This is a genomic window from Paenibacillus germinis (assembly GCF_013141785.1).
Classification (GTDB): domain Bacteria; phylum Bacillota; class Bacilli; order Paenibacillales; family NBRC-103111; genus Paenibacillus_E; species Paenibacillus_E phytorum.
This window is the reverse complement of record NZ_WHOC01000119.1, coordinates 1-57,671: the sequence shown is the minus strand read 5'-3', so window position 1 is coordinate 57,671 and position 57,671 is coordinate 1. Positions and strand designations below refer to the sequence as shown.

Below are 57,671 nucleotides of genomic sequence, written 5' to 3'. Positions count from 1 at the left end.
CTCTTCACCATGGCATCGATGTCAGAGGCATAGAATTGGAACTGGTTATGTCCCCGGTTCTTGGCCGCATACATCGCTTCATCTGCATACGCCATAAGCTGCTCAGGCAGCTTACCGTCTAACGGATACAGCGCTATCCCTATACTAGCTGTTATGGTTACTGGCATTCCATCAAGGATAAAAGGCTTTTCCAGAGCCATTTGAATTCGGGAAGCTACAACTCTTGCATCTTCAGGCTTTGCAAAAGATTCTAGTAATATAGTAAACTCGTCGCCACCTTGACGGTACACCGTATCGGATCCACGCAGGCAGCCCAGCAAACGTTCTGCTGCAAGGCGAATTAAACGATCACCATAGGCATGACCTAATGAATCGTTGACATCCTTGAATCTGTCCATGTCCAAGAACATAACAGCCGCCAGTTGTTCATTACGCTGCGCATGCAGGAGCGCTCGCTCCAATCGGTCATTAAACAATCGGCGATTGGGTAATCCCGTCAATGTATCATGATAGGCCAGAAAGGCTAGTTGTTTACTCTTTTCTTCCTCTTCTTTACTAATAAGAAGCAGTTTTCGGACACTCTTCGCAAAAAATAGACAGATTAGTGCTTGAACAAGCACACTAATGAAAACGTAAGGCGAAAAGGAGAAAGAAGAAGCAGCAAGTAGATTAACGGTCAACAAAAAGAAGCCCAGCACGCCCAAATAGACCAACGTTTGCGCTTTCATATGCTGTATCCAATTAGAAAATATGCCTCTCATTCTTGAACCTCCTTATTTGATATGAAAAAAACGGCTATTCCAAATCGGAATAGCCGTAGGTGTACCTGTTTAGGTAAACTGCAACCTGTCGGCAGCCCAGCCATCATTGTTGCGAGGGCAACCTTAGATCTGCAGCTTTGCGTCCTTACCTTTCGATAAGTTTGCCTTTTACGATATTAAGGGAATAAATGGGACTAATTAACTATATCATATTCATTCCACGTTTGGCTATTTTTCCTTAAATAAGCAAGTTAAATAGCTTGGGGTCCTTATTTATTTCTATATAGCCATAATCTTTCTGGGATAGGCGCTCAATAAGCCCCTCATAATCATCTTTATTTTTGAGTTCAATGCCGACCAGCGCCGGGGCATCGTCCCGGTTATTTTTTTTCGTATACTCAAACCGTGTTATGTCGTCTGTAGGTCCCAAAACTTCTTCCAGAAATTCGCGCAATGCCCCAGCACGCTGCGGGAAATTAAGAATAAAGTAGTGCTTCAAGCCTTCATACACGAGCGATCTCTCTTTAATCTGCTGCATACGGTCAATGTCATTGTTGCCGCCGCTTATGATACAGACCACATTCTTACCGCGAATCTGCTCCCGATAGGCATCGAGTGCTGCAACCGGGAGTGCGCCAGCGGGCTCTATAACAATCGCGTTATTGTTGTAAAGCTCCAGAATGGTTGTACATTCTTTTCCGGAAGGGACAATTACGATATCCTCCAGCTTTTCTTTGCAAATGTCAAAAGTAAGCTCGCCGACCTGCTTCACGGCAGCACCGTCTACGAACTTCTCGATCGTGGATAAGGTTACTACCTTCCCCTGCTTGAGCGCTTCCGTCATGCTTGCCGCTCCTTCTGGCTCAACACCGATGATGCGCGTTCGTGGAGAAACACTATCCACATAGGTCGCAACTCCCGCTACCAGGCCGCCTCCGCCAATCGTTGCGAAGATAAAGTCAGGAGATTCGGGCATTTGATTCAATATCTCGAGGCCAACCGTGCCTTGACCGGCAATCGTGCGGACATCATCGAAAGGGTGTATGAACACCTTATTCTCTTGAGCACAGTAAGCTTTGGCATGGTTAGAGGAATCATCGAATGAATCACCTGTGAGAATAACTTCAACAAAAGATCCGCCAAATAGCTTAACTTGGGAAATCTTTTGTCTAGGTGTTGTCGTCGGCATGAAGATTTTGCCTTCAATACCGAGCTGTTTACAGGAATAAGCCACACCCTGCGCATGATTGCCGGCGCTCGCACAGACGACACCCGCTTCGCGTTCCTCTGGTGTTAAGCTTTGAATCACATTATACGCTCCACGAATTTTGAAAGAACGAACAATTTGCATATCTTCACGTTTAAGATAAACGTTGCATTCATACAAGTTAGAGAGCAGCTCATTGCGTTGCAAAGGCGATGGTTCGATCACCCTGCTGAGCACATGATTGGCCCTAATAATATCTTCCAAACCTACTTTACTGGAAACAACCATTTTTCTCATACTCCCTTTCTCCACATTGTACTATTAAAGTTTTAAAGATTATTGTAACACAACTCTGCCCGACTGTACGAAAATAATATTGGTATAGTTTTTTCCTGTGTTTCACTTCACGCCTAGCAGGGTATTACATAGCATTACAACTTCAAAGGAGTGATTCAAATGTCGACTCAGCCTCGCAATTTCGATATCGAAGAACGCCATGTGGAGAAAAAATCGGATTCCAGTCTAGTTGCTTCTACTTTCATCAAATATGCTGCTTACATCGTCATCATTTTCGGCGTTCTGTATTTCTTAGTTCGATATGTATTCCCAATGTTCTAGAGCTTGGACGTAAGTTGTGTGTGTCCTCATCAAAGGGAGCATGTTCACATCTGGAGCCTGCTCAACCACAAGAAGCCTCAAACCCACTAGTAAGTGGATTTAGAGGCTTCTTGTATTGGTTATAAGAGGAGTTAGTTAACTCCTACATCCACTATTTAGTAATAGTAACGAGGCTGCTCCTGAAGCTCAGACCGTCTTTGCAAAAAGCGGTAAAAGGCACTGGCCGCTTGTGCTTTCGTCACTTCTTGCTGGGGTGCAAATTGTCCATCGTTCAGAGACATAATATTCAGCCCCACCACAATAGCTGCATCACCAACATGCTTAAGCTTAGCAGCATCTGCGATATTACCATTGAAAATGCCATCGAACTTCGTCAAGCTCTTGTAGCCAAGCGCCTTCACGATCAGCTGTGCCATTTCTTCCCGATTCATCGCAGCTTCTGGATTAAATTCAGCACCTACATCTAGCAAACCGCGATCAACCGCATTTTCGACGTAGGCAAAATAAGGAGAAGATTTGCTCACATCGGCGAAAGATGCCTTCCGTTCTGCCCCGTAATAAATACCACCATTACCGCCATTCATGGCAATAACGAGCATTTTGACTAACTCACCACGTTGAATAGTTTGATCCGGATTCACTTTGCCATCCTTGACATCCAGCGCTTGATAATCCAGCATAAGCTGAAGCTCATTTTTAGCCCAGTGATTGTCAATGTCGCTTACTGTCACTTTATCCAAAGAAATCACTTCACCCGTTTCACTATTCCGCCATTGACCGTTTTGCGCATCCAAGAGGAAAGGTTCACGGTTGAATTTCGGAACGAGTGAATAGACAAGCTTGGCATCTAGTTTCCCGTCTGTCTTCAGATCCATGGATTGCGGGACATCCCCAGCTGCAACCATCACTCTGTATTTCTCCAGTGGAATTCCACCGATGAACCCGCTGCCTTGGGCCACATAATTTAACTTGATGTCGAACTGAGCGAGCCAAAGATCCTTGGCTTTATCAATTGCCAGTACCTGCGGCTTTTGCTGTGGATATGGCAGATTGCTGATAGAGAAGTGATAACCAACAATTTGACCGGTCACACGATCGATGCTTACCGTCGCTTCTTCATTCCCTGCATTTACGCCATCAATCACGCGCTTAAAGCTAATATCCCAATTGCGCATATGCTTCAGTTGATCTTCCGAATAATTTTTAACCGTTTGTGCACGAAGCAACAGCTGATCGGTATAAGCAGGTAGCTGCTTTTTCACAAAATCAACACTGGTTGTTATCGCATCTTCAAGAGCAATTTTACCCTCTATATCTTTATCAGAGTCAGGGCCATAAGGAGTGTAGCTGCTGAAATTCGTAATCTCTCCTGTCTTGCTATTCACGCTAGCCCATGCGCCTTTGCCGACGATTTTAACTTTGGAATCCTTCTCAGACGTCTCATTCCAACTTAAATTCCAATTTGAATTGGTTTCCCCTGTTTCAGGGTTCGTCGATTCATTATAAGATGCTTCTTGAATCTTGTAGTCGGAGGATAGGTTGAAAACCGTTGTCACCTTCTTAATAGCCTCTTCTTTAGTCAGGTCCAAGGTAGCAGTCGGCTTAGCAGCCAGTGGCTTGTCGGTTAACGGCTTATTTCCCTCAGCATCTTCCATCCCTTTGACTGGACTCCAAATCTCACCCGTTTCCGCATTCAGGGAGAAGCCGCCCAGCATGTACGAAATTATCGGCAATTTCTTGCCTTTGGCACCGTATGGAATCTGATACAGCAAAGAAAGATTCGCCTTTTCATGGAACATTTGGGCAGCTTTCTCCTTAGTAATCGGTGTTACATTCTGCTGAAAAGTGACATTGTCATCCCAATTGTAGTTATAATTCGTAACCTGTCCTTCTCCATTGACGACCACATTGATACCATTCATTGCAAAAGGCACACCGCCAACAGATCGATCAAACCGAATATTGTACTGATAATTACCATTCAGCGGCGTACGAAATGCATTCTCCTCTGAATCATTGTACACAAGCTCCTTCTGCTTCACTGGGTTCACTTTACCAATAAAGGCAGAAGCGACTTCCTTGGCAGCTTTGAAATCCACCTTCGGCGGATAGCTAGGTTTGTGATCAGGGTCATTGTCATTCATGGAATAGGAGGTCAGCGTTCCGTCCAAGCCGTTAATGGATACGTTTAAGGAGCCGTAATTCCGATCTTTCACCATTTTGGTGTAATTAATGTTCCACGTCGGGAAATTCCGGCCATTCATGTTGTAATAAGCATTCAGACTGATGGATTGAAACGTGTAGCCTTCCGGCAGCGTTATGTAGGCCTTAGCTCGTTCAATGGCTTGCTCTTTGGTAATTTTGGCATCCAGCTGCTTATCATCTTTTCCGGGGAATGCAGGGGGTGCAATGGACGTGCTTCCTACAGCAGCTTCAGCCGCCCAAGCCCCAGGCGCAGCAGTGAGCAGCAGTGTCGAAGCGAGTACCAATGTTCCTACTTGTTTGATTAACTTCAAAGTCATCTTCCTCCTCAACGTTTTACGTTCCAAAAACCAGCTTCAAAGCCTTAGAAACATAGAGATTCCATAATAATCCTTGACGTGTAGAACTGGAAAAAAGTTGCTTTAGTAAGCTCGATTACTGCTATATATTTTTATTTACACGAAATGTCACTAGATCGAAACGATTTATGGCTAAAAAACTTGGATTACTCAACAAAAAACACATATCTGAGCACCCTTTTTTCGAATGCACAAACATGTGTATATTTTATTGCAATTATTTTCTTGATTGGGTGTTCTCTTTGCTAAGTGTGTGCATTAAATCCTGCATTTCACCTTGCGTCAAATCCCGCCATTTGCCAACCTTCAAATTACCCAGATGGATATGCATGATCCGAACCCTCTGCAGGCGCACTACTCGATACCCGAAGGCTTCGCACATCCGACGAATTTGGCGATTAAGCCCTTGTGTGAGAATGATTCGAAAAACGCGGTCGCCAACTTGGTAAATCTCACATGGCTTCGTCATCGTGCCCAGAATTCGGACCCCGCTAGCCATTCCTTGCAAAAACATCGGTGTAATCGGTCGGTTCACCGTCACGATGTATTCTTTATCATGGTTGTTCTCCGCTCGCAGAATCTGGTTCACAATATCTCCGTTATTGGTCAGAAGGATGAGCCCTTCGGAATCTTTATCCAGTCTGCCGATTGGAAAAATTCGCTCCGAATGCCCAACGAAATCAACAATGTTACCTCTGATATGCGCTTCAGTTGTACTTGTGATCCCTACTGGCTTGTTGAGAGCAATATAAACATGTTCCTTCTTCTCGCCAATCGGTCGACCATCGATCCGAACCTCATCCCCAGGGCTAACGACGCTCCCCAGTCCGGCGACCTCACCATTAATCGTAACGCGCTGCGCCTCTACCCACTTGTCCGCTTCCCGTCTGGAGCAAACACCGGTTTCGCTAATAAATTTATTAATTCTCATGCTTGGGAAATTCCCTTCTATGCCGTAATCAAGTATCTACTATTATGCTGGATTAGCTCACTCGGTTCAAGTATCGTTCAAAGGGATCGATGCAGGGAACATATTGCAATAAAAAGATCGCCCCTCACACTGATCATTCCAGATGGCGCGGGGCGATCTATGATGGTTCTATTTCGGTGAAGTGGCGCGAACGACACGCAGTTGCTTTAGCATCTCTGCCGATAAAGGTCGAACATAGGCATAATTCCCCTTTGGAGCAGCCCCTGTAGCCCTACCAGCCTTGAAACCTCCAGTTCCTGCAGGAATGGCTACCCGCAAACCAAACGTATTCAAAACGCTTGCAATTGGCGTACTAATAGAACGAGTACCGCTGCCCGCAAAGTTCAAAGCAGCCGCAAACCGCCCACTCATCCAGACAGAGCCTGAATCGCCGGGCAAAGATATGTTATTCGGTGCTGTAATCAAAGTCTGATTGCGGAACTGTAAAGTGGCATTGCCCAGCTCACGGTAAGGCCCCACATTAAATTGCATACCAATACTTTCGACAGTACCAAAAACAAGACCGGTTGTACGCCCTGATTTAAAAAAACGGTCACCGACACTGTAACTTAGTAAATGACCTTGTGGAACAATCAATTGGCCCGTTGAGCTGACCAAGTATCTCGGATTCAGTAAACTGTTGGAAAAAGGCTGCGCTATTGCGGCATCCATGAAGTTAGGACCCGTTAAATTAAAGGGAACAAACTGCACTGGCGTGCCGACCCGATCTGTTACGGCCCGACCTCCATCTATAGCCCCCGGTTGAATAATGTTAGCGCCGAATCTGTTCGCTCTGATAAGAACGTGGTTGTTGCTCAAAATAAACAATTGGCCATTCCTAATTACGATGAGACCGCATGTCCCTGTACCGGAATTCTCTCTACCGATGCTGGTTCCTCCTGGAATCGGGCGAATCCTGCTGCGAAAAAGTGTCGGGCGTATTCTTATTATCGGCGCTTTCATATGCCGTTTCATCTTTTTCGGAGCTGCTGTCGCATGTGGTTTGAAGGGTCCGGCTGTAATAAAGCGAACAGGAATGCTTTCTCCAATCATCTTTCCGATACTTTTACTGATTTCTGTAATGGCAGCATTTTTACTTGTGTACACGATAATAGCCGCACCACGAGCGGGTTTATCAGGGTCCGCATACCCGACACCGGTACCATTAATCCCAGGCCGGCGCAACAAGGGGAAAAGTCTATCATTTTGCCTCAAAGCCTCATAGAAAGTCGCCATTCGAATTCTCCTTTATTAGGGGATACTATCAACTTATGACGACTCTTCCGAGTTCGACTCCTATGTTAACCTATGAAAGCTATCTATTAAAAATAAATAGATTTATGCCCGTCTGAATAAAAGGACCGATATATCCCTTACGTTAAGAAAATTCGGGCACAATCTCGACTAAATTCCCTCCACGAGTGTGATAAGCGTATAATAAGATAACCGTTAACGACAGGGAGGCCCCATCATGCATATTCTCATACTAGGAGCCACAGGTAGAGTAGGAAGAAGAATTTTGGAAAAAGCACTAGCGGACGGGCACGAAGTCACTGCACTCGTTCGAAGCCTGGATAAGCTGACGGAAATTCACTCCGAAGCCTTGCACAGGCTTCAAGGGGACGCTCGAAACAGAGAAGATCTATATACTGCCCTCAACGGGGCGGAGCTGGTCATAAGCTGCCTCGGTACCGATGGAGGCACGGTGCTGACCGAGTTTACGCCTCTTCTCATAGAGGCTATGAAGACACACGGCGTGAGCCGAATAGTCTCTGTCGGTACAGCCGGCATTCTGCAAAGCAGAGAGCATCCCGGCTTGCTGCGCTATGAGGCGCCGGACTCCCGGCGCTCGAGGGCGCGAGCCGCCGAGGAGCATCGCAAGGCGTGGGAGCAGCTCGCTGCCTCGGGCTTAAGTTGGACAGTTGTCTGTCCAACTTATTTACCCGACGGCGAGCCACAGGGGCAGTACCGCGCTGAGCGGGACTATTTGCCCGAAGGCGGGATGTCCATCTCCGTGGGCGACACCGCGGCTTTCACGTACCGAGTCGCTCTTGAGGGCGAGTATGTGGGGTGTCGTGTGGGGATTGCTTATTAGCGTGGAATAGGAAATAATGAAATGAAAAAAACACCTTATTTGTCGTAGCATTTACGATAGAATAAGGTGTTTTTTTCATGTTAAACCTTCTACTATTAATAAAATTCGTTATTTATTCTATAAATTTCTATTTATGTATTTAATTAATTTGAATTTACAAGGAAAATGTTGTAAATTGTCATTTCATGTCATTTAAATATTACAGATTATTCACTCGCGGGAGGAACCATCATGAAGAAATTGAAATTCATTTATTTTACTCTAGCCCTATTGTTGGCCATTGGAGTAGGCATTCCAACAGGCAGTTATGCCAACGACTCTACAAACATGCAATCAAAGACTAGCTTATCATCTTCACTTTCCGATGTTAAGGGACACTGGGCAGAACAAACAATTACAGGTTATGTTTACAACAATGTAGTTCAAGGCTATCCGGACGGCACCTTTAAGCCTGATAGTTCTATCACTAGAGCTGAACTCGTTACAATTATCAATAAACTTTTTGGTTTTCAACAAGCTTCATCCGAGCTTTCATTTTCGGATGTAACAATTAACGATTGGTTCTTTAAAGATGTTGCAATAGCGCAAAACGCCAAATATATCTCAGGCTATACCGATAATACTTTCAGAGCAAATAACCCGATTACAAGAGAAGAAACAGCGGTTCTCATTACCAATATACTTTCTTTAAAAAGGTCTTCGTCCGCTAAATCCTTTACAGATACAAACAATAGCCCTGAATGGAGCAAAAGTGCGGTTGGCTCTGTTATTGACGCCAAGATTATGAATGGCTACGAGAGCAATGTTTTTAGACCAACATCGAACTTAACTAGGGCCGAGGCATTGACTGTATTGGAAAAAACCGTAGCTGCTAAATCAATAACTTATAATACAGCAGGCGTCTATGGTCCCGAAACAGGCATAGAAAAGATCAAGCAGAATGTAATTATAGATGCTGCCAATGTTACTTTGAGAAATGTAGAGATTGAAGGAGATCTTCTTCTAGGTAAAGGTATTGGTGAAGGAGATGTAACTCTTAAAAATGTTAATGTCCATGGAACTACGACCGTGCGTGGCGGCGGCGAGAACAGCATTCATTTTGAAGACTCAATTATGGTTACCATCGTTGTAGATAAGGCTACCGGCAAGGTACGTATCGTTGCTAATGGAGCAACACAAGTTGGCAATGTTACAGTGCAATCAAATGCAAAAATTGAGGCTGAGGCAGGTTCAAAAATCAACAGTGTAACACTATCTGACGCTTTACCTAAAGACTCACGCGTTCAGTTAGTAGGTTCATTTGAAACCGTCAACGTTGTTGCCCAAAGTATTGTCATTGAGCTTCCAAAGGGATCGGTGAAGGACTTTAACGTTGGGAAAGCTGCTTCTGATACTAAAATCGATATCGGAAATGAAGCCGCTATACTCTCTTTAATCCTTAATGCTGCAGCAAATATTAGCGGCCAAGGCAAGATTTCAAACGCAACCGTAAACTCTGAAGGCGTATCGATGGAAAAAGCACCAGAGAAAACGACAAAAGGTGCTGATGTCCCGAGTGATGTGAAACTTAAGATTGGCGGGAATGAAGTAAAAGCCGAGCAACCAGCATCGGGCACTGCACCAGCACCTTCAGGAGGCGGGGACAACTCCAATGGAAATGGATCATCAGGCAACGATACAACTCCTGGGACAGGAAGCGATCCAATTATTACCCCTATACCATCGGGCCCTACTCCAATATTATCAAAAGTAACTTATCAAACTACTGTTGGAGAGAACGTTTATGCGCTGAGTGACCAGGATGGTTGGATTTATATTGTTGAGAACGGAACAACGCGAAATTCTATCATTCTTGATGAAGCAGTGAAAGTTGGCAAAGGTGTAAAAATTCAAGTAAAAGCTAACACAGGGTCCTACATAAATACAACTGGATTGAGCAAATCAAAAGTTAACTTTATTGTTGTTGCTATTAGTACTGAGGGAAAGATATCGGATTCTAGCTTTATTGAATTATACGCCGGCCCATCGGATCCCTTACAGTACGGAGACACTATTTACTTTACAGGTGATAACACGAATAAAAAATTCGGAATGTATTTTAATAAAAATATATTTAACAATCTTGCTGACATGAATGCTTTAAAAGCAGCTTTCTCTTACTCCAATGATTCCGTTAGTTTTCAACCTTTGAGTAATAAGGATGAAGTTACTTTTCAAGGTAATACAATTTCTGTAACTTTCGACGTGTATTACACAGGAACTAACAATAAACTGAAATTGAATGCTGGCTCCGTTAAAGATAATTTTAACCATGTATTTGATCAAGAACTAATTTCGAAACCTATTCGAGCAGTGCCTCTTGTTAAAAAAATGTCAAATGCGTCTACATTCCAATCAGGACAAACAGTTTCTGTAAGAGTGAATCAAGCAGAAACCGTATATCTTATTCGTTCTAATTTTTATTACAATACTAGATTTGATTTAGAAAATGAAGTTGTGGCTAAGCGAGCAGTCAAAGTTGTTATTGATACGGGCAAGGCCAATGTTGATGTTGATATTCCCACAATCGGTCTTGAACCAGGTAACTATCAAGTTATGATATTCGGCAGCAATTCCTTCCCAATAACAATTAATGCCGCTCCATAGAAAAGACTAATCAAAAAGCAATTAAACAAAGACGGATGGAAGCCAGTTAAACCGGCCTCCATCCGTCTTTGTTTTGTACCAACAACTAGTAACCTCTGCTTCTTCCCTTTGCCAATGCCTGAATGTTGATCCACGAAATAACGATCCCAATCACACGGAAAAGGTACCCCGCAACAGGAATAAAGCTCAAGAAAGCCATAACAATATTGATGACCGTCTTGGTCGTGGTGCCATTGCTTGTAAGTATGGCAAACACCAGGTTGACGAACACGAGCGGGATCACCCACGAGCACGACCACAAATAAACAAACGGAATAAGACCAAGCAAGTATCCGACAGCAATAGCAATTTCGGATAGAAGCTGAAGCAAGTTTAACAATCGAATCGTTTCTGGACGCATGATGCTCCTCCATTTCAAATAGGGAAATATTACTTATTGTATTGTAGCATAGGGCCGACAGTTAGTCTTTAGTGCGGTTAAAGAGCCTTGTCCGTAGTGGAGTTCATTCTAGTTCAGATGCTGCAATTATCGAGAAAACCAATGCAGTTCGCACTTTGTAATCGGCTCATCATCACCTTATAGCTAATAGGTAGTTTTCCTTTTATATTGCGTGTCTAAAGCATACGTAGTATGATTATAATAACAAAGAGACGGTGCGACCAACACCATCTCCTGCACAGACTTGGGTGTGAATACCCTCCGAATTGTAGAGTTAGTAACCCACTAGGTCGTCAACCTATACGAGTGGGTTACTTTCGTTTATCGATGTATGTCAATAGCGCCAGTATAAAGCTACCGAACGCAAGCATGATTACAATCGTTTGGAAAGTTTCCATGGCATCACCCTCCTTTCTGGAGGAGAATGCTCACCCAAGGTTGTCCTGTACTAAGTTAATATATCATACAAAGTCTACCATTCGGTAGGCTTTTTCTTTACCTCAATTTCCTAAAGGGGTAGTGAAACTATTGCTGATCAAATTCTAGAAATACACAACTAATCTATACGATCAATTATACGATGACAGCAACATTTCATATACCGTTTCCAAGGATAAACGACTCCGTCGTCCTTCAGGGACGAGCGCGTTTGTCAAGGTAGATGCGAAGCAATAGTATAAAACTTATACTTTCTTATCTACTCAGAAAAGCCAAAGCCAGCCTCCGGACAATAAGTCCGACGGTTGGCTCCCTGCCCTACAACACGCTGCGCACTTCGCTTTCAGCGGCCGAGGCCGTTTCCGGATGTCCCTGCTGCAGCTGGTACATCTGATAGTACCGACCGAGGAGCCCCATCAGCTCCTCGTGGTTGCCTCGCTCGACGATCTCGCCATGGTCGAGCACAAGAATCTGGTCGGCGCTCTTAATCGTCGACAGGCGGTGGGCAATGATGAAGGTGGTCCGCCCCTTCGAAAGCACTTCGAGCGCGGCCTGAATGATGGCCTCGGTCTCCGTATCGATGGAGGCCGTCGCCTCATCGAGGATCAAAATCGCCGGGTCAAACGCTAACGCCCGGGCAAAAGAAATCAGCTGCCGCTGCCCAGCAGACAGCGTGCTGCCCTTCTCGATCACAGGCTCATCGATGCCGTGCGGCAGGCTCTTGAACATCTCATCTGCGCCAACCTCGCGCAGCGCAGCCTCCACCCGTTCCCGGGTGATGGACGGATCGTCCAAGCTGACATTGGACGCGATCGTCCCTGTGAACAGGAACGGATCTTGCAGCACGATGCCCATATGCTGACGCAGCTGCTGTTTGGGCATCTCCCGCACATCGCGGCCGTCTACCGTGATCCGGCCTTCATTCACATCGTAGAAGCGGAAGAGCAGATTCAAGATCGAGCTTTTGCCCGATCCGGTATGGCCGACAAGTGCCACCGTCTGCCCCTGTTTGGCCTCGAAGGAGATGTCCTTGAGCACATCCTCCCCTTCTTTGTAGGCGAAGCGAACATGCTCGAACTTCACATTGCCCAGATAGCGATCCGCTTTCTCCGTAGCCACGTCGACGCCCTGTTCATCAAGCAGCTCGAATACACGGTCAGCGGATACTAGAGCACGCTCCAAATTCGGCAGCTGGTTGACAATCCCGACCATCGGATGAAACATCCGATTCAAATAATCGACGAAAGCGTACAGTACACCGACGGTGATCAACGTGTTGATTGAACTGCCCCCGACATACCAGATGAGACCGAAGAAGAACAAATTCCGAACCACATTCATCAGGTTATGAGAGGTCAGCGAGTTCAAGCTAAGCAATTTATTCTGATATTTCGTATATTCATCGTTCAATTGTTCGAATTCTTGGATCGTTTCCTTTTGCCGGCGAAAAGCTTGAATGATCGTCATGCCTTGAATCGCCTCATTGATCATCCCATTGATCGAGCCAATCCGTTCCCGAATTTCATGATTATAGAAGGAGGCATATTTACGGTAAACTATGATCCATACATATAGCAGCGGAATAACCGGAAGTGTGAATAAAGCCAATCTGTAATCTAGAACGAATAAAGCCGCGATGATGCCCACGATATAGATCGTACCTGTAAAAAAGTTCGCAAGCACCTGTACATACAGATCCCTGACTGACTCCGTATCATTTGTAATCCTGGATACAATTTTACCCGCAGGCTGATTATCAAAATAGTTGATCGGTAGTCGCTGAATTTGTGCAAAAACATCACTTCTCATGCGCTGGATAATCCGATTCGCTGCCGATTGAAGTAAATACTTTTGTCCATAGGTAAAGCCTGCACCAATAATAATTAGCAGTAAATAAAAGCCTGCAAGCTTCATTAGACTGTTAAATTCCGGTTTATAGAACGTGTAAAGCTCTTGAATACTCAGCTTCTTAACTGCATACTCCGCTTTTTCCGTCCCTTGTGTAATTGTAAGCTTACCATCGTCTGCTAGATTTCGTACGCCATCAAAGGCGATCTGCTGATCAACCCAAAGGAACTGGCTGCCCACCTGTAAAATGCGAACTTCCTTCCCCTTCGGCTCGCCTTCAGCAAAGTTATCGATTCGCTTATAAAAAGTCCCCTCATAAGGGACAGCCTTCTTAGTTTGAGTCGCAGATGTAGTCTCGTACCACGGCTTCTCGATACCAAGAATATGTGTATCAATCATCTGTCTCGCGATAAAAGGTCCTGCCAGCTCCGTTGCCACCGCGACCGATAAGAATATCAGCGCAATGAGCAGGGGCTTTTTGAATAACGCCGCGTATTGAAATAATCGCTTACCTGTCTGTTTCAGGGTTCTCACCTTCTTTTCTTCGGATATCTATTTACTAAACTTTCGTCTGTTCTTCTAGCTGCTGACGGTCATACTGCTCTTTATACCAGCCGCCTAGCGCGACAAGCTGCTCATGCGTACCTTCTTCCACGATATACCCCTCATCCAGCACAAGAATCCAATCCGCATGCTGAACAGCGGAGAGTCGGTGCGTCGTGATGAGTGTTGTTTTACCGGCTCGTTCCGATCGAATGCCGCGAATGATTTCAGCCTCTGTTTTGGCGTCTACCGCAGAAAGCGCATCATCCAACATGAGGATTTCAGGGTCTACATAAAGCGCCCGCGCAATAGAAACGCGCTGCTTCTGACCACCGGATAAGGCGACGCCTTTTTCACCCACCAACGTTTGAAGGCCTTCTGGTAAAAACTCCACGTCCTTGCGGAACGCGGCCAGCTCAAGCGCCTGCAGCAGCTCTTCCTCTGTTCCTTGGCTGCGTCCAAACATGATATTCTCTTTCACCGTTTTCGAGAAAAGAATCGGCTCTTGCGGCACGTAACCAATCCAGCCATGAAGAGTGTCGATGGTTAACTTCTCGATCGGCGTTTCCGATATAACAATCGCACCTTGACCTAATGGATACTCTCTCAGCAGCTGTTTAAGCAGCGTTGTTTTGCCGCTTCCAGTACGTCCTACAATTCCGAGCGTCTGCCCACGCTGCAGCTGAAAAGAAATATTCACCAAGTTATCAATAGAAGAAGAAGGATAGCGGAAGGTTACCTCATTAAAATTAATCGTGTTCGGCAGCAGCAGTGTCGTTGCTTTAGGGTCTTCCTTTACATCCGGCTTGTAACCAAGTGTTTCATTCACCCGATCGAGGGAGGCATTCCCGCGCTGCATAATGTTCATTAACTCGCCAATGGCGAACATTGGCCAGATCAGCATCCCAAGGAATGTATTGAAGGACACGAGCTCTCCGAGCGTCAGTTCACTGTGAAACACCAAATATCCGCCGTAACATAATCCGATTAAGTAGGAAATGCCCACTAGGATTTTGACCGTTGGTTCAAAAAGGGCGTCGATCACGGCAACCGCGATATTTTTGCGATATACATCATCTGTCATCGTCTTGAAGCTTTGTTCACTAGCTTTCTCTTGTACAAAAGCGCGGATAACGCGAACCCCAGCTATTGTCTCCAGCACCCGATCGTTCATTTCTCCAAAGGCATTCTGAGCGAGCAAGAATCTTTCATGGATGCGCCCCCCATAGATCGTAATTGCAACTGCCATAATGGGCAGCGGGAGAATTGAAGCAATTGTCAGCTTCCAGCTAATGAAGAAGCCCATCATACCTAGGATCGTAAGCATGAATAGCGTTGAGTCAACGAAGGTCAAAATCCCAAAGCCCGCTGTCGTCGACACCGCTTGCAGGTCATTCGTCGCTCTCGCCATTAGGTCACCTGTGCGGTTGCGCTCATAGAAAGTAGGCGTCATCCGCAGCAGTTGCCTCATTAACCGGGATCTTAGAACACGTTCCAGCACGAAAGCCCCGCCAAATAGCTGATACAGCCAGACGTAGGATAGCCCATAACCAGCTACAATTAACGCCCCCCAAAAAGCGAGCAATTGGATCAATTTACTGCCAGTCAAAGTTCCCATGTGTATACCATCAATCGCGTAGCCAATCAATTTCGGTGGAATTACATCAATGATTCCAACAATAATAAGCAGTCCAATGGCGATCGTGTAACGTATCCAATTCATTCGAAAAAACCAAGCTAACTTTTTTAATACCGTAAACATGTAATCATGTCACTCCTCTCAAATGGTGCTGTCCAAAATGACCTAAATCCACACAAAAAAGGCACACCGCACGCAGCGATATGCCTTCTATGAAACAGAAAAGCGCTCGTTACGAACTTCTTCGTAACCCGCGCTTTTAATTAGCGTATGTGAAGGGGCGGCAGCAGCCGAACAAGCACAAATCATGCGCTTCCGGCTAACAATCGGGTTACAAAATATGAAATTGTATGGTTTTTATCTGTAAATCTGCGATGAGCAATAGGATCCATAACCATATCAATCATTTTTGAAACCCTCCTTTAGAGTTGTTGTAAGTAGGCTTGCATCGTAAGTGTTTTCTTTTCCAAAAGTTGTATATTCGTGCTTACAGAGGTGATCTTAACATCCCTGGAGAGTCTGTGTCAACCGGATAGAAAGACTATAAACGAACTATCTTACCTCGACATTTCGGATGCATTTACTCGCCTTTTAACCCCTTTGGATTGTCACACATGTTTCAAAATATGGCGGCATATCCATAGTATATAGGTTCATAGCGCATAGGGGAGTGAATGTGCATGGTCGATCAAGTGTTTGCTCTGATGGGATGGATTGTCGTTTTTGGAGTTGTTATTGGGGGAGTCATCGCAGGCATAGCCCGCTTTGTCGAAAGGGATTCGATACAGTACGACATGATATTTTTGTGGGAGCATCGTTATACACTTGAGGAGCTGGAGTTGGTTCGGGACAAGTAGCTCTGACCAATCAACCACAAAAAGGGCTATCCACAAGGCTATAAGCCTTTGGATAACCCTTTTTATTATTTCGCTGGTGCTGCTGTAGCCGCTGGTGCAGTAGATGCTGTTGGTGATGCTCCTGGTGATGCAGCTGGAGCAGTCGTCTTAGCTGGAACTGGTTTATGTACCATTTGACCACCAATATGCCCTGTATAGCCAACAAGGATAACAGCCGCGAGCGAACCAACCAAGTAGATTGGGTTACGACCCAATTCTTTCTTTTTCCAGATCAATAAGCCAACTCGTACAATCGCCAACGCGATAGACAAAAACATCGTTAGTTTCGCATAAAACTCATGCGGAACCACTAGTGGATTACGCCATGGGGACGGGCCTGTTAGGACACTTGCGATAGCCCCGAGCGCGCCTACAACTAGGCAAAGCATACCAGCGGAGTGCCATTCACGTTTTTTCGCGATAACTGCGATAAGATCAAAAATAAAACTAAAAACAAGAAGTGCAATTGGTACATGTGTTACGATGTAGTGTAAATTTTTCAAGATATAATCCATTAATCTCTCTCCCCCATGTTAAAAAGCTATATAATTTCCCACACTACAAAGTGTAGTTTTGGATATCCGAAAAGTCAAGACTTTTCTGCAGTTTTTGTCGAAGCCCGTCAACTTATCTGACACGGGCTCCGGCTGCTAAATGTAATCATGGTTATCAGGGTATCCTATCTTAGATAAGTCCCACAAGTAAAATAATTGTTAAGAGCGAAATGAGTAGCCGTACTAGGGGCCATTTGAATGAAATTTTCATCTGTGGATCGAGAATATGCATGATGCGTACATTCATTGATGTTTCGGCGAATGAGGCGTGAGATAAGGATATATGCGGTGTTGGTGCTTGTTTGAGTAGTTTGAGGAGAGCACTGCCTAAATGTGCGGATTGTTTCATTTGTGTAATGGCATATTTGTCTGCCCGAAGTTCAATCATGATGGGGTATTTCTCTGCCATCCAAGCGAAAATCGGAATGTACCACATCGACTTGGATATCATCGAAAGCAGGAAGATGGCAAGTGGATCTCTGTGCCTCATATGGCACTTCTCATGCTCGATAACTGCGCGCAGCTCATTAGGTTCCAGCATGTCCATAAGTCCGGATGATAAGATCATCCGCGGCTTCCACAGCCCTATCGTCATCGCGATGGGAGCTTTGTAAGAAATAATCTGGAACTGATCTTCACCCAGCTGAATTTTATCGCGGTATTGCTTTGATAACTGAGGGTCTTGATACTTCTTAACGAGCTTCATCGCTTTGATGGAGCCGAGGGCATGCCGAGCCGATATCCAAAGGATTGCACTAAACGAGTAGAGGATAAGAGCGTTCACTACATTCCAAGCAATTGGTGCAGGTACATGAAGATCTTTAAATAAAATAACACACAAATCAAATATATTAAATAACGATTTCCATTTAAAAATATATTGAAGAGCAAAGAGTAACATTTGTCCTAGAATAGCCACCGATAAGGCGAGTGACGCTGCATACAACCATTTAAAACGTGTTTCCATCATCGTTATCGATCCTTTTTGATTTCTTTAATTTTTTGCTCCAGCTTGTCAAGCAGATCGGGGTCTACTTTATCAAGCGCATCCACCATATGGGTGACTGCCAAGGAACCAAATTCTTCGATAAGGTCAAAGGTAAGCTCTTTGGATTGTTTTTCCATGAACTCATCTCTCGTAACGACGGGTTTGTACTTAAACGATCTTACAACGGATTTCTTTTGCAGAATTCCTTTGGCTACCAAGCGATTCATAACGGTCATAACGGTATTGAAATTGATGATTTTGGCTTGATCCAACTTCTGTTGGACATCTTTAATCGTCATTTCCAGCGAGTTGGTCCAGAGAATTTCCATAATCTTTGCTTCTAAGGGGCCAAAAAAGCGATTAAGTCCGCTTCCTTCATATTTAAAGTTTTGCATTTTCATTATAGGCACACTCCTTACATTAGAAATTGTAGTTCGGGGTAGATGCGAAGTCAAGATCTACCCCAGTTTGACCAGCTAAGGCTTTGACAGACGGATTGAAAAGACATATAATACTTACATATAGTAAGTAATTAAATATTTTATAGTAAAGGGGCTGCTACTATGAAAATTCAAGTATTTTCAGCTGAGCAACAGGGTGTTGGCGCTTTTGACGGAGGAAAGTTCCTGGAACAACGAGCTATCAGCTTTCCGGGTGAAAAAACGGCTGTTGACCGCGTCGGTTCCTTATTCTACTGGGCATGGGGCAAAGCTTCTGAAGTATCGGAGATCGGTATGCATCCTCATAAAGCGTTCGAAATTGTCACTTATGTCATTGATGGTCTCGTAGAACACCAAGATTCCCTTGGTTCCTTGGAAACAGTAACAAATGGAGGCGCGCAAGTCATTCAAGCTGGTTCCGGTGTTTATCACGCGGAGGCATTCCGCCGAGCTGGCAGCGAAGCGATGCAAATCTGGTTCGAGCCGCACCTTAGTCAGACCGTGAAAAAACCTGCCGCTTACCATCAATATGAGCATGAGAAATTCTCAATCCGCCATATCGCTGGAGCAACACTGAAAACCGTAATCGGCGGGGATTCTCCCATTAAGCTGGATGCGGACGTTAACATGTACGATTGGAGCCTTGAGCCTGGTTCCGAGTTCAGCTACACACTTACACCAAGCCGCCCGCTAACCTTCCTTGTTATTCGAGGTCAAGGCACAAGTGAACTCGCCGCGGAGAAGCTTCAAGCTTGGTCCCACAAAGACTTCGCGATAGTCCAAGCCACAATGGAAGGTGAAACTCTTCACCTGAGAGCTGATAGCGATCAAGGCCTGCGTATCATTGCTATTGAAGTGCCGGAAGATCCGGGCTATACGCTATATCATAAATAAGCAGCAGATAAGCAAGCGGCTGTCCCAGAAACTTCCACAATAGCGGGGGCTTTTTGGGGCAGAGTTGTTCTTAACGGAACGACAAGACGCTAAAGTGGATGAAATGCGCTGAAAGTTGAATTGGCGGAACGAGAGGGCGTTATTCGATGAAATTTGTGTGATTCGGAGCTAAAAACAATGAAATAGCGTCTGTACGTTCCTCTTTAGCTTGAATAGAGCATATTTCACGTAAATAGCGTCTGTACGTTCCTCATTGCTGAATTAGCGCATATTTCACGTAAATGCATCTCTAGTTTCCCCTTAGTGGAAGCATAATAGATGGCTGCCTGCACCTATCCATGAAAAAGCTGCACCTCTTATGGATTTATCATTTTGGTGTCAGCCCCAATCCGCAAAACATCTCAATTGAATGTAAAAAGAGGCTGTCCCAAAAGTCAAAAAAAATGACTGAGGGGCAGCCTCTCATTTTTCTAAAACAAAAAGAAACCGTTCTTTGGTAAAATGGAGGAACCTCTTTATATTATTGGTTACTCTGGAGCCTTGCCTTTTCATCGTTCAATGATTGGACGGCTTGCTGCACCGCTGGCGAATCGGATTGATCCGTCGCCTGCTCTAGCGCTCTCTCCGCGTGAGTGATTGAATTCTGAGCCTCTTCCTTCGTCTGAGGTGTTGGATGAGACATCGCACGAGAAACGGCTGCATGGACATTATCTACCGAGTTTTGCGCTGAGGATATCGGATTTTGTGATTGTAAACTTGAATCTGGCTGTGTCATGGCTATTAAATTCCTCCTCTGGGGTTATTTCGTTACACCCGCTATGTTGAGGCATTTGGTCACATTTTATACCTTCTTTTTGATTCTCTTCCTTTTAAGCTACGTCCAATAACCGCGAAAAGAACAAAGGATATACTGGCGCCAAGCGCATTCAGTATCACGTCATCGACATCGAAGCTGCCTACCCGCAGCAGCATTTGCAGCAATTCCAAGCCTATAAGAGGACATCCGAAGTACAGAAGAAACGTACCATAACGTCTTGCAGAGCGATTTAAATAAGGCAGTAAAAAACCATAAGGCATGAAAACACCAATATTGCCAAACAAATTAATGATCCAAGTCCGCGTAGAAAAAGAATCGGCATACAGCACATACATACCAATTGTTCGAAAAGGGACGACATTGTAAGCAAGTTGACCTGTAGTGTGCATATGCCGCCCGAAGCCTAGAAACATCCAATACAGCAAACAGCTCGTGAAGCCTATGAAAAGCAGCCAGATAAGTGTCCGAGCGAGCTTGATATTCATGTGTTAGTATCCCCTTTAGAGAAGTCATCAAAGGTTAAAACAAGAAACCTCCCTTCAGCCTGGACCGATGAGAGGTTTCCTGATTAGCGCAGCTCTATTTTTTCACACCGTCCAAAAATTTGAACGACTCAAAAGCCTTATTGAGTCGAGCCTGATTGGTTTCGGTGCGTACCGCATCATCAATACGGAGCGTTGCCGTGTAAGAAATATTATTTTGATTGAAAATGTAGATCGTTTCCTTGTAAGGTATCTTGGCACTTGCATAGCTGATCTCATATTTTTTGGCTTTCAAATCACCGAAAAGCGAGATTTCCGCATCGGTAAACGTATAGTCATTATCGTTATCTTGACTTTTCTTCTGAGCGGCATCTTCCTCTTTAACCATCTCTTCGTAAGTCGTTTTCGTTTCTGCACCAACGCTCAAGTACCCGCCTGTGAAGAGGAACGTCTTATTCACTTGATCTTTGCTATCGTAAGAGTTGCTGATGGTCCAGATCTCTGGAATTTGCAGCGTGTATTTGAATTTCTCATTTTTGTAAGTAACTGTACGATTCGGATCCATGAGTTCATCCAGATCCTGAATGAAGCCAAGCTCTTGATCCATACTGTCTTTGTCCACTTTGATGGTAGCAGTTAAGGTTTTCAGGAGATCCTCAAGCGTTGCCCCCTCTTCCTCTTGCGGATAACTCACATCCACCACATATTTATACTTATCCTTGATAAAAAAGAGGGAATAGCCCGCACTCCACTTATTGCCTAACGTACTCGCGTAGGTTAATTTCAGAGCAGGCACACCGGCTAAGGTTAGCTCCTCGGGTTCTTCCATACTGCGGTATTTGGGGGCATAAGAATCTTCAAACTGCTTACGCTGACGATCTACCCACGCTCCCAGTGTGTCACCAGATGAGGCCGAGGTTACGCCGACTTGAAGCATTTGGGAATAATCATCATTAAAGAAGGAGGAGCCGCCCGTATAACCGCCTTGCTGCCAATTGGAGGGCAAATCAAAGGATAAGCCATATTCATTCGTGTAGGTAGTATTGCCGCCAGAGTAGACTGAAATGTCTTTAAGCGACTCATCCTTATCATTAAAGGAAAGCTTGAAGCTATCCAGCAGATCATTGTAGCTATTTTGCTTAAAATTGTTATTGTAATGCTCTTTCGATACAAATAATTGCACCGTATATAAGCTGCCTTGGTGAAGGTATCCACGAGTCTGGATATAGCCATCATCTCCTGAACGACCAACAATTTTGGCATAGGGATTACCTTCGCGCTTCACATACTGACGCTCTAAAATGGTTGAAGCCGCACCGGAATAATCGTCCTCATCATCACTAACCAATCTGTTCAGAAGTGCTGAAGGTGACAGCTCGTCGCTTTGATTACTTTCTACTTTAATCGTTAGGGAGAAATCCCCCTTCGCATCCACGAAACTGACGGAGTCGCCATCATCGGACTGATGACCTTTCACTAAGCCCGCGGGGTATTTCATGGACCATCCGTAGTGGCTGTCGCCGATTTTCGTTTTGCCGCGGTCCGCATCCAAGTAAGAACCCTCAGCGTCCTGCGTATGTTTCGTTTCCTGTTGCTGCGCTTCTCCGAGTGTAACCGACTTCGATTTGGTAGCATTACCAGATTGTATAGTTATTTCGATCGTTTCACCCGGCAAATACTTCTTAATCGCCTCATTGTAATCCACCAGAGTCTTCACTTTACTTGTACCGATCGATACGAATAGGTCATCTTGCTGAATGCCAGCCCCAGCCGCTGGTGAAACCGGATCTACGTAAGCAACTCTTAAACCCGTAGAACTTGGTAAACCTACAACCGCTTCCCAGCTTTCTTCCAGCTCCAGACCGAGATAAGGACGTTTAACTTTGCCGTAAAGCTGAAAATGCTTTAATACATATTTGACGGTATCCACCGGAATCGCGAACCCGAGATTTTCGACGCCGAAATCCGCATATTTCATCGTATTAATACCAATAACTTCGCCATTCATGTTGATTAAAGCGCCCCCGCTGTTGCCAGGGTTAATCGCCGCATCCGTTTGAATAAGCTGATACTGCGAGTTCACAGAGCGGTCAAGCCCGCTGACAATCCCAACGGTGACGGAGTTCCTTAGGGCAAAAGAAATCGGAGTCCCGATTGCGGCTACGGTTTCACCCACTTTAATATCGGAGGAAGAGGCGAATTTCGCAGGCGATAAGCCGGTGGCATCGATTTTGACCAAGGCTAAATCGCTTTCCTCGTCGATATTCGTTGCGTGTCCATTATAGGTTGTACCGTTAGACGTAACGACGACGATATTTTTCATATCTTTGACTACGTGGGCATTCGTCACGATAACACCATTTGACTCTACAATGACACCCGTTCCGTGCGCGAGATTAAAGCGATTCTTGTCTAAGGTTCTATCCGAATCAGATGATGGCTTCCCAATAATGGCTACAACCGAAGGTGATGTCTTCTCAATAACCTTTGGAACCTCCGCATTCACTTCAGCTGCATAAGATGGTAGAGGGCCCTGCAAGGAGACAAGTAAGAAGGCTGCAAGCAGCGCTACGATTCCTTTTTTCGTAAAAGTATTCCAATTCCCCATAGTTGTGTTCCTCTCTTTACAAAAGATGGCAATAGCTAGAATCTAGCATAATTAAGATAGAGAAACAATACAAATTTTTCCACAAAATAGGGGCTTTATCGACATTCCGTTATACGTTCGGGGTGCGTGTACACCGATAATTGATCCCTTCGGATGAAGCCAACAACCGTAATCCCTAGATCCTGAGCCAAGCGAAGTGCCAGATCTGTCGGGGCAGATTTCGACAAAAGGATACCGACGCCGATCTTTGCGGCTTTGAGAGCGACCTCGGAAGAGACTCTTCCGCTGAAGGCTATGACCTTATCGCGAACAGGAATTCGCTGCCTTAATAGGTGTCCATAAATTTTATCTAGTGCGTTATGCCTGCCAATGTCCGCCCTGCTGAGGAGCAGTTCGTTAGCCGTGCAAAGAGCTGCATTATGCAAACCTCCCGTCGCCTGAAAATCAGCCGATTGCTCCTGCAGCTGATTCATAAGATGAAAGCACTGCTGAATCGATAGTTGGAGCTTCGTATTAACGGTTTTGGCGGTACGAGCGTCGTTGTGAAAATAGAACTGGCGGCTTTTCCCGCAGCAGGAACCGATGAAGCGCTTGGACACCATCTTTTGACTTAATTGATGGAGATGACGCAGCTTGACATGAACGAAGCCCCGCTCCTCTTCCAGCGTGAGCGACTCGATCTGATCCACGAATCGGATCAGGCCTTCGGAGGCTAGAAAGCCTGTGACTAGATCGATGGTATCGGTCGGCGTATAGACGAGTGTTGCGAATTCCTCGCCATCAATTTTGATGGTGAGCGGCGCTTCTGTTGCGATGGTATCCTCTTGAGAGAGTACCTCCGTTCCATTATATCGGTAAATCCCCCATGATGTCGTTGATTGAAGTGAGGGATGAGATTGAGGTGCTGTGTCCGCATTAGGAGCGTGAGAGATATCCTGTTCGTCGTCCATCGTCTTCACTCCACTTCTGTCTCAAGCTCTTGAATACGTCGTTCAACGTAGCGTGTATCCTTGTGAGCGTGATAGGTTTCTGCCTTCTCTACAATGACTGCTGTGTTATACTCTGGGATGCCTGCATACTGCTCATACACACCTTTGGGAATCAAGGAGTTGCCTTCTGGCCAATGCACCTCGATGTTGCCTGGTTTTACCTCAGCATGCTTTACCCTTCCGTGCATGCTGCCGTAGCTGTTATAGATGACGATCGCCTCCCCTTCATTCAAAGAGAGCGCGCTAGCGTCGTCGTTATGAATAAGCACATCGTAGCGATCTGCTTCATTGAATGGATCGATGTCGCTGTAGATCATCGAATTGAACTGCTTGCCGCGGCGCGTCGTCACCGCGAAATGCCCTTCCGGCTTCCGCAGCTCCGGAAGCTCGATCGGCAGCAGCGCGCCGCGGCCATCCGGCGTCGGACAGACGCCGTCCTCGCACAGCCACGCGCCGCCGTATTGAAATACATCACCGCGCTCACGCAGGTGCCCAATGCCGTTGTAACTTGGCGCGGCGAGAGCAATTTCCGCGCGGATAGCTTCTGCGCTGCCGCAGCCCAGCTGCTCGGCGGCATCCGGTTTCACGCGGTGGGCGAGATCCACGTAGATCGCCCATTCCGCGCGGGCTTCGCCGATGCGGGGGCCGGCGATCTCGGGTGAGAAGTACACCATCCGCTCCGTCGAGGTGGACGTGCCCCCTCCGGGCTGCTCGTAACGCGTCATCGCGGGCAGCACCACCACAGCCTCCCGCGCATCAAGCAGCGTGGAGGTGTTCAAGATGATGTCCTGGTGGACACGGACATCGATGCTTGTGAGGGCTTCGCGGACGAATGCCGGGTCCGGCATCGTCTCGAGGAAGTTGCCGCCGGATGTGTAGAACATCCGGAGCTTCCGCTCCTGCTCCTCGGGCAGGAGCGCGTTCTCGAGGGTGACACCGACGATGTCACCCTGCCAGCTTGGCAGCTCGAACCCCCAGAGCTGCTCGATTCTTGCGCGGTCGGCGGCACTGGCGATTTCGCCGCCCGGCAGGCTGAAGGGATCGGCGCCCATTTCGCCGGATCCCTGCACACCGCTGTGGCCGCGGATGGGCATCAGCCCGCAGTGCTCGCGGCCGAGGAAGCCCCGCAGGAGGGCGAGATTCGCCACCTGCGAGATGTTGTCCGTGCCGAAGCGGTGCTGTGTGAGCCCCATGCTCCACACGAAAACCGCGCTCTTGGCACGGGCCAGCAGCTCCGCGAACTCGCGCATGCGTTCGCGGGTGAGGCCGGACGACTGCGTAAGCGTCGTCCAGTCCTGCTGCGCCACGTGGGCGCGCAGCTGCTCTAGCCCGTTCGTGTGCGCCTGCACGAACGCATGGTCAATCGCGGAGCCCGGTTCGCGCTCCTCCATCTCGAACCATACCTTCATGACGCCGTTCATGAAGCCGATATCCCCGCCGATGTTCACTTGATACACATCGTCGGCCAGCTTCGTCCCGAATAACGCGGATTCGGGAATCGAAGGAATCCAGTACTGCTCCATGGACGGCTCGTAGTACGGGTTAATGACAATGATCTTCGTCCCTTTGCGCTTGGCCGCGTACATATATTTCGTCGAGACCGGCTGATTATTTGCGGCCACGCTGCCCCAGAACACAAGGACGTCCGTGCCGATCCAGTCCTTGTAATTGCACGTCGAAGCGCCCACGCCAACGGAGCGCTTAAGAGCCGTCTTCGACGGGGAGTGGCAGATACGCGAGGCGTTGTCGATGTTGTTCGTACCGAGCAACCTTGCCACCTTCGCTGCCACATAGTACGACTCGTTCGTAATCCCCCGAGCCGTCAAGTAAAAAGCCATCTGCTTCGGATCGATCGTACGCATCTTTCCTGCAATCGTGTCCAGCGCCTCATCCCAAGTGGCTCGGCTGAATTTCCGCTCCCCATGGCGGCGGATGAGCGGATAAGGGATACGCCCGAGCTGTCTGAGCTCGGTGCTGCTCATGCGGCTCAGCTCGTCAATGTCTGCATGCAGCAGCTCCTCCCGAATCGCCGGCATCGTGTTCAAACGCAGCACATTCAGCCGCGTTGTACAGAGATGCGGCCCTGCCAGCGTTTGGTCGTAGAGCCCTGACACGCCTAGTGCGCAGCCATCGCACACGCCTTGCGTCAGAATGCGATACGCATAGGGCAGATTATCGCGATTCTGCCAGGCGATTTTTGCCGTTTCGCGAATATGCTGCGGCTTTATTTTCCCAAGCCCGAACGGCACCTTGCTGACCCACAGCTTCGGATCTGGTTTAGCAGGCAGCTTGATTGGCCCCGTATGCTTCGTTTTCCCCATCTTAAAAACGCTCCTTTGGTTCTATTTTTTATCTCTTCCACTCATTTGCTCTTGCTCTTGCTCTTGCTCTTGCAATTACACTTACTCTTACTCTTACTCTTACTCTTACTCTTACTCTTAATCTATGTTATTTTTGCACCTTCGTACCTGCGAACAACTCTCCGAAAACACTTGCTCACACCTCACTCTAACCACTATCCCATTTGCTCAGATTCCTGAGTTACTTCCCCCACTTCCATCTCGCGCAGCATCCTATCGCTATCCCTTCCCCCTACTCCGTACACCCAATAGCTACCCTAACAGCACCCCAGCAAGCAAAAAACCACCGCAAAACAATCCCCAGACCTCCTCTCATCAGAGGAAGCCTCAAGTCATGTCTCACAGTGGTTAGTCTCCGGCAGGTTCGCTACCAAGTGCCAAGCACCTTTACCTATGTATATGTCGCTATTTGAGCATTTATTTACAGAATTCCACTTACTAAATGGCTTTCACCTGAACCGAATACTGCATAAAGTGCAGCAAAACGGGCATAAATTCCTAGATTTAATGAATTTGCTGCATTACCTACAGCTAATCTAGCCTGATACATGCAAAAACGTCAAAAGCAGCTGATTTTACTGCACAATTTGCAGCTTTTCCGATTTCATCGCTATTTAACCGAAAATAGATGCACTTTTTACATCATCTCAAGTCGGAAGTCAGGAAGTCGTGTTGTGGGGTTGCCTGGTTACTAGTTTACCAAGTAATTCGAGTTGTCGCGTTGCCCGGTTACTAGTCTACCAAGTAGTCGAGTTGTCGGGTTACCAACATCTCTACTTACAAAACTTCTTTTCCAAATCCTGATCAAAAACGAACACCGACATCCCCTCATCCAGCTCAATATCGATATCAACGAACAGCTTAACGAACTTCGCGCCAAGCAGCTCCTCCATTTCGATAGGGGGGTGGTCCTTATAAATCTCTTTCACCATTTCCGTGCGAGCCGTGCGGAGCATTTGTCTGCCATCGCCGGTTTTCGCCATAAACTTTTCTACGGGAGAGAGGTTTCCTGCCATTTCGCATATCGCCCAGCACTTACAAAAGGTCGTCATCACGCGCTCCGGCCCCTTGCCCATATGCTTTTTGCGGTAAGCCTTCACTAGGTTACTAAATTCGGCCTCCATTCGGTTCATCGGCCAGCCACCTTTTATATTTACTGCTTCAATCATAGCAAGAAAGCGTATACCTGACAACTAAACCGCTAAACTCATTTAATAAAAAAGAGCGGACAACTTTGTCCACTCTCTCACTTCCTACTATAAGTAATTCCGCTTTAAGCGAATTATTTTTTCAGAAAATACTTCTCCAAGTCATCCAGCAATAAATTAGCAGCTTTAATTCCGCCTGCCGTATTCCAAACCGCATCACTTACTTTATGCACTTTGCCTTGTTTCACGACATCGAGGTTTTTCCACAGTGGATCATTCGTCCATTCTTGCTCGATTTTGTTCGCTTCTCCCTTTTCGTTATCCCATGTGAAGTAGAATAGAATGTCCCCGTTCATATCCGGAATACGTTCTTTCGTCAGATCATCTGCGAATTTATCTTGATTCTGTGAAGCTGGCCGCTCAAAGCCCAGTTTATTGAGAATAACACCGGAGAATGTATCCTTCATATAGATACGAACTTTACCCGGCATAAAACGAACAATCGACACCTTCGTCTTTAACTGATCGCCTGCTTTTGCTTTGAAATCTGTGATACGTTTCTCGAAATCTGCAATGATTTTATCGCCCTCAGCCTTTTTGTTCAAAGCTTCTGCATACAGCTTGAAGTTGATCTGCCAATCACCTGATAATCTCTCCGAAAATACGGTAGGAGCAATAGCAGACAGCTGCTCATATACTTTTTCCTGACGAACCTTATTTCCAATGATTAAATCAGGCTTTAGGGAAGCTATCATTTCTAAATTCGGTTGGTTTTCATCCCCAACTATTTTCACGCCTTCCATATCCGCTTTGATATGATCATACCAATCCCCTAATGTAAAAGACTTCACCGCACCAATCGGCTTAATCCCCATCGAGAGAACGGCTTCCGTACCTTCATTCGTTAACACGACAACCTTTTTGGGAGTACCTTTTATCTTTGTTTCGCCCATGGCATGCTTAACGGTATATTCTTCGGATTGAGCGGGTTGACTTTCTTTCTTCGTATTCGTGGTAGCTGCAGCATCCGACTTCGAAGTGTCTGTTTGTTGTCCGCAGCCAGCTAGGATCAGCATGATCGTCGTAACAAAAACAAGCAGCTTAACTCCATATGTACGATTTGCAGCAGAAAAATGGGTATGCATAAATAGTTATCTCTCCTTCAATATTATGAGAATGATTATCATTATCTATAACATCCTAATTCCTTTAGTAGCAAATGTCAATATCTCTAAGGCTAATGCCCCTTTTTATAAAAAAAAGACCAACCTTCATTTGAAGGCTGGCGCTTTGGCATTCCATTTCGTAGTCAGTGTCTCTATCCTCAATCGTTATCTTCTTCATCCCATTTACGGGAGTATGCTTTCTTCGTTACCCAGAATGTCGAACCTATTATGATCAAAAGGGCAATAATACCTAAGATGATGGCACCAACCATTGTCTAACTCTCCTCTTTGCTTATACTCAGCCAATTACTTATAACCCTTACTATAGCCCGAAAATCTGTAAACACGCAATTAAACAAGCCCTTTTCAATTGCTAAAACAAATCCAACTGCCGTGGTCCCAGCCCTTCATATTCTAAACCGAGCAGCCCCATCAATTCCTTGGCATTGCCTGCGGCATGTCCACCAGAATTATTGTTGAAGATCACGCATACCTCTCGCGATTGCTCCCGCAGCTCTAGCAGCCACATCTTCCACTCCAGTAGCTCCTGCTGATTGTAATGGTATAAGTACCGTACGTCACGCCAATTCGCCTCGTTGTTTTGCACCCAACCGCCAACATTGCGGCCGTGAAATCGAACCATCGTCATCTCGGGGTGGGTAACCTCCAGCACTGTCGGGACCGAACCAATCCCTGCCTGAGGCTCGTCACAGATGCTGTGCATCCAACCCTCTCGTCGCATAAAGGTGAGCGTCTTTTCGCACATTTCCTCCGTAAACCAGCTCTGATGACGGAATTCCAGCGCTACGGGTACATCCCCCATCTTTTCTTTAGCATCACGCAGCATATCCACATTCGTCTTGTTGCAATCAAACCATGGCGGGTACTGAAACAGAACAGCTTTAAGCTTCCCCGCTTCTTGAACAGGTCGGATCGACTGTAAGAAAACCTCAAACATTTGCTCCATCCCACCTGCAAAAGGATTCTCTCCCCGCAAATGACCTGTCATTCCTTGGTATGCCTTAATAATGAAACCAAAGCGTTCTGGCGTCTCTTGGTTCCATTTTAAATAATTGCGCTCCGGTTGGATCGCGTAAAAAGAAGTGTCCACTTCCACAACCGGAAAGTGTGCGCCATACTCCCGCAGCTTCCCTTTGCTGCCGCCTAACTCATGGTCGCCCCAGCCGGCTAGACCGATGTTGATCATAGTAAGTTCTCCTTACCTATGTTGGTTTTCTTTATTGTAGCTTTCTCAATGGCATTCAACAACTAAAGGCTCAACCCAGCCGAATACTCGGTTTGAGAAGAGCCTTTTGAGGAATTACATCATTCGAATACAATAGTGAATTGTATATCTTGCAAGCTACTTATTTGACCATTAACTGTGTACTTTAATCCATGAATATTGTAAATATTGGCGCCTATGATTGGAACAGGTTTATTGGAAAAACTTATTTTATAGTAAGTTATTCCGTTATTCGTTATCAGTTCTCCAGTAACCGGTGTTGACAAACCTAATACTTTAATACTAGCTTCAGAAATATCTAACGTTCCTTTTAGCAGAGGAGCATCCGGAATAGGCACAAAATCACTATCCATCAATACAACAAGTAAGTAATCTGCGTTGATTCCATTAGAAAATACAAATCGATTATTTGCTGATGGAGTCTTAATAAGCTCGCTATATACTTGGTCTGTTACAGAGTATGATTTCATACCAGCAACTTGCAGAGCTTGTGGCATTTTGACAGAAATCGCAGTTGGCTCCGAACAACCCATATCATTACAAGCCTTGACGGAGAAGTTGTATGATTGATTTGCTTGTAGAGAATCAATTGTAATAAGTGGTATCCAAGGTGTACTAGCGATTTCTGTACCATCTTTATACACTTTATAGGTAATACCATTTACAGCATCAACCCAATATTGACTCCAAGATAGTTGTATACTCGCAGGACCCAAAATACTTGCTTGCAAACCGGTTATAATCTTTGGTGCTGTATGTAGAATGACAGGCCCCACAGCATAGGGTTCACCAGAACCGATAACAAAATCATTTGTTGTAGACGTTGAATATCCCGTTTTTGTTACATGGACGGAATAAGGGTTACCTGGTGAAACTTGGTCAAAACTGTAAAATCCATTGTTATTGGTTTGAACGGTCTTATTAGTTCCAATTAACCCTACAGTTGCATTCGGGATTCCCTTAAGACCTGATTCCGTATTCTCGTAGACGAATCCAACCACAAAACCAGGAATATTCACCCCTGGCAACGGAATCATGGGTATAGGTGCTGAAGATGGCATCGGACAAGTAGTACTTGAACAAGTATCCTGAACACTCCCAATAAAGGAAACATTCGCATTTTCATGTTTATACGACACCTGATAATTAGTGCCACTTATTTGCTCACGGACTGTTAATAACACATAGTTTTTTAACTGTGGATACTGGGTGACATTCACAACTTCAAGTCCATGGTCAAATTGGTAATCGGCCGCTTGAGAATTCATGACGGGATGATCGAATTGAACCAACAACAGGTCGGAACGTAAACTCTTGACAGCAACAACCTCGGAGTCATATTCCTTCACTTTGATGACAAAAGATTTTGTTACTGCATATGCCATTTTGTATAAGGTTGCCTTTACATTCACTGTAGCATCACCTGCTCCGGATGCTGGTCTTTCTAATGGACCCCAAGATGAAAAAAGATCTGACCTGTCTGAATTCCACACTAATACAATATCGTTGCCCTCTACTTTAGAAAACTTAGGTATTTGTGTAACAGATAGGGCTGTGTCACCTGCTTGGAATAGCAATTGGAGATTGTTTACTTGATCTCTGAAATCAAATATTGACTTTTTCATGGATTGAAATTCTGTTAAGTTAGTAAAATCAAAGTCTACTGCCCCAAATACCTTAGCGATTGCCATAGCTTTTTCAGCAGCTTCGAAAAGAGCAATATGAGCAGAGAGGTCTGAACCAATACCAGCTGCTGCTTGAATCGATTGGTTTGCAAGCTTAATCGCTTCCGTTTTTACTTTTGATAAAAGGTCATCACTAATCTGTAAGTCCCCATTACCACTCAATATCTTTGCAATAGCCTCAGCAGCCCCTGTAACAGTAACAATCGTATCCGCTGTTACTGTTTTAATATTTGCCGTTGCGCCAACTTGAATCGTCGTACCTGACGACCCACTAGGTAGCTCCACGTTCTGAAGTTCACCGGATCCATTAACAATCAGCGTTGTATTAGGTACTGCTACATAGACACCTTGTGTCACCGTACCTGGTGTAGCATCTATTTTTGCGTTACTTCTCAACTTTAGGGACTTGATTATTGTCGGGAGGAGATTGCCATCTGAAGGAAGATCGATCTGGATATTAACATCCGGTGCTTCTACTGTTACTTCACCGTCAATATTTCCTTTGAGCGTAACATCTTTTCCTGCCGCAGCGGCAGCAAGTTTAATTTTACCTAAAGTACCTTGTGTAGAGGATGATTCCAAAATTGCTTGGGAACTCACCTCTGTGTCCGAAACAATAGCTCCGTCCATTACAACAATTCGTACACTCTGGCCATTATTATTGATAGCGTTTATTTTTAATAATCTTACATGGGAATTATATAATTTAATTGAGCTTACGGCTCCGGACAGAATCTCTAACTGCTGAGGATTAATATTTCGCAGTGTAATCTCACCGGATGGACCCGGATTAATAATGAGATTTTGAACTGTCGTGGCCGGACCACTAGCAGGACCATAAGTGCCTGTAGCTTTAATGGTGATCGTGTCCAGTGCTGCACCACTAGCTAATTGCTGTTCCACGGAAGGAGCCCCAACAAAGCCGCCGCCTCCTCCGCCTCCAAAAAAGCCAAGTACTGCTGCTGCCCCCACAACACTTTTATCCGTAGATATACCTTTGTAGGTAAATTTGTAGGATATATCTTTTGTTTGAGCAGAAGTCGTCAACAAGACAATTGATTTGCTGCCTGATTTGAGAGCAGCCTCTATAACCTGCAAATTATTATCAAATGAAAAATCCTCTTTATTTACTGAAGTTAACTCCGACGAAAATGTCACTTCAATACTAGTGTTATTCGTTGCTTCTAGTGTTGTAACTAAAGAACCCTGCTGCCCCTTAGTTAATTCCTTTGCTTTGTTGACATATTGAGAAGCATGATTCTTAAATTCATACGCTAGTCTAGCAAGAGCTTGACGCTCTGCAGGATCCTTAGGATTAAATCGAGTGGATCTATCCTGACCTTCTGTTCCATTGACGAAACCAATCTGCGCAGCTAAGGAAACTGGTGATTTAGCCCAATCAGCTATTAGATTTTTATCGGAAAAAGTATTGATAATAGGCGACTTAGAAGCTATCTCGTCCAATCCAAGTGCACGAATGAAAAAAACGATCAATTCTTCACGTGTCACTTTGGCTTCCGGAGAAAAGGATGTAAGTGAAGTGCCTTGCGTGATTCCCGAGGCTACGAGTGCCCCGACATATCCTCGATACCAACTTGTAGCATTTATATCCTTAAAGGACTCTGCTTTCGTAGGATCCTCTTTCAATCCCAAAGAGAGTACTAGGATTTTAGCAAGTTCAGCTCTAGTGATCGCTTTTTGTGGTTGAAATGTTCCGTCTGCATAACCAGAAATAATTCCAGAATCAACCAGAGAGTCAATCTCTTTTTTAGCGTAAGAATTAAAAGTGTCTTTTAATTCCACTTTCACTGCCTCAGAACCTAAAGCAGGCATTGCATAACTGAAAATCATAGTCATTAACAGAATAAAAGCAGTAAAACGATGAACATTAACTCTCATCTAATTCCCCTCCAAGTAGCTAGTAAATAAATCCAATGTCTATAAACACGGAATCTATTATACTAAATTCTAAAGTTAGTAATATGAAAATTAAGGAAATTTTATATTTCGAACAACTTTATAAAATTTTATATATTCTGATTAGCTTAAATAAGACTTAATTTTTCCCTGCAAGCAAAACACCACACAAACATGCTTTCCTCCCTGACATTACGTTGTCAGTAAATTGTTATATAATGGAATTTATATAGCGAATGATCGTTCAAATCATAGGAGGCATATTCACATGTCGTTAATCAATTCTTCAGACGAGGGCTGCGCGAAAATGGACATTTCGAAACCCGTAATGACCGGGTGCGCCAGCCCAATTCTCAGTCAGCGTGCCTTAAACCGAGCACTACTAGCTCGGCAATTGCTCCTCGAGCGCTCGGATATGCCCAGCCTCCAGGCTGTCCGGCACCTCGTTGGCCTGCAGGCGCAAGCTCCTAACCCACCCTACGTGGCGTTGTGGACTAGACTGCAGAACTTTCGCCATGAGGAGCTGTCCCAGCACATCATGGACAGAAGCATCGTGCGCATCGCACTCATGCGCTCGACGATCCACCTCGTCACGGCCGAAGACTGCCTGACGCTGCGCCCCGTCCTGCAGTCCGTGCAGGACCGTGCCTTAAAGGGCACGTTCGGCAAGAAGCTTGCCGAACTGGATCTTGACGCGCTCGCCGCAGCCGGGCGAGCGTTCCTCGAGGCGCAGCCGCTCACCTTCAGTGAGCTCGGCAAGCGCCTTCAAGCCCAGTGGCCGCAGCGCGATGCCACTGCTCTCGCTCAAGCGGTGCGCTGCAGCCTGCCGCTTGTTCAGGTGCCGCCCCGCGGCATCTGGGGCGCCAGCGGGCACGCCGCCCACACCACAGCGGAGGCTTGGCTCGGCCGCCCGCTGGCACAAGGGCAGGACCCCGAGGCCATGCTGCTGCGCTACTTGGCGGCCTTCGGACCTGCATCCGTCAAGGATATGCAGGTCTGGTCCGGGCTTACTCGGCTGCGCGAGGTGATCGAGCGGCTGCGCCCCAGCTTGCTCTCCTTCCGCGACGAGCAAGGAAACGAACTGTTCGACCTGCCGGAAGCTCCTCGGCCGGACCCTACAACCCCAGCTCCGCCTCGTTTCCTATCGGAGTTCGACAATATGCTCCTGTCCTACGACGATCGCACCCGCATCATGCGTGATGAAGATAAGCATCTGGTGTTCACGGACAATGGCATCATCCGGGCCACGCTGATCATCGATGGTTTTGTTCGAGGTATTTGGTCCATTACACAGAAACGCAAATCGGCTATTTTGACCATCAACTTATTCGAGCCATTATCTCAGGTTGATCACGCTGAGGTTGCCGAGGAAGCGGAACGGTTGTTTGATTTCATCGCACCTAATGCAGATTCGCGAGATATTCTCTTTATTAATCAAAAATAGGAAACCCAAGGCCGCCCTCGAGGTTTCCTATTTTTATGGGGAATTATGGTTTTATGGACTACTAGCTTTTCTTAAGCTCTGAATAGCCAAAGTCATTGTTGTAATTGTGCAACTTTAGACCATTTAAGCCAAAAAGACTGACACATTGAAAGCAAGATCACTCACCAAGTGAGAATTCATTTATCTATGCGCTCAAAAAACAAACCCCGAGGCCGCCCTCGAGGTTTGTTCCTATCCTTACCCTATTTCTGTGCCAATTTCTTACCCTACTTCTGCGCCTGCTTCTCCCATTTCGCTTTCAGTGCACTTTCTATTTCAGCAAACACCTGCTCGGTGGTCTTACCTTCCGTAGAAATACCTAATTTAGCAGCTTTTTTATTCACTGCTTCTGCCTTTTTGTCTTCTTTACTCGCCTTTAAAGCAGCGCGTATTTCCTTGGCTGTCTTGCCTTCCGTTGCAACACCCGCTTTTGTTGCTTTTTCTTGCAGTTTCGTCAAAGCTGCCGCTTGCAGCTCAGTTCTAATCTCTTTATTTGTTTTTCCATCGGTGGAAACACCGAGCTTAGCCGCTTTCTCTTGCAGTTTCGGTAAAACAGCTGCCTTAAGCGCTGCTCTCAGCTCTTTATTCGTTTTCCCATCCGCGCTAACACCAAGCTTTGCCGCTTTTTCTTTCAGCTTCACTTGAACAGCAGCTTGAATATCAACTTTCAGCTGTTCCGCTGTTTTGCCGTCTGTGCTAATCCCCAGCTTCGCTGCCGCTTTCTTCAATTGCTCCGTGTGTTTGGCTGCGCTTAAAGCTTGAAGCTCCGCTTTGATCTGCTCATTCGTTTTACCATCTGTTGATACGCCAAATATTTGTGCTTTATCCTGAAGCAGCTGCTTAACTGGTTTAGTGGATTTGCTTGTTGGCGCTGGAGCAGTGCCCTGTGCATTCTCGGCAAAAGCCGCAATCGGAACTGTTAATACAATTGCACCTACCAACGCTAGTCCTGTTAATTTTTTCAACATAAGTATCGCTCCTCGATTCGTTTATGGTTATGTTTACCTTACGAACCCTATCTTACCAAATAGTTATGTCATAAGTTTGTCATGCGGCGAAGCATAGGCGACTGCAAAAATATTTTAAATACCGTACCCATTTGAGGTTGAGATTCCACTCGAATCGAACCGCCATGAGCTTCTACGATGTGTTTGCTGATTGTCAAACCGAGGCCAGCACCGGAACGGTTGCGGCTTTCATCCGTTTTATAGAAACGGTCGAATAGATGAGGCAGTTTCTCTGGCGCGATACCAAGACCGTTATCCCACACTTCTATCCAGCGTTCGTTCTTGACTACTTTTACTCGAATACCCGCCGAGGACCCCTCAGGAATATGGTTAATGGCATTGTCCAGCAAATTGATAAACACCTGCCTCAACCGGTCTGCATCCGCATAAACCAAATAAGGCCCCTCCGCCTCTGAGCTCAATTCGATCTGCTTTGCTTTAGCTTTCATCTTGAGTTGGGTAACCACCAGCCCTATTAATTCAGGTACATCGACATTCTGGAGGTTTAATTTGACCTGCTTCTCCTCAAAAGACGACAGCTCCATCAAATCATCAACCAAATGGCTCAGTCGAAGGGTTTCCTGAAGAGAAACTTGGATGAATTCTTTCGCATCTTCAGGCTCAACAACGCCATCCGTTATCCCTTGAAGGGAAGCACGAATTGTCGTCAACGGCGTTCGCAGCTCATGGGAAATTTCGGATAGAAATCGCTTGCGTCCCTCTTCTACCTTCTGCAATTTACCGGCCATGCGATTCAGAGATCCTGACAGCGAAGCGATTTCGTCCTTCCCTCTAACAGGTACCCTTCCGCTGAAATCCCCCAAGGCCAAAGCCTCTGCGGTTTTACTCATGAGCTGAATCGGCTTCATAAAATGTCTGGAAACGAAGTACAGGACAGCAATCGCAAGTAAAGCAACCGTTAAGGCAGATAGGAATATCGCTCGATTAATGCCATTGATAGTGCCTTGAATATTTACTATTGGAGTATATAAGAAAATCCCGCCAATGACCCGATTCTCCTGCATGACAGGTCGCCCGACAATGAGCATTTTCACCGTACTATTTTGAGCAAAATTGCTTTGCACCGTCACTTGATTACCCGACAGTACTTTATCCACCCATTCTTTACGTGCTGGGGCCTCGCCCACCGCCTGAATCTTATCCAGATTTGCTCTGGGATGCTTAATAACGGCAACACGAACGTTCGACGTTTTCTCCATGGCGCTAATCTGCTTACGGAAATCCTTCAGCTGTGTCGAGTTATCGAACAAATCCTTGGCCAGTTCACCAACTTGCTCCACCTTCTCTAGAAGGAGCTTCTCGCTGCGTTCATAGGTTTTCTGTTTCATCGAATAGCCAATAGTTCCTGAAATGGCAAGAATGGACACAACAGTTATAGAAATATAAATAAATAGCAGCTTACGGTAAAAGGAGTTCAGCATGCACCAGGACCCTCAAACTTATACCCGACACCCCATACGGTACGGATGCTCCAGTCCTCTTTCCTGTCCGTCAAAGCAGAGAGCTTTTGTCTCAAACGTTTAATATATAAATCCACAACGCGGTCTTCACCCTCGAAATCCCACCCCCATATTTTGGCGATCAGGTCCTCCCGGGTAAAAACTTGATTCGGGTTTCGCACGAAAAACAGCAGCAGCTCATACTCTTTCTTGGGCAAAGCAACGAACTGCCCTTCTACAGTCACGTCATGGGACAGACTATCCACTCGCAAGCTGCCCACTTCATATAGATGAGCCGGTGCAGCAGCTTCTGTGCGGAGCAGCGTCCTGCGGAGAATCGTGGTCACACGAGCAACCAGTTCATTCGGGTCAAAGGGCTTCACCAGATAATCATCGGCGCCCATCTGCAAACCTTCAATTCGCTCATCCACGTGACCTCTTGCCGTCAGCATGAGAATGGGAACATCACTCTTCGCACGAATTTTCTGGCAGACCTCCCAGCCATCGCGTTTGGGCATCATAATATCAAGTACAATGAAATCTGGGTGCAGCTCATCGAACTGGGTTAGAGCCTGCTCTCCGTCATTTGCGGTCTGTACCGCATAGCCGCTTTTTTCTAAGTACAGCTTCGTAATCCGGCAAATATTAAGATCATCATCTACCACCAAGACGGTTGTCACGCGGCACTCTCCTTAAGAAATAGGGATATATCGTTTATATTACTGGATATTTGTGAAAAAAATATATTTTCTCAAAATCGTTTTTTTCCTCGTCTGGCTGCCTATACAACAAAAAACCCTAGTTTTCACTAGGATTTCTAATCTTTATATGGACTCAAGCGAGCCCAATCTTACACTTCAAACGAGCTTTTCAGCGAAACAATCAGGTTAAACACCAGTTTGTCGCTTGTTGTATATTTCGGATCTACGTTGAAATAGCCGTGGCGGAAAAATTGGAACTTATCATGCGGCTGCGCTTGCTTCATATTGTCTTCCACGAAACCTTGCACAATTTGCAACGAGTTTGGATTCAAATTCTCCAAGAACGAAGCATCCTCGTCCTCTTGGTTATCGAGAATCAGCGGCTCATACAGACGGAACTCCGCAGGTACAGCACTCTTCGCATCTACCCAGTGGATCGTTCCTTTGACTTTACGACCCGTAAAGCCGCTGCCGCTTTTCGTTTCCACGTCATAAGTGCAGTGCAGCTCAACCACTTTGCCGTTCTCATCTTTGATGAAGTCATTGCACTTGATGAAGTAGGCATTTTTCAACCGCACTTCGTTACCAGGAAATAACCGGAAATATTTGTTTGGCGGATTTTCCATGAAATCGTCTTGCTCAATGTAGATCTCGCGGGAGAACGGAATTTGGCGATTGCCCATCTCCGGATTCTCTGCGTTGTTCTCCATATCCAGCATTTCGACTTGATCCTCAGGGTAGTTCGTGATCACGACTTTGAGCGGATTCAGAACACCCATCGTACGCATCGCCTTCAACTTCAGATCCTCACGGATGAAGTGATCCAGCATGCGAGCATCAACGACGCTGCCTCCGCCTCCTTTGGAAACCCCAAGCTCACGAACAAAATTGCGAATAGCTTCTGCTGTAAAACCTCTGCGGCGCAAACCAGAGATGGTAGGCATACGCGGGTCATCCCAACCGTCTACAGCTTTTTCATCAACGAGCTGTTTCAGCTTTCTTTTGCTCATTACGGTGTTGGTCAGACCGAGGCGGCTGAATTCATACTGTCTAGGCACATTTGGCATTTCGCACTCTTGAATGACCCAATCATAGAAAGGCCGTTGATCTTCAAATTCCAGCGTACAGAGGGAATGCGTAACACCTTCAATGGCATCTTCCAGTGGATGCGCGAAAGCGTACATCGGGTAGATGCACCAAGCATCTCCCGTATTATGGTGATGGGCATGGACAACGCGGTAAATGATCGGATCGCGGAGGTTGATGTTCGGCGAAGACATATCGATCTTAGCACGAAGAACACGCTCTCCATCTTTGAATTCACCAGCACGCATACGCTCAAACAAGGCGAGATTCTCCTCTATACTGCGTCCGCGATAAGGGCTATCTAACCCCGGCTGTGTAAGCGTCCCGCGCGTTTCGCGAATTTCATCCGCTGTTTGATCATCCACAAAAGCCAAACCTTTGCGTATCAATACCAGTGCGCGGTTGTACATTTCCTCAAAATAATCCGAAGCAAAGAACAGACCATCCCACTGAAAGCCGAGCCATGCCACATCGGCTTTAATGGATTCTACATATTCCGTATCTTCCTTTACCGGATTCGTATCATCGAAGCGAAGGTTCGTTAACCCTTTGAAGTCATCCGCAAGCTCAAAATTAAGACAGATCGACTTCGCATGTCCTATATGAAGGTAACCGTTCGGCTCCGGGGGAAATCGGGTAATTACCTGACTGACTTTGCCTGATTTCAGATCTTCGATTACAATGTTCTTAATGAAATTGGATGGAGTGCTTAATGTTGTACTTTTCGTTTCCATATTCGCCCAGCCTTTCTCCCACGGGTTAAAGTTTTATTTTCTATCATACACTAAATCTTACTAAAATATAAAGGAGCCCGCGATATGGAGACATTCGAACATTATTTAGATAAATATGCAGAACTTGCGATTCGTGTAGGATTAAACGTACAAAAGGACCAAACCGTCGTCATCATGACGCCAATCGCCTGTGCTGACTTTGTGCGCAAGCTAACGAAAAAGGCTTACGACGCCGGGGCCAAAGATGTCGTCATCGACTGGGACGACGATGAAGTGAAGGCGTTGCGCATCAAGCACGCCCCGGAATCCACGCTGCGCGAGTACCCCATGTGGCGAGCAAGCGGCCTGGAAGAGATGGCGAAGGACGGTGCAGCCTTCCTCCAAATCTACGCGCCTAACTCCGATTTGCTCAAAGATGTAGACCCTGAGCGGGTCGCCATCTCTAGCAAAACTACAGCAACTGCGCGCGAAGGGTTCCTGAAATATTTGCGCAGCAATCAGGTGAACTGGCTGATGGTCTCCTTCCCGACAGCGGAATGGTCGGCTAAGGTATTTCCTGATTTGAGCGAAGCCGAGCGCATCAAGAAGCTGTGGGAGCAGATTTTCAAGCTAACTCGCGTGGATAAAGATGATCCGGTTGCAGCATGGAAAAAGCATATCGAGACGCTGACTGAAAAACAGAACTTACTGAACAACAAAAAGTACAAGCAGCTTCATTTCAAAGCTCCTGGTACAGATTTATACATAGAGCTAGCCCCTAAGCATCAATGGGTTGCCGCAGGGAGCGAGTCGGAGCGAGGCATTTTCTTCGTGCCGAACATCCCAACGGAAGAAGTATTTACGATGCCTGCACGAAATGGCACGAACGGAACGGTTCGCAGCACTTTGCCGCTTAGTTATCAAGGTTCCTTAATCAATGGCTTCAGCCTGAAATTCGAAAATGGCCGAGTTGTCGAAGCGACCGCTGAGGTGGGTCAAGAAGTACTGAATAAGATGCTGGACATGGATGAGGGCGCTCGTTACTTGGGTGAAGTGGCACTCGTTCCTTATGACTCCCCCATTTCACAGTCAGGGCTCATCTACTACAACACCTTATTCGACGAAAATGCTTCCTGTCACGTAGCGCTCGGTAATTCATATCCGTTCACGATTGAAGACGGAACGACGATGAGCCCCGAGGAGCTAGTTCAGAATGGCTACAATAAAAGCCTAATCCACGTTGACTTCATGATCGGCTCAGCTGACATGGAGATCGATGGCATTCTGGCAGATGGAAGCCGCGAGCCTTTATTCCGCAAAGGAAACTGGGCATAAGAACGGCAAGCAGGATTTTAATAGAAAGAAGGACCGCCACATCATGGAACCATGCATTCCGTGAGATGACGGTCTTTTTTTAACGTAACTTGCCAGGCAGCGTTTTGACTATCGAAGCGTCTTTTAAAATCCATTTCCCTTTTTTCCATTTCCAAACGGAGATGACGTAGCCAAGTGTATCTGCATTCGCAATACCGGTGATTCGCTGAACACCCCTCAGCTCACAGTACCCATCCCGATCTACATCCACCGGCTTCAGAGCGCCATAACCATGAACATCCACAATAATAGGCTTCACTACGATGCCATTTTTGTACACTCCGAATTTCTCGTAATCGTCCTTGCGGTCTTTGATATCAATTTTGAAGGACTTCCCTGTCCCTTCAATCTTCATCTTTACCACATAATTTTTCTTGAAGGTGGCCTTTACATGAAGTGGACTAGGCAGCGGGACAGCAGTCGGAACATTATTTTTCAGTGAGTAAATATAGTAGTTGGATAGCCCCCCACTGCCACCAGTTTCCGCTGATACATAGATTTGAGGCAGATTGTCATGAATGAAATCACAGAAATCCATCTGCGGATTATACCCGCCCTCAAGCGGGATGACAACATGGGTCTGAGCCGGTCCTATGACGGTAATGAATAGCTTATTATAGTACGGACTGCTAACATCCGACTTCATCCCTATCAGGGATACTGTATCAGGTTTGCCGTCACCTGTGACATCAATCTCACGCGTTTGTATAAGCTCGCCTTGCTGCGCTGTTTGTGACGGTGGTTGTGGCGGCAGCTCCTCAGCGGACGCGAGTCCCCCTCTCCATAAGGATGAGCTGCTCAATAGTAAACTAATTACTGCTGTGCCTAGGGCGATTTTAAAGCATTTTCTAAACATGTCATCCGACTCCTAATATAGGGATCTTTGAGCGTAGCTCAAAGTCTCTCCCCTTTGAGATTTGAATTCGGCTTATTATTTCAAAATTTTCCATCGGGTATGCGGAACTCCACAAAAGGAATTCTTTCTCTGGAATCGAATGTTAAAGTTAACATATATGAATCGATGAGGTGCTTTTCTTGAAAATTGATCGTCTGCTTGCCATTACCATGCTGCTTCTAAATCGAAGAAGAATTAGCGCTAAAGAACTTTCGGAGCGTTTTGAAGTGTCTTTACGTACGGTTTACCGAGACGTTGAGGCCATTAACCAAGCTGGCGTTCCTGTCGTTTCTTATGCAGGGATGAGCGGTGGCTACGAAATTATGGACCAATATCGGCTGGATCGCCAATTCCTGTCCCTCGATGAGCTGCAATCTATTATTGTCGGCCTCAAAGGAATCCGCTCTACTGTCGGCGACCAAGAGATCAGCAACCTTCTTGATAAAGTAGGCGCTCTCGTGGCGAAATCGGAACAGAATACCGTCGCTAATCTAAACAATCAACTTATTATTGATATGAACCCTTGGCATGGCAGCAATCAGGACAAAGAGAAGCTGAGCACTCTGCGCACTTCAATTAAAGAATCCAAACTGATTTCCTTTCAATATATGACTTCCCAAAGTGAGCAGTCTGTGCGAACAGTAGAACCTATGGGCATTGTGGTCAAAGGCTTTGGCTGGTATTTGTATGGCTACTGCCTGCTGCGTCAAGATTTTCGCGTCTTCCGATTATCTCGTATGAAAGAGATTGAAGTGCTTCAGAGAACCTTTGAACGTAAAGAAGGAACCTTAGAACAGCTAGATCATACCTGGGGCAAAAGAAACCCCTCCTCGCTCATCAAACTCGTGCTGCATGCGCAGCCGAACGTTCGCGCTCAAGTAGAGGATTATTTCCGTCCTGAGCAAATTACCGTTCAAGCTGACGGCACTTTGATCATTACCGCCACTCAACCGGATGAATCGTGGCTTCATGGCATGCTTCTTAGCTATGGTCCCAACCTGCGTATTCTCGAGCCGGCCCATATTGCAGCCATCATCAAAGATAAAGCTGAAAAAATTGTTCAACTCTACGCAAATGAACACTGACAGGACGCTGTCAGTGGTGGTTGTCTATAATGAGGTTATGAAGTAGGCGAAACCAATAGACGATTGCTTACGATGCCGGTTTTTCTGGCGAAAAACTCAAGTTAATGCTTACGATGCCAGTTTTTCTGGCGAAAAACTCAAGCTTATGCTTACGATGCCAGTTTTTCTGGCGAAAAACTCTAAGGAGGCTCACCCATGTTTAGAACAATCGAAGATTTTGTAAATGAATGGAATAATGAAGCAAAAGCTACCCAGCGCGTGCTGGACACTTTGACAGATGCTTCACTTAAACAGCAAATTGGGCCTGAGCTCCGCACACTAGGTCAAATAGGTTGGCATATCGCCACAACAGTTCACGAAATGTCCTCACGTACAGGTCTCAAATTCGACGCTCCCGAGGGTGAAGAACTCGCACCAGCATCCGCCAAGACAATTGCTGACACCTACCGTTCCTCTTCAGCCGGGCTAGCCGAAGCTATCCAGGCCCAGTGGACAGATGCTAAGCTCGCTGAAAGCAGTGACATGTATGGCGAGCAGTGGCGTAATGGTTTAACGCTGCGCATCATTATTTCGCATGAAATTCACCACCGCGGTGAAATGATTGTCTTGATGCGTCAAGCCGGACTACGCGTCCCGGACATTTACGGTCCGACTCGCGAGGATTGGTTCGAGCGCGGCATGCAGCCGTTGGTGTGATTTAAAGTAGATGAATGAAAGAGCACATCCATGTGCTCTTTTTTGGCTTTTTAGGGAATATATTTTGGGGCTGTCCCCAAAGTCATATCTGGAATATTCAGCTCCCACTTTTGTGAATCCGAAGCCTGAATGCTACTTCCATTGGATTAATCCAGTGGAAGTAGCGATTTAACAGCCTGGACACCCATTCCATTGGAACAAATCCAATAAAATTGCACTTTTCGAAGCCTGAGAGTCGATTCCATTGCATTTTCTACAATGAAATTTTCTAAAATACCAATTTCACTCAATATATCGTAAATTCCATTGTATACTTTACAACAGAAGCTCCCTGCAGTTTCCTCTCTCGCGGATACCACTGTATATGTTACAACAGAATTAATGATACCCCATCAAGCAATTCGAGGCATACGCTATGAGCTATACCAAAAAGAGGAGGCGAACCTATGCAAAATCAAACGGTTATCGTAACAGGCGCTAACTCAGGAATGGGCCTGGCCACCACTGTGGCGCTATCCAGCCAAGGCGCCAACGTCATTATGCTGTGCCGCAGCCGCCAAAGAGGCGAGCAGGCACTGATCGAGGCGCGAAAACAGAGCGGCTCGGAGCGCATCGAGCTTATGCTGTGCGACCTCGGCTCCCTTGCGAGCATCCGTTCTTTCGCCGCGGAGTTCCATGCCAAGCACAAAGTGCTGGATGTGCTTGTGAACAACGCGGGGGTCGTCACCGTGAAGCGGCAGACTACAGCAGACGGCTTCGAGGCGATGATGGGTGTCAACCATCTCGGCCATTTCCTGCTGACCAACCTGCTGCTGGACGCCATCGTCCGCTCCCCGCAGGGGCGGATCGTGAACGTCTCCTCTGGCGCCCATAAGATTGGGCGCATTGATCTAACTAACCCTCACCTCACCCGAGGGTATCGTGTCTGGAGCGGATACGCCCAGTCGAAACTGGCGAATATCTTGTTTACCCGCGAGCTGGCGAAGCGACTCGCAGGCACTTCCGCCACGGCCAACTCGCTGCACCCCGGGGCCGTGGGTACGAACCTCGGTGTCGATCGCGACACCGGATTCGGCAAGGCCGTGTTTGCGATGCTGCGGCCGTTCTTCTTGACGCCGGCGCAAGGCGCAGAGACGGCGGTATATTTGGCCACGAGCCCGGACGTGCGGACGGTCAGCGGCGAGTACTACTACAGGCGAAAGATCGCGCCTGTCTCTACCAGAGCCCAAGACGAGGGGCTAGCTCGTCAGTTTTGGACTTGGAGCGAACGCCAAGTTGGATTAATACCAGCAAATGATTAGGCGTTGGAGTCCCCGAAGAATCCCTTTACTTTTACCCTCCGTCATGGATAAAAACTGGAAAACGAGGAAACATTATACGAGCATTTATCCTCATTTTTGGAGTGTGACGTGAATTGGACTTCTTTCATAGCCAAGAATCTCTAACCACGATTCAGTGGATTTTGCGCGCTGTCGTAGGCTATATCTTCTTACTAATCGCTTGCAAAGCATTGGGACAACGCTCGATCTCCCAACTGCGGTTTCTGGATTTCACTATCGCTCTCATTCTAGGCAATATTATTGCCCATCCTCTTTCGGACGAGCAATTAGCATTAACTGGCTCCATGATCACCACAATTGTACTCATAGTCCTATATCTGACAACCTCCTGGCTAAGTCTAAAGTGGAAATTTCTGAAGCATTATTTAGACCCCCCGCCTCTTAGGTTAATTAAAAATGGACAGATTCAAATGAAAAGTTTGCGCAAAGCCAAAATTTCTGTTGATCACCTATTCTCTGAGCTGCGCAAGCAGCAGATTGAAGATATAACCAAAGTCGCACTTGCTTTGTGGGAGCCAGGAGGAATCATTTCCGTGTTCCTTGAGCCTCAGTATCAACCTGTCACCGCAAAAGATATGAACATACCAACATCGTCGTTCTCTCTCGTGAAGCCGATTATTGTTGAAGGTTCCAGCGACGACAAAATGCTTGCTCAGCTAGGAAAAGACCACGCATGGCTTGAAGCTCAGATTCACGCTGCTCATCTCGATATGAAGGATGTTGAACTAGCTACCATTGATGATCAAGATCAAATACGTGTATATACCGCTTTAGACACCAATAAAAAAGACGAACAAACGCTGATCTGATTGCGTCTGTTCGTCTTTCTGCTTTTTAGATTAGAAAGCGTTGGATCTGTCATTTAAGAAAGCGCTTTAATATATCTGGAATTACAGCTAAAATATAACTAACATCGTTATGGAATTGTTTGCAGCCATTCTTTTTTTATCGGGATAACGTTTGGGTAAAGGTGTTCGACTCAAACAAGTAATTTGAGGAATGAGGTGACCTTATTGAAAATGCCGCAGATTTGGTTTCAAATTGGCAGTCGCAAAAGTGCGCTGACGACGATGATCGCCTCTAATTTATTCATCCTGTTGATTCCGCTTGCAATGGGACTCTTTTTGTACGCCAAAGTGGAGCAGAGCCTGGAAACAAACGCCAACCGTTCCAATACGGCGATGCTAGAGCAACTAAAGCTGTCGCTCGACTATAAATTATCGGAAGTAGATAATTTAATGCGCCAGGTCGCGCTCGATCCGAAGTTGGATTATATGTTGAAAATTCCGAAAGATGCGGACAGCGCCGATAAATACCGTTTCGTGGAATTCATGCGCAACCAATTGAGCAGATACCGCAGCATGGTTAGCAGTTTTATTTTTGATTATTACGTTTATTTTGACAGCAGCGATACCATCGTCAAAGCAGATTTATTGACCGATTCTCGTACGTTTTATTCCACCTACTATACATTTAAGGACATGACGTATGAGCAGTGGCACAAGGAGATTTTGACAAGCGCGCACAGCATGTCTTACTTGCCAGCCGCCTCCCTTGCTCGCGGGAATGAAATATCCACTAACACCGAATACGTTCCGAAGGAGGTCGTCGTCTATGAACAATCGCTTCCCCTTCGTTCGCAATCCGATGTCCTCGGTAATTTTATCGTTCTGATCGATGTCGACCAAATCAAACAAATGTTAAAGCAGTTGGAAACAGCTAGCGACAGCGCGATTTATATCATTGACCATACAGGAAAAACAATTATGAGCACGAGCGATATACCATTTTCGCCCGACCTTCTCAATCGCATTGAAACCAATAGCAGTCCATTCGATTACCGGATCGCTGGCGTCAATCAAATGGTATCGGTTACTTCCTCGCAAAAGGCGGGCTGGAAGTATGTGTCGGTAACGCCGAATAACGTGTTTATGCAGCAGGTCAATCAAATTCAAACATGGTCTTTAGGGCTTTTCGTTATATGCTTGATAGCTGGCCTACTAGCCGTCTACGCAGGGGTATACCGCAATTACAAGCCGCTTCAGAAGACCGTGAACGCGATTATGCGCGGGAAGGACATGATCGGGCGACCTGCCTCCAACGAATACGAGTTTATCCAACAGACGTTCGAAGGCTCGATTCACGAAGAGAAAAACTTGCGCAACATGCTAGCCCAACAAATCCCGTTAATTCGAACCAACTATTTATCCCGCCTCATACGCGGTTATATGGACGTGGACGTTTCCCCAGAAAACGAAGAAACACTTCGGTTCATGGATCTATCGTTCGTAAGCGATCGGTTTGCCATACTCCTTGTCAAGATCGAAGACATAGATGATTTCAGCGAAGAACAATCCGAACAGGGCTGGGCACATGCAAGGTTTATCGTATCGAATATAGGTGTCGATCTCATTCAACTAAACCATAATGGGTATTCGGTTGAGCTCGATCGCGATCGTCTTGCCTTTCTCATCAACCTAGAGGAACGGCGAGGGGAACGCGCTGCTGTCGATATACGAGAATTCGCAGAATCGCTTAACAGCATGATCTCACAAAGATTCAAAATCAACATTACTGTCGCCGCTGGAGAGATCCATCAGGGGCCTAAGGCGATTCGCGACTCATACCCAGAAGCGCTATCAGCACTTGAATATAGACTCATTAAGGGGAAAAACGCAGTCATCCACTTCCAAGATATCATAGATGCCACACATCACTATTATTACCCGCTTGAAATCGAAATACAGCTTATCAATTTCGTTCGGAGCGGCGATTCCGATAATGTGGAAAAGCTGCTCTCTACGATATATTCAATGAATTTTGATTCTAACCACATCACGCCGGAGCTTGGTAAGTGCTTGTTCTTCAATGTAATGAGCACATTTTTGAAAATTGTGAACGCCACAAATACGAACCCGGAAGAAGTGCTTGGTGCGAATTTCGATCCGATCAAAGCGGTTTTCAGCTATCCGACGGCGGATGGCATGTACCTGAAAACGAAGGATTTGTACGCAACGCTCACCCGTTTGTTTAAAGTCGAACGGTCCGATCACAGCACGCAATTACTGCAGGATATCGTCCATTTCGTGGATCAAAATCTCGATGATCAGAACATGGGGCTAGCGCTTGTCGCCGACCGGCTCAAGATGACACCACCATATATTTCTACTTTCTTCAAAAAAAATCAGGGGCAAAACCTGTTAGATTACATCACACGCAAACGGATCGAAAAAGCGAAGATGTTGATGGAGAACAAGGAGCTGACGAACGCACAAATTGCGCAAATGGTCGGTTATAATAACGACGTCGTGTTCATACGTGCTTTCAAAAAGCAGGAAGGTATTCCACCTGGAAAATACCGCGAGGCGATGAGGCCGGACAAAGCCGGATCTGACCAAGGATAAAACGACTCCGTCGTCCTTCTGGGACGAGCGCGTTTGTCAAGGTAGATGCGAAGCAAAAGTATAAAACTTATACTTTCTTATCTACACATAAAGGGCAGCCTCTAAGGCTGCCTTTATTTTCTCAAGTGGAATGTAACACATAGTCAGGATATCCGTGCTCCTTGAAGGAAACAGAGCAACAAGTTGTACACTGACGTTTTTTAATATCTCACTGATTTGTTTTCTACTAGCCCGCATTTCTTACGAAAATACAATGCAAATGAAAAGAAGAAAGTATCCTTTCTTGCGTGCAGAAGCTACACTCGGAACAAGAAGGCGGGACAATAACAGCGATCCCGTTTCAATAGCAAATGCATTCACTCACTATGAAAAGGGAGGCGTTTTCATTGAAGAAAAAAATGAAACATGTAAGTTCCGTCATGCTGATTTCTTTACTCGCGGCTTCAGTTGCCGCATGCAGCAGTAACGGCGGAGGCGAGACGTCGTCATCACCGCAGCCTGGCAAAGAAACACAGTCGCCGAAGCTGACCAATCTGACGTATTGGGTAGCGAACCACTCCAATGCCGCTTCACAGATGAAGACATACGCAGAAATGGAAATGTATAAGGAACTCGAAAAAATATCAGGTGTAAAGGTTGAATTCCAGCATCCTCCGCTCGATGCCCAACAGGCAAAAGAACAGTTCAATCTAATGCTCGCCTCCAACCAACTACCTGACGTTATTGAAACGGGCTGGACGGGGTATCCGGGTGGACCAGAAAAAGCGATTCAAGATAACAAAATCATTAAGCTGAACGATTTGATCGACAAATACGCGCCGAACCTAAAAAAACTGTTTACAGATCATCCGGACTGGAAAAAGCAAATCATGACGGACGATGGCAGTATCTACTCGTTCCCGTTCCTGCGAGGCGGTGACAAGGTCAGAGTATTCTTCGGCCCAGGCGTACGTCAGGATTGGCTGGAGAAACTGGGTTTGAAAATGCCAACAACGATAGACGAATGGTACAGCGTGTTGAAGGCGTTTAAAGAGAAAGATCCGAACGGCAACGGCAAAGCGGACGAAATCCCGATTTACCTCGATAAAGCGATATTCGCCACCGACGCTCCGTTCCTAGGCGCATGGGGTACCAATTACGGTTTCTACCAAGATAGCGGCAAAGTGAAGTACGGCCCAATCCAACCTGAGTTCAAAGATTTCCTTGCAACGATGAACAAATGGTATAAGGAGGGTCTGCTTGACAAAGACTTCGCAGCCCCGAACGATAAATTGTACGACAATAAAATGACGACAAACCTACTGGGAGCATCCGTGTTCTATAACGGCGGAGGCATCGGCAAATACGCCAACCTGATGAAGGACAAGGACCCGAACTTCAAGTTAGTCGCCGCTCCTTATCCGCTATTGAAAGCTGGGGATAAACCAATTTGGGGCCAGAAAGATTTTGTTTCGAACGGCATTGGTGCTGCTATCACGACGAGTAACAAAAATCCGATTGAAACGGTCAAATGGCTTGATTATGCTTACGGCGAAAAAGGCGATCTGCTATTTAACTATGGCAAAGAAGGCGTCAGCTACAAAATGGAGAACGGCAAAGCCGTATTCCTCCCGGAAGTACTCAACCCGCCGAGCGGAGTCAGCCTTGCGCAATCGTTTGGGAAGCATAACCGATCGACGTGGAGCGCACCGTTCGTGCTTAGCGATAATTTTCAATTGCAGTATCTCGCGCTCCCTCAGCAGAAAGATGCGCTTGCCATCTGGTCGAAACCGACGGCTGAACGCAAAATGCCGCTCGTGACGCCGACGAAAGATGAAAGCAGCAAGTATGCTTCCGTCATGACGGATGTCGAGACGTATCGCGACGAAATGCTGCTCAAGTTCATTATGGGCGTGGAGCCGATCGAAAACTTCGACAAATACGTTAAGAAGATTCAAAGCATGGGCATCGAGGAGGCCACCAAAATTCAGCAGGCGGCGCTCGAACGATTCAATAAACGCAGTTAAATGAATCGAAGAATCGGACTGGGAGATGATCGGATTCATCTCCCAGATTTTTATATCGAAACCATGCAGAAAGGCAGGGAGAAACGATGGCGCAAAGCTCTGGAAACGTACAGGCAGGCACTGTAACCAAAATCTATCGCGATCCGACATTACTTCAAGTCATTCGCTCAGATCTTAAGCGGCATTGGGCCATTTATGTGATGGCCCTTCCTGTTATCGCTTATTACCTCCTATTTCATTACGGGCCGATGTACGGTTTACAAATCGCATTCAAAGACTTTTCAACAGTAAAAGGCATCTGGGGAAGTCCATGGGTCGGCTTCAGGCATTTTGAAAGCTTTTTTAACGGAATTTATTTCTGGCGGTTAATTAAGAACACCGTTTTAATCAACGTATATGAACTGATATTTGGCTTTCCGGCGGCTATTGTATTAGCGTTGCTGCTAAATGAGATTCGTAATAGCATGTTCAAACGTGTTGTGCAGACAATCTCGTATTTACCTCACTTCATTTCAATCGTCGTCGTGGCTGGGATGATGGTCGACTTTTTAGGCCGTACTGGTCTCGTTAACCAAATCATAGCCTCTTTCGGAATCGAACCGATCGACTTTTTGAAAGAAGCGAGCTGGTTCCGTTTCCTGTTCGTTTCATCCGGTATTTGGCAAGGAATCGGTTGGGGCTCCATCATCTATTTGGCGGCGATGGCCACCATCGACCCAACCCTCTATGAGGCCGCCCGCATGGATGGCGCGAACCGTTGGAAGCAAACGCTGCATATCACAATTCCCGGTATTATGCCCACGATCGTTATTTTGTTCATTTTGAATATGGGTAACATGCTCTCGGTTGGCAGTGAAAAAGTACTCCTTCTGTACAATCCGCTCACTTACGAGACAGGGGATGTCATCTCAACCTACGTATATCGTAAAGGGGTTCTGGAGGCAAGCTACAGCTTTACGGCAGCAGTGGGGCTTTTTAACTCCGTTGTAAGCTTCATTCTGATTGTGTCCGCCAACAGCATCAGCAAGCGGCTCACCGAGAATAAACTTTGGTAGTCAGAAGGGAGATTCGTCGATGAAACCTACAACAGGTGAACGATCGTTTGGATATTTGAATGCACTCCTTATGATCGGCCTTTGCATAGTCACTTTGTACCCATTCTTATACGTTCTGTTTGCTTCGTTTAGCAATGCAACGTCTTTCCTGCAGCATCGCGGACTGATGTTCAGCCCGGCCGGCTTCGATCTCGGCGCTTACAAAGCTGTGTTCAATAACCCAATGATTGTAAAAGGGTACCAGAATACGTTGCTCTATGTGGTGCTTGGTACCGCTATTAACCTCGTCATGACGGCGATCGGCGCCTACGTATTGTCCAGGCCTAATTTATATTTCAAAAATATCATCATGTTTTTCATCGTCATAACGATGGTATTTCACGGCGGCTTGATTCCGACTTACCTGCTTGTGAACGACCTCGGGATGATGAACACGATGTGGGCTCTTCTCATTCCCGGTGCGATCAATACGTTCAACATGATCATCATGCGTACCTCTTTTCAAGGCATTCCTGTTAGTTTGGAAGAATCAGCAAGAATGGACGGCGCTAGCGATTGGAAGATTTTGTTCCTCATTATCATCCCGCTTTCGATGCCTGTTATTGCTGTCATGATTTTGTGGTACGCGGTAGGACATTGGAATTCCTATTTCAGTGCGCTAGTCTATTTGCGGAGCCGCGAAGATTACCCGCTACAGCTCGTACTCCGTGAAATATTAATTGCCAACAATACCGATTCGATGATGACGGGTGCCGCCAACGATGACAAATACGCAATTGGAGAAACGATTAAATATGCGACGATTATTATCTCGACGTTACCCATCATTTGCCTATATCCGTTCCTGCAAAAGTATTTCGTCAAAGGCGTCATGATTGGGGCGATTAAGGAGTAACAGTTGGCAGTCAGGACTGCAGCAAGTACTAATAATTCTGCTGGATAGACCGGAAAGGGGGATGTTAATACGTAAATTCGGCTCCTCACCTGTAGGATATTCATAAACAGGAATTATCCCTTAATTTGGAATTTCCAGCTATTCAATTGCCACAATTTATGTTATTATTTATTTACGTAATTACGTAAATAAATAATTTAGATGAGGTGATCCTTTTGACCGCAACACGGGATTATGGCACCGAGCTAGATACCTTGCAGGCGCAGATGAATGATCTTCAGCAGCTTGTCAGGCAATTGATTCCTAAACAAGATGAGAATAATAAAATGTTTACTGAGAAAAAGAACTCAGCAGCAGCAGCTGGTCTCGGGAGTATCTTTTACTCCGGGCAATACCGGGGAGATCTGGCTAGTTATCGGTGGGAGCCACAAGAAAAGCACGTCAGTCAGTTAATCCAATTGGACGGCGATAAAACAGCCAAAATCTTGGGAGCTCTTGCACATAAGCAGCGACTGGATATTTTAAGAGCCGTCCTACAAGAACCGCTTACCGGCCCCGATCTAGTGGAACGTCTGAACATGGGGACAACGGGCCAGCTTTACCATCACATCAAAGCATTAGTAGGAGCAGACCTTCTCATCCAAGAAGAGAGAGGCGGCAAGTATACCATTCCAGGTCCCCGTGCACTTCCACTTTTATTACTGCTGGCGGCGGCTTCCGACCTTATGGATACTAGTGACTATTTAGCTATGACAGAGGCTAGAACGAATGCGCATTCTTATTTGGGTGGAGCCCAAGAAGAGTATGATCCACACTTACTGCTGTGGGCTGTTGTTGAGAATTGCATTTTGGAGCATCTGCATGGCACCTGCAGCGAGGTTAGCCTCTTTTTGCATGCGGATGGCAGCATCACAGTTGCAGATAATGGCCGGAGCATCCCCGTTCAAGCACTTCCGGGCAGTGAACACCCACGTGTTCAGACTGTTCTTACGGACATGAGCCGCCTTAGTGCTAGTGCTAATTTCCTAGCACCAGGCAGTGAAAAAGGCATCAGCATGCCCGTCGTCAACGCGCTGTCGCTCAAGCTCTCGGTTGAGATCAGGCGTGACGGCCGAGTGTTCCAACAGCATTATAAGCATGGGATTCCGCAAAGCGAGCTCCAAACCGTAGGTGTTACCAAGGAAACCGGAACGAGTGTTACCTTCCTGCCAGACCGCGATATTTTCAGCAAATCATTTGAACTAAGCATGCTTGAGAAACAAGCCGAGGATTTTGCCCTTTTGTATCCGAAGCTGAATATTCATGTGTGGAGTGATCTCGCTTAAATAACCTCAACCCCGACACCCAGTTCTCGCCAACGATCAAAAAAGTCTGGACATGTTTTCGAAACACAGCCCGGATCCGCAATCCTGACGCCATCTACCCTTGCACCAATCAGCGAAAGCGCCATCGCCATTCGATGGTCGTCGTGGGGGTCGAGCAGCGCGGGTTGCGGCTCCCCTGGGTACACCGTTAACCCATCCGCATGTTCCTCCACCTGAATGCCCAGCTTCCCAAGTTCCTCACACATCGCCGCAATGCGGTCGCACTCGTGGTGCCTGATATGCGCAGCATCCGTCAGTGTAATGGGACCATCCGCGAAGGGGGCCAGCGCAGCTAATGTAAGCGTCTGGTCCGACCAACGCTGCATACTCACCGTGAAGCCGCCTTTAATACGGTTTGTACCCCGAACTTCAATGTAATGTTCACCACGCGTTACCGAACAGCCCATTTTCTCCAAAACAGACAATAGCTCTATATCCGGTTGTCTTGTCTGCGCGGAAATTCCCTCAATGCGTACACGTCCATTCGTCAGCGCAGCGAGTGCCCAGAAGTAACCGCAAGTGGATACATCGGGTTCCAGCATGAATGTACGAGCTTCATATACACTCGGCTGAATCGTAATCGCTTGCCCATCCTCATGAACCTCAGGCCTTACACCGAACGCCCACATCATATCCAATGTCATCTCGACGTAGTCCCGCTGCACAATTTGATCAGCAATTCGAATGGTAAGAGTATCTTTGGCATAAGGAGCTGCGAGCAGCAATCCACTAATAAACTGGCTGGAAACCGCTCCGGACACTGTTACTTCTCCTCCGTTAAGACCGTCCGCATGCAGCGTTAGCGGCACACATCCAAGATTGCCCTTATATCGGATATCCGCCCCCAAAGTGGATAGTGCATCCAACAAAGGTGCAAGAGGTCTTTCAGCCATCCGTTTACTGCCATCAATTGCCCACTCACCATGACCAACGGCAAGCGCCCCGGGCAAAAAGCGTGCAACCGTACCAGCGGCTCCCACGTACAAATCTGCTTTCGTGACAGGCCAATGCCCTTCATTTCCTTGGATTATAACTGTATCCCCATCCATCTCGATTTCAGTTCCCAGCTCTCTGAGCACATTCATACACCAATAGGAATCATCACTTTGTAAAATACCCTGCAGCCGTGTAGTCCCCTTCGCAAGTGCAGCAATAAGAAGTGCGCGATTAGTGAAGCTTTTGCTCCCCGGTATCGTGATAGTCGCATCTACCGCTCCATGAAGCGGCGACAGCCGTACCTCCTGTCCTTCCAGATGCTGTGACCACGGAGATCTAGCTCTCCGATCTGGTTCGTGCTTAGTTGTTTCCTGCATATCATCCACCCTCTCCAATTGTGCGTATCTTGTAAGCCAATTATAATGGGAGGTACAGACATAGATGAAATTACCAAATAAGCACCTTCCCATAAAGGAGCTCTATATCATGATCCATTTAGAATGGTACCGAATATTCCTACATGCCGCCAAAGCGGGCAATTTAACCAAAGCAGCCGAGGAGCTTTACATTACCCAACCATCCGTCAGCTATGCAATTAAACAAATGGAACAGGCTTTATCCATGAAGCTTTTTCATCGAAAATCCAAGGGTGTGGAGCTAACAACAGAGGGGAAGCAATTACTGCTTTATGTGGAGCAATCTTTTGCGCTTTTGGAGGCTGGGGAGAAAAAAATGTCCGCACTCAAGCACCTCACTGGAGGCGAACTTCGTGTCGGAGCGAGTGATTCGTTATTCAAGCACTTCTTATTCCCTTATTTGGATACCTTTCATAAACAATATCACGATGTCCGCATCCGGCTTTCTCACGGCAAAACATCAGAAATTACAGCTCGAGTCAAGGAAGGCAGCATCGATTTCGGACTTATTCATTTGCCAATTGCCGATGATCCTCATCTCGATATCCAAGCGATTATGACCCTCCAAGACTGCTTCGTGGGTGGTGAAGCCTACCGTGATCGAGATGACCACTCACTTTCCGCGCAGGATATCAGCCAATTCCCATTGCTGCTTCTATCTCCCGGCAGCAGCACAAGGCGCTTCATTGAGCAATGGTTTGCTGCCCAGGATGTCACAATCGAAGCCGACATCGAGCTCGGCAGCATTGATCTGCTTATCGAATTCGCAAAACTCGGCTTCGGCGTTGCTTTCGTCCCTCGGTCTTATGTCGTCAAAGAATTGGCTGAAGGTACATTGCATGAGCTGAAGCCTGCCAAAGCCATTCCAGCCCGCAGCATCGGAATCACGACCCGTCGAGATATGACGTCGTCTGTTGCGGCGGCTAAATTTCTTGAAATGCTTTCGTCTTGAAACTACCAACACTTACACGGAGATTTCAGAAGACACGTACACCCTATACTACATGAAACGCTTCTCTATTTTTTTGCTAATCATAAGTGAGATTACAATAAATAAAGCCACATAAATCAACTCATATGGATTCTCAATGAATCGCTTAGGATCGTGTCCGATGAAGCTAACCGACAGCACCATGACCGCTTTTCCCGCCGCAACCGCAACCAAAAAAGATCGAAACCTCATGCCGACCAGCCCGGCAGCCATATTAATCACAACGAAAGGTCCTATCGGAAAAAGACTGAGTATAAACACATAGTTGAAGGCCTGGCGGCGCGCCCAGAGGAGACTTTTTTGGACCTTGGGCTTTTGTGCCCAGCGCTCTAGATAGGGATGGCCCGCTACTTTTTTGACAATCGCAAAAGTCACCAAGCACCCACACACAATACCTATCCAAGAGTAAAGAAAACCGAGCCATAGCCCATATACAGCTGCATTTACACTAATAATGACAAGTGTCGGAAGCGGCGGAATGAACGATTTCATGAAAGGTAGAAGAAGACCGGGCAAGGGTCCGAGTGATCGATACTTGTCCAGGATCATCGCCAAATTTTCTTCGGTGAGGTAGGACAAGAGTTCTGTTATTCCCATATGTATGCACACCTACTCGCTTAACAATTAGTTGGAGATTAGGATAGACTTTCGAAATAACTAAAAAAAAGAACCTCCATAGGCATAATAGCACATGGAGGTTCTTGGTTGCTTATTTTTAAGTGGAAATCACTAAGTTGACACATGAGGGATTCGTCCCGCCAAGCGTATTCCCTTCTACAAACGCCTTCGTCGGCTCTACCTTTGCCTCC

The 57,671-nt window shown here is 46.3% G+C and carries 45 protein-coding genes and 1 riboswitch (1 of these 46 running past the window's edge); of the genes, 17 read left to right on the top strand and 28 right to left on the bottom strand.

Going from position 1 to position 57,671, the window contains the following annotated elements; all coding sequences use genetic code 11:
* On the bottom strand, positions 1-761 hold the 5' end (the start) of the coding sequence (locus GC102_RS22575) for a putative bifunctional diguanylate cyclase/phosphodiesterase (RefSeq protein ID WP_171691488.1). The gene continues 775 nt to the left of window position 1, outside the view; 761 of the gene's 1,536 nt are visible here — the first part of the coding sequence; the start codon lies at positions 759-761; its stop codon lies off the left edge, out of view.
* An 87-nt stretch (positions 762-848) separates the two neighbouring features.
* A riboswitch (cyclic di-GMP riboswitch) is annotated at positions 849-937 on the bottom strand.
* Between the two features lie 62 nt (positions 938-999).
* Positions 1,000-2,265: a threonine ammonia-lyase IlvA gene (gene ilvA, locus GC102_RS22570; protein WP_171691487.1), complete on the bottom strand. Its 1,266-nt coding sequence runs from the start codon at positions 2,263-2,265 to the stop codon at positions 1,000-1,002.
* A gap of 159 nt (positions 2,266-2,424) precedes the next feature.
* Here ilvA and GC102_RS22565 point away from each other — a divergent pair, with 159 nt between their 5' ends.
* Positions 2,425-2,586 carry a hypothetical protein gene (locus GC102_RS22565; RefSeq protein WP_171691486.1) on the top strand — a complete coding sequence of 54 codons (162 nt, stop codon included), beginning with the start codon at positions 2,425-2,427 and terminating at the stop codon, positions 2,584-2,586.
* Between the two features lie 155 nt (positions 2,587-2,741).
* Here GC102_RS22565 and GC102_RS22560 read toward each other — a convergent pair whose 3' ends face one another.
* The 3 genes from GC102_RS22560 to GC102_RS22550 form a co-directional block, all read right to left on the bottom strand.
* Positions 2,742-5,102: an S-layer homology domain-containing protein gene (locus tag GC102_RS22560; protein ID WP_171691485.1), complete on the bottom strand. Its 2,361-nt coding sequence runs from the start codon at positions 5,100-5,102 to the stop codon at positions 2,742-2,744.
* 262 nt (positions 5,103-5,364) lie between these two features.
* The gene (gene rluF / locus GC102_RS22555; protein WP_171691484.1) at positions 5,365-6,078 is read right to left on the bottom strand and encodes a 23S rRNA pseudouridine(2604) synthase RluF; all 714 of its coding nucleotides are present in this window, start codon (positions 6,076-6,078) and stop codon (positions 5,365-5,367) included.
* Between the two features lie 168 nt (positions 6,079-6,246).
* On the bottom strand, positions 6,247-7,353 hold the full coding sequence (locus GC102_RS22550) for a chymotrypsin family serine protease (RefSeq protein ID WP_216628130.1): 1,107 nt from the start codon (positions 7,351-7,353) through the stop codon (positions 6,247-6,249).
* Between the two features lie 235 nt (positions 7,354-7,588).
* Here GC102_RS22550 and GC102_RS22545 point away from each other — a divergent pair, with 235 nt between their 5' ends.
* Together GC102_RS22545 and GC102_RS22540 are read left to right on the top strand one after the other, a co-directional pair.
* Positions 7,589-8,212 (top strand): NAD(P)-dependent oxidoreductase, encoded by a 624-nt coding sequence (locus GC102_RS22545; protein ID WP_171691483.1) that lies wholly within the window; start codon positions 7,589-7,591, stop codon positions 8,210-8,212.
* A 231-nt stretch (positions 8,213-8,443) separates the two neighbouring features.
* Entirely contained in the window at positions 8,444-10,858 is a 2,415-nt protein-coding gene (locus tag GC102_RS22540; RefSeq protein WP_171691482.1) for an S-layer homology domain-containing protein, read from the top strand.
* Positions 10,859-10,943: 85 nt separating this feature from the next.
* On the opposite strand, the gene GC102_RS22535 is transcribed toward GC102_RS22540, so the two are convergent.
* The 4 genes from GC102_RS22535 to GC102_RS22520 all read right to left on the bottom strand — a co-directional run bounded on the left by GC102_RS22535 (position 10,944) and on the right by GC102_RS22520 (position 15,888).
* The gene (locus GC102_RS22535; protein WP_171691481.1) at positions 10,944-11,258 is read right to left on the bottom strand and encodes a hypothetical protein; all 315 of its coding nucleotides are present in this window, start codon (positions 11,256-11,258) and stop codon (positions 10,944-10,946) included.
* A gap of 350 nt (positions 11,259-11,608) precedes the next feature.
* A complete protein-coding gene (locus GC102_RS22530) occupies positions 11,609-11,695 on the bottom strand; it encodes a putative holin-like toxin (protein ID WP_156389939.1) in 87 nt (28 codons plus the stop codon).
* Between the two features lie 358 nt (positions 11,696-12,053).
* Positions 12,054-14,108 carry an ABC transporter ATP-binding protein gene (locus GC102_RS22525; RefSeq protein ID WP_171691499.1) on the bottom strand — a complete coding sequence of 685 codons (2,055 nt, stop codon included), beginning with the start codon at positions 14,106-14,108 and terminating at the stop codon, positions 12,054-12,056.
* Between the two features lie 34 nt (positions 14,109-14,142).
* Positions 14,143-15,888 carry an ABC transporter ATP-binding protein gene (locus GC102_RS22520; protein WP_171691480.1) on the bottom strand — a complete coding sequence of 582 codons (1,746 nt, stop codon included), beginning with the start codon at positions 15,886-15,888 and terminating at the stop codon, positions 14,143-14,145.
* A gap of 557 nt (positions 15,889-16,445) precedes the next feature.
* On the opposite strand from GC102_RS22520, the gene GC102_RS22515 reads away from it, so the two are divergent.
* Positions 16,446-16,622: a hypothetical protein gene (locus GC102_RS22515; RefSeq protein WP_171691479.1), complete on the top strand. Its 177-nt coding sequence runs from the start codon at positions 16,446-16,448 to the stop codon at positions 16,620-16,622.
* A 65-nt stretch (positions 16,623-16,687) separates the two neighbouring features.
* Here GC102_RS22515 and GC102_RS22510 read toward each other — a convergent pair whose 3' ends face one another.
* From GC102_RS22510 to GC102_RS22500, 3 genes are all read right to left on the bottom strand, one after another.
* Complete coding sequence (locus tag GC102_RS22510; RefSeq protein WP_171691478.1) at positions 16,688-17,176, bottom strand: DUF2231 domain-containing protein; 489 nt, start codon at positions 17,174-17,176, stop codon at positions 16,688-16,690.
* Positions 17,177-17,345: 169 nt separating this feature from the next.
* The gene (locus tag GC102_RS22505; protein ID WP_171691477.1) at positions 17,346-18,185 is read right to left on the bottom strand and encodes a M56 family metallopeptidase; all 840 of its coding nucleotides are present in this window, start codon (positions 18,183-18,185) and stop codon (positions 17,346-17,348) included.
* A 2-nt stretch (positions 18,186-18,187) separates the two neighbouring features.
* Positions 18,188-18,604 carry a BlaI/MecI/CopY family transcriptional regulator gene (locus GC102_RS22500; protein ID WP_171691476.1) on the bottom strand — a complete coding sequence of 139 codons (417 nt, stop codon included), beginning with the start codon at positions 18,602-18,604 and terminating at the stop codon, positions 18,188-18,190.
* Positions 18,605-18,766: 162 nt separating this feature from the next.
* Between GC102_RS22500 and GC102_RS22495 the strand changes: the two genes are divergently transcribed.
* Positions 18,767-19,537 carry a pirin family protein gene (locus tag GC102_RS22495; RefSeq protein WP_171691475.1) on the top strand — a complete coding sequence of 257 codons (771 nt, stop codon included), beginning with the start codon at positions 18,767-18,769 and terminating at the stop codon, positions 19,535-19,537.
* 520 nt (positions 19,538-20,057) lie between these two features.
* Here GC102_RS22495 and GC102_RS22490 read toward each other — a convergent pair.
* From GC102_RS22490 to GC102_RS22450, 9 genes are all read right to left on the bottom strand, one after another.
* Positions 20,058-20,312: a hypothetical protein gene (locus tag GC102_RS22490; protein ID WP_171649582.1), complete on the bottom strand. Its 255-nt coding sequence runs from the start codon at positions 20,310-20,312 to the stop codon at positions 20,058-20,060.
* Between the two features lie 59 nt (positions 20,313-20,371).
* On the bottom strand, positions 20,372-20,839 hold the full coding sequence (locus GC102_RS22485) for a VanZ family protein (RefSeq protein ID WP_171691474.1): 468 nt from the start codon (positions 20,837-20,839) through the stop codon (positions 20,372-20,374).
* Positions 20,840-20,933: 94 nt separating this feature from the next.
* Positions 20,934-23,444 carry a trypsin-like peptidase domain-containing protein gene (locus tag GC102_RS22480; RefSeq protein ID WP_171691473.1) on the bottom strand — a complete coding sequence of 837 codons (2,511 nt, stop codon included), beginning with the start codon at positions 23,442-23,444 and terminating at the stop codon, positions 20,934-20,936.
* 95 nt (positions 23,445-23,539) lie between these two features.
* The gene (fdhD, locus tag GC102_RS22475; protein WP_171691472.1) at positions 23,540-24,394 is read right to left on the bottom strand and encodes a formate dehydrogenase accessory sulfurtransferase FdhD; all 855 of its coding nucleotides are present in this window, start codon (positions 24,392-24,394) and stop codon (positions 23,540-23,542) included.
* Positions 24,395-24,399: 5 nt separating this feature from the next.
* Positions 24,400-26,754 carry an FdhF/YdeP family oxidoreductase gene (locus GC102_RS22470; protein ID WP_171691471.1) on the bottom strand — a complete coding sequence of 785 codons (2,355 nt, stop codon included), beginning with the start codon at positions 26,752-26,754 and terminating at the stop codon, positions 24,400-24,402.
* A gap of 812 nt (positions 26,755-27,566) precedes the next feature.
* Positions 27,567-27,926, bottom strand: a complete 360-nt coding sequence (locus tag GC102_RS22465) for a Na-translocating system protein MpsC family protein (RefSeq protein WP_171691470.1) — start codon at positions 27,924-27,926, stop codon at positions 27,567-27,569.
* A 149-nt stretch (positions 27,927-28,075) separates the two neighbouring features.
* Positions 28,076-29,086, bottom strand: coding sequence for an ABC transporter substrate-binding protein (locus GC102_RS22460; RefSeq protein WP_246321067.1), 1,011 nt, complete (start codon positions 29,084-29,086; stop codon positions 28,076-28,078).
* Positions 29,087-29,480: 394 nt separating this feature from the next.
* Positions 29,481-30,314 (bottom strand): DUF72 domain-containing protein, encoded by an 834-nt coding sequence (locus tag GC102_RS22455; RefSeq protein ID WP_171691469.1) that lies wholly within the window; start codon positions 30,312-30,314, stop codon positions 29,481-29,483.
* 119 nt (positions 30,315-30,433) lie between these two features.
* Positions 30,434-33,937 carry an S-layer homology domain-containing protein gene (locus GC102_RS22450; protein ID WP_171691468.1) on the bottom strand — a complete coding sequence of 1,168 codons (3,504 nt, stop codon included), beginning with the start codon at positions 33,935-33,937 and terminating at the stop codon, positions 30,434-30,436.
* 286 nt (positions 33,938-34,223) lie between these two features.
* On the opposite strand from GC102_RS22450, the gene GC102_RS22445 reads away from it, so the two are divergent.
* On the top strand, positions 34,224-35,399 hold the full coding sequence (locus tag GC102_RS22445) for a winged helix DNA-binding domain-containing protein (protein WP_246321066.1): 1,176 nt from the start codon (positions 34,224-34,226) through the stop codon (positions 35,397-35,399).
* A 266-nt stretch (positions 35,400-35,665) separates the two neighbouring features.
* Here GC102_RS22445 and GC102_RS22440 read toward each other — a convergent pair whose 3' ends face one another.
* The 4 genes from GC102_RS22440 to GC102_RS22425 all read right to left on the bottom strand — a co-directional run bounded on the left by GC102_RS22440 (position 35,666) and on the right by GC102_RS22425 (position 40,426).
* Complete coding sequence (locus GC102_RS22440; protein ID WP_171691455.1) at positions 35,666-36,406, bottom strand: hypothetical protein; 741 nt, start codon at positions 36,404-36,406, stop codon at positions 35,666-35,668.
* Between the two features lie 68 nt (positions 36,407-36,474).
* On the bottom strand, positions 36,475-37,887 hold the full coding sequence (locus GC102_RS22435; protein ID WP_171691467.1) for a sensor histidine kinase: 1,413 nt from the start codon (positions 37,885-37,887) through the stop codon (positions 36,475-36,477).
* Positions 37,881-38,585: a response regulator transcription factor gene (locus GC102_RS22430; protein WP_171691466.1), complete on the bottom strand. Its 705-nt coding sequence runs from the start codon at positions 38,583-38,585 to the stop codon at positions 37,881-37,883. Before GC102_RS22430 ends, GC102_RS22435 begins: the two co-directional genes overlap by 7 nt.
* 170 nt (positions 38,586-38,755) lie before the next feature.
* Positions 38,756-40,426 (bottom strand): glutamine--tRNA ligase/YqeY domain fusion protein, encoded by a 1,671-nt coding sequence (locus GC102_RS22425; protein ID WP_171691465.1) that lies wholly within the window; start codon positions 40,424-40,426, stop codon positions 38,756-38,758.
* Between the two features lie 84 nt (positions 40,427-40,510).
* Between GC102_RS22425 and GC102_RS22420 the strand changes: the two genes are divergently transcribed.
* Positions 40,511-41,740, top strand: coding sequence for an aminopeptidase (locus tag GC102_RS22420; protein WP_171691464.1), 1,230 nt, complete (start codon positions 40,511-40,513; stop codon positions 41,738-41,740).
* Positions 41,741-41,819: 79 nt separating this feature from the next.
* Here GC102_RS22420 and GC102_RS22415 read toward each other — a convergent pair whose 3' ends face one another.
* Entirely contained in the window at positions 41,820-42,635 is an 816-nt protein-coding gene (locus tag GC102_RS22415) for a YybI family spore inner coat protein (protein ID WP_171691463.1), read from the bottom strand.
* A 179-nt stretch (positions 42,636-42,814) separates the two neighbouring features.
* Here GC102_RS22415 and GC102_RS22410 point away from each other — a divergent pair, with 179 nt between their 5' ends.
* From GC102_RS22410 to GC102_RS22370, 9 genes are all read left to right on the top strand, one after another.
* Positions 42,815-43,759: a helix-turn-helix transcriptional regulator gene (locus tag GC102_RS22410; RefSeq protein WP_246321065.1), complete on the top strand. Its 945-nt coding sequence runs from the start codon at positions 42,815-42,817 to the stop codon at positions 43,757-43,759.
* A 195-nt stretch (positions 43,760-43,954) separates the two neighbouring features.
* Positions 43,955-44,455, top strand: coding sequence for a DinB family protein (locus GC102_RS22405; RefSeq protein ID WP_171691462.1), 501 nt, complete (start codon positions 43,955-43,957; stop codon positions 44,453-44,455).
* Positions 44,456-44,901: 446 nt separating this feature from the next.
* Positions 44,902-45,756 (top strand): SDR family oxidoreductase, encoded by an 855-nt coding sequence (locus tag GC102_RS22400; protein ID WP_171691461.1) that lies wholly within the window; start codon positions 44,902-44,904, stop codon positions 45,754-45,756.
* 113 nt (positions 45,757-45,869) lie between these two features.
* Entirely contained in the window at positions 45,870-46,604 is a 735-nt protein-coding gene (locus tag GC102_RS22395) for a DUF421 domain-containing protein (protein ID WP_171691460.1), read from the top strand.
* Between the two features lie 195 nt (positions 46,605-46,799).
* Complete coding sequence (locus GC102_RS22390) at positions 46,800-49,199, top strand: helix-turn-helix domain-containing protein (protein WP_312883352.1); 2,400 nt, start codon at positions 46,800-46,802, stop codon at positions 49,197-49,199.
* A 398-nt stretch (positions 49,200-49,597) separates the two neighbouring features.
* Positions 49,598-51,205, top strand: coding sequence for a type 2 periplasmic-binding domain-containing protein (locus tag GC102_RS22385; RefSeq protein WP_171691494.1), 1,608 nt, complete (start codon positions 49,598-49,600; stop codon positions 51,203-51,205).
* 86 nt (positions 51,206-51,291) lie between these two features.
* Positions 51,292-52,260 (top strand): ABC transporter permease, encoded by a 969-nt coding sequence (locus GC102_RS22380; RefSeq protein ID WP_171691459.1) that lies wholly within the window; start codon positions 51,292-51,294, stop codon positions 52,258-52,260.
* A 19-nt stretch (positions 52,261-52,279) separates the two neighbouring features.
* On the top strand, positions 52,280-53,155 hold the full coding sequence (locus GC102_RS22375) for a carbohydrate ABC transporter permease (protein ID WP_171643859.1): 876 nt from the start codon (positions 52,280-52,282) through the stop codon (positions 53,153-53,155).
* A 215-nt stretch (positions 53,156-53,370) separates the two neighbouring features.
* Positions 53,371-54,480 (top strand): helix-turn-helix domain-containing protein, encoded by a 1,110-nt coding sequence (locus tag GC102_RS22370; RefSeq protein ID WP_246321064.1) that lies wholly within the window; start codon positions 53,371-53,373, stop codon positions 54,478-54,480.
* On the opposite strand, the gene aroA is transcribed toward GC102_RS22370, so the two are convergent.
* Complete coding sequence (gene aroA / locus GC102_RS22365; protein WP_171691458.1) at positions 54,477-55,832, bottom strand: 3-phosphoshikimate 1-carboxyvinyltransferase; 1,356 nt, start codon at positions 55,830-55,832, stop codon at positions 54,477-54,479. The genes GC102_RS22370 and aroA overlap by 4 nt on opposite strands.
* 109 nt (positions 55,833-55,941) lie before the next feature.
* On the opposite strand from aroA, the gene GC102_RS22360 reads away from it, so the two are divergent.
* Entirely contained in the window at positions 55,942-56,823 is an 882-nt protein-coding gene (locus GC102_RS22360; protein WP_171691457.1) for a LysR family transcriptional regulator, read from the top strand.
* Between the two features lie 48 nt (positions 56,824-56,871).
* Here the strand turns inward: GC102_RS22360 and GC102_RS22355 are convergent, their stop codons facing one another.
* Positions 56,872-57,459: a TVP38/TMEM64 family protein gene (locus GC102_RS22355; protein WP_171691456.1), complete on the bottom strand. Its 588-nt coding sequence runs from the start codon at positions 57,457-57,459 to the stop codon at positions 56,872-56,874.
* Positions 57,460-57,671 lie beyond the last annotated feature (212 nt).

Excerpts from the sequence above, each read along its gene's own strand:
- GC102_RS22495 (WP_171691475.1), top strand. The coding sequence starts at position 18,767 with ATGAAAATTCAAGTATTTTCAGCTGAGCAACAGGGTGTTGGCGCTTTT.
- rluF (WP_171691484.1), bottom strand. The coding sequence starts at position 6,078 with ATGAGAATTAATAAATTTATTAGCGAAACCGGTGTTTGCTCCAGACGG.
- GC102_RS22450 (WP_171691468.1), bottom strand. The coding sequence starts at position 33,937 with ATGAGAGTTAATGTTCATCGTTTTACTGCTTTTATTCTGTTAATGACT.
- GC102_RS22565 (WP_171691486.1), top strand. The coding sequence starts at position 2,425 with ATGTCGACTCAGCCTCGCAATTTCGATATCGAAGAACGCCATGTGGAG.
- GC102_RS22505 (WP_171691477.1), bottom strand. The coding sequence starts at position 18,185 with ATGATGGAAACACGTTTTAAATGGTTGTATGCAGCGTCACTCGCCTTA.
- GC102_RS22355 (WP_171691456.1), bottom strand. The coding sequence starts at position 57,459 with ATGGGAATAACAGAACTCTTGTCCTACCTCACCGAAGAAAATTTGGCG.
- aroA (WP_171691458.1), bottom strand. The coding sequence starts at position 55,832 with ATGCAGGAAACAACTAAGCACGAACCAGATCGGAGAGCTAGATCTCCG.
- GC102_RS22545 (WP_171691483.1), top strand. The coding sequence starts at position 7,589 with ATGCATATTCTCATACTAGGAGCCACAGGTAGAGTAGGAAGAAGAATT.
- GC102_RS22515 (WP_171691479.1), top strand. The coding sequence starts at position 16,446 with ATGGTCGATCAAGTGTTTGCTCTGATGGGATGGATTGTCGTTTTTGGA.
- GC102_RS22490 (WP_171649582.1), bottom strand. The coding sequence starts at position 20,312 with ATGACACAGCCAGATTCAAGTTTACAATCACAAAATCCGATATCCTCA.
- GC102_RS22455 (WP_171691469.1), bottom strand. The coding sequence starts at position 30,314 with ATGATCAACATCGGTCTAGCCGGCTGGGGCGACCATGAGTTAGGCGGC.
- GC102_RS22375 (WP_171643859.1), top strand. The coding sequence starts at position 52,280 with ATGAAACCTACAACAGGTGAACGATCGTTTGGATATTTGAATGCACTC.
- GC102_RS22445 (WP_246321066.1), top strand. The coding sequence starts at position 34,224 with ATGTCGTTAATCAATTCTTCAGACGAGGGCTGCGCGAAAATGGACATT.
- GC102_RS22535 (WP_171691481.1), bottom strand. The coding sequence starts at position 11,258 with ATGCGTCCAGAAACGATTCGATTGTTAAACTTGCTTCAGCTTCTATCC.
- GC102_RS22465 (WP_171691470.1), bottom strand. The coding sequence starts at position 27,926 with ATGAACCGAATGGAGGCCGAATTTAGTAACCTAGTGAAGGCTTACCGC.
- GC102_RS22530 (WP_156389939.1), bottom strand. The coding sequence starts at position 11,695 with ATGGAAACTTTCCAAACGATTGTAATCATGCTTGCGTTCGGTAGCTTT.
- GC102_RS22380 (WP_171691459.1), top strand. The coding sequence starts at position 51,292 with ATGGCGCAAAGCTCTGGAAACGTACAGGCAGGCACTGTAACCAAAATC.
- GC102_RS22460 (WP_246321067.1), bottom strand. The coding sequence starts at position 29,086 with ATGCATACCCATTTTTCTGCTGCAAATCGTACATATGGAGTTAAGCTG.
- GC102_RS22360 (WP_171691457.1), top strand. The coding sequence starts at position 55,942 with ATGATCCATTTAGAATGGTACCGAATATTCCTACATGCCGCCAAAGCG.
- GC102_RS22540 (WP_171691482.1), top strand. The coding sequence starts at position 8,444 with ATGAAGAAATTGAAATTCATTTATTTTACTCTAGCCCTATTGTTGGCC.
- GC102_RS22400 (WP_171691461.1), top strand. The coding sequence starts at position 44,902 with ATGCAAAATCAAACGGTTATCGTAACAGGCGCTAACTCAGGAATGGGC.
- GC102_RS22425 (WP_171691465.1), bottom strand. The coding sequence starts at position 40,426 with ATGGAAACGAAAAGTACAACATTAAGCACTCCATCCAATTTCATTAAG.
- GC102_RS22510 (WP_171691478.1), bottom strand. The coding sequence starts at position 17,176 with ATGGATTATATCTTGAAAAATTTACACTACATCGTAACACATGTACCA.
- GC102_RS22485 (WP_171691474.1), bottom strand. The coding sequence starts at position 20,839 with ATGAATATCAAGCTCGCTCGGACACTTATCTGGCTGCTTTTCATAGGC.
- GC102_RS22435 (WP_171691467.1), bottom strand. The coding sequence starts at position 37,887 with ATGCTGAACTCCTTTTACCGTAAGCTGCTATTTATTTATATTTCTATA.
- GC102_RS22480 (WP_171691473.1), bottom strand. The coding sequence starts at position 23,444 with ATGGGGAATTGGAATACTTTTACGAAAAAAGGAATCGTAGCGCTGCTT.
- GC102_RS22385 (WP_171691494.1), top strand. The coding sequence starts at position 49,598 with ATGAAACATGTAAGTTCCGTCATGCTGATTTCTTTACTCGCGGCTTCA.
- GC102_RS22440 (WP_171691455.1), bottom strand. The coding sequence starts at position 36,406 with ATGTTGAAAAAATTAACAGGACTAGCGTTGGTAGGTGCAATTGTATTA.
- GC102_RS22470 (WP_171691471.1), bottom strand. The coding sequence starts at position 26,754 with ATGGGGAAAACGAAGCATACGGGGCCAATCAAGCTGCCTGCTAAACCA.
- GC102_RS22550 (WP_216628130.1), bottom strand. The coding sequence starts at position 7,353 with ATGGCGACTTTCTATGAGGCTTTGAGGCAAAATGATAGACTTTTCCCC.
- ilvA (WP_171691487.1), bottom strand. The coding sequence starts at position 2,265 with ATGAGAAAAATGGTTGTTTCCAGTAAAGTAGGTTTGGAAGATATTATT.
- GC102_RS22520 (WP_171691480.1), bottom strand. The coding sequence starts at position 15,888 with ATGTTTACGGTATTAAAAAAGTTAGCTTGGTTTTTTCGAATGAATTGG.
- fdhD (WP_171691472.1), bottom strand. The coding sequence starts at position 24,394 with ATGGACGACGAACAGGATATCTCTCACGCTCCTAATGCGGACACAGCA.
- GC102_RS22420 (WP_171691464.1), top strand. The coding sequence starts at position 40,511 with ATGGAGACATTCGAACATTATTTAGATAAATATGCAGAACTTGCGATT.
- GC102_RS22415 (WP_171691463.1), bottom strand. The coding sequence starts at position 42,635 with ATGTTTAGAAAATGCTTTAAAATCGCCCTAGGCACAGCAGTAATTAGT.
- GC102_RS22500 (WP_171691476.1), bottom strand. The coding sequence starts at position 18,604 with ATGAAAATGCAAAACTTTAAATATGAAGGAAGCGGACTTAATCGCTTT.
- GC102_RS22405 (WP_171691462.1), top strand. The coding sequence starts at position 43,955 with ATGTTTAGAACAATCGAAGATTTTGTAAATGAATGGAATAATGAAGCA.